This window comes from Salmonella sp. 2020_1459, assembly GCF_043847915.1.
GTDB classification, from domain to species: domain Bacteria; phylum Pseudomonadota; class Gammaproteobacteria; order Enterobacterales; family Enterobacteriaceae; genus Salmonella; species Salmonella enterica.
This window is the reverse complement of sequence record NZ_JBCMFA010000001.1, coordinates 626,856-681,220: the sequence shown is the minus strand read 5'-3', so window position 1 is coordinate 681,220 and position 54,365 is coordinate 626,856. Positions and strand designations below refer to the sequence as shown.

Genomic DNA, 54,365 nt, shown 5'->3' with positions numbered 1-54,365 from the left:
AATGATTGGTGTGCCTTCTTTCGTACCCTGTCCTGCAGCATCCAGACATTTCTCACCCTGCGTGATTCTGTCTCGGTGAAATGAGAAAAGCTGAGATTGCACATGCTTACACTCCCGCAGCGTCAAACGATTCTGTTGATCTGGGCCTGTATCAAGGCACAGACCATCAGTTGTCCGAATTTGTTCCGCGTCATTTATGTAATAACCACCGGAATTAATTTGGTTTTGTGTAATGACCGGGAACGACAAATTAATACTATAAGGTGCGGGTAAGCCGTTCGTCGTACATCCACATAAAATAGAGGAGAGGCAGAGAACCAGTGTGTTTTTTCCTGAAAGCAAAGTCATTCAATTATTACCCTAAAAATAAATAGCGTTACAACTATATTGGCAATTTATACCCACTGAATATGACGTAGCATTGAGCGGCAATAGAGATAATTCCGATAGAATCACATAAATACTTCGGTTAAATGCGCGCAGCCAGCCACTCCTGTGACGATGGGTATATAGCGTTAAATACTTTTGCAATATTACATGCTATCACAGTGAAAAACGGCTGTACATTTCTTCACGTTAAACAAAGTGAGAAGGGGGGGGCACCCGATATATGATAAAAGAGGTCACAGGAGTCATTAGCAAAATAAATCTTTTAGATTTTCGCCACTGAAAACATTCTGCAGCCTTTCAGGCAAAGCCTCATAGCAGGCTGCGGAGGTAGACGTACTCGCTAAATTTTTCTGAAAAAATGCCGGGTGACGAATTATGAAAGATAAACGTTGGCGGCGGTAGGTCCGCGGAGGCCATTAATACGACAAAACTCAACGCGTATACCGGGGATAAGCGCTTCTGTTTCGTGTTGGCGACATGCTGAGATGTGGACCTGAACATCTTTGCGTCCATCGGAGGGGGTGATGAGACCTTTACCGCTCTTACAATCAAAGGTTTTGACAATTCCTGTCATTTTACGAGACAAACAAATTCCTTAATGGGGATAACGAGGCGCACTATACACGTCAGGAAAAATAATGCCAGCTATATTTGATGACAATCAAGATTTCCGGGTGGCTAAAAGTAGTCGTTCGGCATCATTGTAGATAAATAACATTATGTTCTGGAGAGAGTATTCCCTTTCCTGGCGTCATTGACTGGGGCGGACATCATGGGTTTTGTCGTCGGGCAGGACGGTGAACTAATCTGCCTGGCTTGCTTTTTATCAGTATTTGTAGGTGGTTGCGGGGTTTTACTACCAAAATCGTAGATAAAAATATCCCATGATGCCTGTTGTAAACCAGAACAATGGCCTGAACTGGCCAAAACATGGAATGAAAAAATAAGTAATGACCAAAGCATAAAAGCATGATGTTTCATAGCACCTCCTGTTATATATAATGACTTGTGAAGTTCATCTCCTGAATTATGGAACGTCATTGACATTTTTTATTCAACGAAGAGTTAACCACTCTTAATAATAATGGGTTTTATAGCGAAATAGACTTTTTTATCGCGTGTTCAATATTTGCGTTAGTTATTATTTTTTTGGAATGTAAATTCTCTCTAAACACAGGTGATATTTATGTTGGAATTGTGGTGTTGATTCTATTCTTATAATATAACAAGAAATGTTGTAACTGATAGATATATTAAAAGATTAAATCGGAGCGGGAATAAAGCGTGCTAAGCATCATCGTGAATATGATTACAGCGCCTGCGATGGCATATAACCGTATTGCGGCTGGAGCGTCACGTGAGGACTGTGAAGCACAATGCGATATGTTCTGATTATATGGCGAGTTTGCTTAATGACATGTTTTTAGCCGAACGGTGTCAAGTTTCTTAATGTAGTTGTGAGATTTTCTCTTTAAATATCAAAATGTTGCATGGGTAATTTGTTGTTCTATAGTGGCTAAACACTTTATGGTTTCTGTTAAATATATATGCGTGAGAAAAATTAGCATTCAAATCTATAAAAGTTAGATGACATTGTAGAACCGGTTACCTTAATGAGCGATAGAGCGCTTTGGTAGTAAAAATATCTTTCAGGAAGTAAACACATCAGGAGCGATAGCGGTGAATTATTCGTGGTTTTGTCGATTCGGCATAGTGGCGATAACTGAATGCCGGATCGGTACTGCAGGTGTTTAAACACACCGTAAATAATAAGTAGTATTAAGGAGTTGTTATGAAAAATATTATTTTATCCACTTTAGTTATTACTACAAGCGTTTTGGTTGTAAATGTTGCACAGGCCGATACTAACGCCTTTTCCGTGGGGTATGCACAAAGTAAAGTTCAGGATTTCAAAAATATCCGAGGGGTAAATGTGAAATACCGTTATGAGGATGACTCTCCGGTAAGTTTTATTTCCTCGCTAAGTTACTTATATGGAGACAGACAGGCTTCCGGGTCTGTTGAGCCTGAAGGTATTCATTACCATGACAAGTTTGAGGTGAAGTACGGTTCTTTAATGGTTGGGCCAGCCTATCGATTGTCTGACAATTTTTCGTTATACGCGCTGGCGGGTGTCGGCACGGTAAAGGCGACATTTAAAGAACATTCCACTCAGGATGGCGATTCTTTTTCTAACAAAATTTCCTCAAGGAAAACGGGATTTGCCTGGGGCGCGGGTGTACAGATGAATCCGCTGGAGAATATCGTCGTCGATGTTGGGTATGAAGGAAGCAACATCTCCTCTACAAAAATAAACGGCTTCAACGTCGGGGTTGGATACCGTTTCTGAAAAGCATAAGCTATGCGGAAGGTTCGCCTTCCGCACCGCCAGTCACAAAACAGGGCTTCTTTACCAGTAACACGTACCTGCCTGTCTTTTCTCTCTTCGTCATAGTGACGCTGTACATAACATCTCACCAGCATAAGCACAGATAAGGGGTTGTGGTAAGCAATCAAGGTTGCTCAGGTAGGTGATAAGCAGGAAGGAAAATCTGGTGTAAATAACGCCAGATCTCACAAGATTCACTCTGAAAAATTTTCCTGGAATTAATCACAATGTCATCAAGATTTTGTGACCGCCTTCGCATATTGTACCTGCCGTTGAACGACTACTGAAAAGTAGCAAGGTATGTATTTTATCCAGGAGAGCACCTTTTTTGCGCCTGGCAGAAGTCCCCAGCCGCCACTAGCTCAGCTGGATAGAGCATCAACCTCCTAAGTTGATGGTGCGAGGTTCGAGGCCTCGGTGGCGGTCCAATGTGGTTATCGTATAATGTTATTACCTCAGTGTCAGGCTGATGATGTGGGTTCGACTCCCACTGACCACTTCAGTTTTGAATAAGTATTGTCTTGCAATCCTGTTACAGAATAATTTCATTTATTACGTGACAAGATAGTCATTTATAAAAAATGCACAAAAATGTTATTGTCTTTTATTACTTGTGAGTTGTAGATTTTTCTTATGCGGTGAATCCCCCTTTGCGGCGGGGCGTCCAGTCAAATAGTTAATGTTCCTCGCGAACCATATTGACTGTGGTATGGTTCACCGGGAGGCACCCGGCACCGCAATTTTTTATAAAATAAAATTCACACCCTATGGTTCAGAGCGGTGTCTTTTTACATCAGGTGGGCAAGCATAATGCAGGTTAACTTGAAAGATACGATCAATAGCAGAAACCAGTGATTTCGTTTATGGCCTGGGGATTTAACCGCGCCAGAGCGTATGCAAGACCCTGGCGCGGTTGGCCGGTGATCGTTCAATAGTGCGAATATGAATGGTTACCAGCCGCTGCGAATTCTACCTGGGTCACTTAATAAAGCAAAACATTTAAACGCTCAACAACGACAATTCAGACAGTTCGAACTTTTCTTTAAAAATAGGATTAACCATGCTTAAAAGTGGTTACTAATTAGCCATTATACTACGGTAGTGATTCACATATTCTTTAACGTTACGTTACAGGAAGGTTGAAGTGGAAATGCCTGATGAGCCTTCAGGCATTTCTGAAGGTTAGTTAGCTAAGGAACAGTTACTGAGAACAGGTTTATCATCACCTTCCACCAGTTCAGCCGTTTTGCCTTTGGTATAAAGTTTATAAGTATAATTTTTGTCTATGGCTTCGTAATTTGCTCCGGAGGCCATTTTCATTAACCGCATCGGGATCATCTCGTTTACCTGACTGATAATCGCATAGGCGTTTCCAGCCTCGGTGTTGACGTAAATCACCTCCATAACCTGGTTATCATTACAGGTGTATATAGATTTAGAAATCTCCTGCGAAGCTGCTATAGAGGTGGTACTGGCGCTAAGCGCAGCGAGAAAGAGGGTAAATGGGATCAATTTACGTTTCATCATTAGTATCCTTTGTGCATAAAATTGTCGTTAATTCCCTGAAGAGCGGGAGATAAAGCGGCATCAATACGATGAATGCTGTAGTATTCCTGTTTACTGACGAAAAGTGCGCCAGAAAAGCGTATTATAATTTATCCATCACTGACATATGTGATGAGTAGACAAATCTTAAAATCATAAACTATAGGCTGCAAATCATTATGGCGCGATGGAAAATGATTGTCACCACTGCTCAATACTATGGCATAAAAACCGAAGAAAACGGTACTGTTCACTGTCTCGTTTCATACGGTATCTGTCAGTGAAACTATTTCTTCAAATGATGGTCTTTTTATTATCGATCAGATAATGGCATCAACAGGGGTTATTCAGGAGTATATGTGAAAAAGTGGCTTATAGGAGGGATATTGATCGCAAGTTTTCTGACCGGTTGTCTGATGTGGCACAACATTGATAAATGGTTTAATAAAGATATCGAATTTTTCTACGTCGGAGACGATAGCTAAAATTCCAGTCAGTTGGCAACGGGAGTCATATCTTCAGGTATGGCGCCCGGAGTAGCCGGGCGCAAATTGTAGGTGTATAAATGTCATTTCATTAAAATTTTAGCGACAACATGGACAGTCACTACCGCGTGCTAGAGGCCCTCTGAAGTCACAAGATGAATAAGCCAGTTTTTTGTTTCAGCGGTGACTGAAACATATTTTGCTCCTGGTGGGCTTACCGCCAGTTGCTGAAAAGACAACGATGATGTAACTGTTGCAGAGACTGACGAATACGACGACCGTGAATTTTATTTTTGGCGACCATATTTCCTCCCAAAAGGCCGCCCGAAGGCGGCGCTGGGTTTGATAATGGAGAAGGGCGTTGGTCACTGCCATAACCAACCTGTATACATTAATGCAATTGATAATCATTATCAATTGTACTGGTGGAGAAAAATTGTAAAGATGAAGGGACAGCGGAAATGGCAATGAACGGGATGAGATTTTTCGTTAACCACTTAAATTCGTGACTAAAAAAAGCTTTTATAGGCTTGAAAATGTTTTTTCCGTCCCTATGTAGTCAGTGGACAAGCAATGCTTGCCTTGATGTTGAACTTTTGAATAGTGATTCAGGAGGTTAATGATGGCACTCAGAACCTTGTCAGCACTTCCCGTGTTTGCTGATTCTCTTTTCTCTGACCGTTTCAACCGTATTGATAGACTTTTCAGTCAATTAACAGGAGATACGCCAGTCACTGCGACGCCAGCTTACGATCTGCAAAAGCGCGATGCGAATAACTATCTGCTTACCGTGAGCGTTCCTGGCTGGAAAGAGGAAGAGCTTGAAATTGAAACGGTTGGCGGCAACCTGAATATTACAGGTAAACACACTGAAGAGACGGTAGAGGATCAGACGCACTGGATTTATCGTGGTATTCGTAAGGCGGATTTCCAGTTGAGTTTTTCTTTGCCTGAACATGCTAAGGTGAATAATGCGAAACTGGAACAGGGCCTCTTGTTGGTCGAGATTTACCAGGAGATCCCTGAAAGCGAGAAACCGAAAAAAATTGCCATAGAAAGCAAACCAAAGGCGATTGAACATAAATCATAAAAGCATTAATGGAGGCCCGTTTAGACGGGCCTTCATTGTCTGTAGCGAAAAGTATCCCGTCATGCTTGTAGGCACAGATCGCTAAATATTATAGCCCTGACCTCTATATTATCCCGTGCCACTGACCTCGTCGCCATTGGACGGCGGTAAGTTGGAATTATCCGCGAGGTCAGTCCAATTTTTGTCCACTCTCGACATTCTGCCTGTTATGGGCGCGATATCTGAACATAAATTCGTATAGCGGTTCATCGTTTTCACCGCGTTGATGCTATTTCTGCTAACACTACTTTCATACGTAAAAAAGCTGATGCTTTTTACCTTATTTAATCGAGGCAGGTATGAAATTAGCGCTCGTCAATCGGCAGGTCATTTTACCGGAAAGCGGAACCGAGTCCTTCCAGTGCCATGCCTCTACGCTTGTTCGCTTACCGTGCGGTAAGCTCGTGGCCGCATGGTTCGCGGGGTTGCGCGAAGGAAGCGAAGATACAGCCATCTGGCTATCTCGCTATGAACATAATATCTGGACAACACCGCAGCGAGTGGCGGCACGCGAGGGGGAAGCGCACTGGAATCCGGTGTTATTTTACCCGTCGGATAAATTGTGGTTATTTTATAAAGTAGGCAGCGACGTACACGTGTGGAAAACCTGGTTTATCACCTCCAGCGATCGAGGATTTACCTGGAGTACGCCAGCTCCGTTGGTTAACGATGATATTTTGCCGCGCGGTCCCGTGAAAAATAAACTCCTGCTGGCATCAAATGGTGCCTGGATTGCGCCAGGGTCGATTGAAAGCCCTGAACGGTGGAGGGCATTTGTGGATCGATCCTCTGACGAAGGAAAACACTGGAATATCTCTTTTGTACCGCTGGAGCCTGATAACGCTATTTCCGGGACAAACGTAGCGTTGTGGGATGGTATAAAAAAGGGGGTGTTGTGGGAATGTTGTCTGGAAAACCTCGTGCGCTGGGATGGCGTTATTCAGCCTACGCTGTGGGAGTCTTCTCCGGGGCATATCCATATGTTGTTACGAAGCACACGCGGGGCAATTTTTCGCAGTGATTCAATCGACTATGGCGCTACCTGGTCTGTTGCCCGCGCGACATCTTTACCGAATAATAATAGTGGTATCGATCTGGTTAGTATGCAGGACGGTACGCTGATTCTTGCGTTAAATCCGGTCAACGGCAACTGGGGAAAGCGCTATCCGCTTTCACTGATTGCTTCCCAGGATAATGGCGAATCATGGCTACCGCTACTGGACCTGGAAAGTGACCACGGTGAGTATTCTTATCCCGCTATTATTAGCGAGGGCGGCGTCGTACATATCACCTACACGTGGAACCGGAAAAATATCGTATATTGTCGATTACAAACGGTATAAGGCGCTATCAGTCGAAACCGATAGCGCTGGAATAATAATGCCTTGCCCGGCGTGCTCTCTCACGCCGGGATGGCCGAAATAGTCATGATTTACCGGGTAACATCCTTGAAAATGTATCGTCTTTTTGTATGTAATGGTGAAACAACGCCGCTGCTGCATGCATGGCAATCAGGAAATAGCCGATATTGGCCAGCATTTCATGAATACGCTTTATATCCGATTTTAGGGTGCTATCTGGCGTCAAAAATACCGGTACAGTAAAACCAAAAAAGCTCCAGCTTTTCCCGCCTGACGCCATCATCGCGACGCCCAACAGCGGTAAGGCGAGAAAAGTGAGATAAAGCGCGATATGCATTAATTTAGCGGCTACGTGCTGCCAGTGAGGAGGGGGAGGCGTAATGACCGGATCCGGGTATTTGTGTTTAAGATATAACCGTAAAAACATCAGCGCCCAGACCAGAACGCCCATGTCATAGTGCATGTCTTTCATAAACAGGTAAACGCTGGAGCCTTTTGGCGCCCACCCCCGTAACTCAATAGCCGCATATGCGATGCCTGTCAGGAGCAGTGTTAACCAGTGAAGCGTTATTTGCAGTCTTGAGAAATGTGCCATTATTATTATCCTTTATTAACAACTGCTTGTAGGGTATGCGTAAAATCTTAACAGAACCTTAAAGCGGGGGCTGAGTCGCAAGGAACAGACAGAGATAGCGGCACGTAAAATGGGATAAAAAGCCGGCGGCATCGCCGGCTTACTGTTGTTATTGTCCTCTTACGACAACACAGGTTTTACCATAAAACGGATATGAGCCTGTAGCTTCATAATCAACACTCGACACTAAAGAAATATCGCCCGCTTTTTTCGCTGAATCAATAGATGCGTCGCCGGTATTTACAATACCCAATACCGTTTGCGCACACGCTTTACCGGTTTTGGTTGCCGGGAGACTCGTGGCAGTAATTGGCCCTTTAACATCCGTATATAAGCCAATCCCTGTCGGTGATGGTCCTGTAGCACACCCCGTTAAAAGAGAACCAATAAAGATAATTGAAAAAATGTGTTTTTTATTTGTCATGGGATTAGTCCATTATAAATTAATAGAAAACTTACCGTCCGAAAATGTCCGGACAGTCATTTAAAAAGTGGTGTATATTAAATATGCGATATTACTCTTTGCACCCTCCTGTTGATGTCGTACCTGATGGACAAATATCCGTTGAAGCCGGATATATTCCCCATGCCGTGTTTTTATAACTTGCGCATCCTGTCAGCAATGAGAACAGTACGGCTAAAAAAATCATCACGAGCCCTGGCGGCGTTAACATTTTTCGGTTGGACTCCATAGCATGTCATTTCATCGGGTTGCCATATGACTGGCGTTCTGCTGGTAAGTTTCATTAACGCCCGGTTCGTTTAATATTGGTTTAGGTTTAAAGCCAGGAAGCGCTAATTACGATACCTTCTTACGTTTCAGTACTGACTAATAACGTTGAGAAAATGAACAGCGTCGGATGGGAAGACGTAATACAGAATAGAAAGGAAATAAGAGAATAAGATGGCGTTAATTAACCCGGTATTCCTGGCGTCATTTCCCTTGCGTTTTATCCCCGTCAAAAGCGGCCTTTAGCCCACGTTGGCGCTCCCGACGTCTGTGCGTATGATGTTTTTAAAAGATCGTCATACTTTCTGTTCTGCGTCAATTTTTTCATTACAAATGCTCGCCATAATGCCGTCCTCAGGAGGTCTCCCGACGTTTATGCTGCGCCGGGAGAAACAAAAACAACGCATAATCTGGGACAAATTGATGATTAAAGGCAAACTGGCGCTCGTGACGTGCGCGCTGACTCTGGTATTCACTTCGTCGCTTTTCGCCGCGTCGGACACGGCAGACGGTCGTACCCTGAAGCTGGCCATTGGCCCTGAGCCAACGGAAGGCTTTGATCCTATGCTGGGCTGGAGCCACGGCAGCTACTTATTGCTTCATGCGCCGTTGCTCAAGCAAAACGCCGATATGAGTTGGGGTAATTTACTGACGGAAAAAGTGGACACCAGCCCCGATGGTAAAACCTGGATACTGACCTTAAAACCCGATCTGAAATTCTCCGATGGCTCGCCATTAACTGCCGAAGATGTCGTTTTTACATATAACAAAGCGGCGAAGAGCGGCGGTAAAATTGACATGGGCAACTTTAGTCATGCGCGAGCGCTGGATGCGCGCCGAATTGAGATGACGCTGAGCCATCCGCAGAGCACCTTTGTGAATGTATTAGGATCGTTAGGGATTGTTCCGGCCAGCCGTTATGATGAAAAAACGTTCGCCCGTGAACCGATAGGCGCCGGTCCATACCGACTGGTCAGCTTTCAGCCGGGTCAGCAACTGATCGTTGAAGCTAATCCCTGGTATGCGGGTAAAAAGAATGACTTTAACCGGCTGGTTTTTGTCTTTCTGGATGAAGATAATGCTTATGCTGCCGCGCGCAGCGGACAGTTGGGACTGGTGCGCATTGCCCCTTCTATGGCGGTGGCCCCGCAGCAGGATAATCTTAAACTCTGGGTACGCGATAGCGTTGAAAACCGGGGCATTGTCTTCCCGATGGTGCCTGCCGGTAAAAAGGATGCTAACGGTTATCCTGTCGGCAACGATGTAACCGCTGATGTCGCTATCAGACGCGCAATTAACTATGCCATTAATCGTAAGCAACTGGCGGAACAGGTGATGGAAGGCCATGCGATACCCGCCTATAGCGCGGTGCAGGGATTGCCGTGGCAAAATCCTTCAGTGGTATTCAGCGATGGCGATATTGCAAAAGCGCGCGCCATCCTGGAAGAGGCTGGCTGGAAGATAAACCGTGCGGGCGTGCGTGAAAAAGCAGGTAAAGAAGCGCGTCTGACCTTATGGTATGCCAGTGGCGACAGCACCCGGCGGGATCTGGCCGAAGCGGTGCGCGCCATGTTGCAGCCTTTAGGCATTGTCGTCTCGTTGCAGTCGGGAAGCTGGGAAACCGTAGAGCGCCATATGCACGCTAACCCTACGCTGTTTGGCTGGGGAAGTCTGGACCCGATGGAACTCTTCCATCACTACAGCGGGAAAGCCGCTGGTGTGGAATATTATAACCCGGGCTATTACAGCAACCCTGCGGTAGAAGCACATCTGAAACAGGCTATAGATGCGCCTGACTGGCAAAAGGCGATTCCTTTCTGGCAGCAGGTTGAGTGGGATGGGAAGCAGGGCGCGGGCGTTCAGGGCGATGCGGCATGGGCATGGCTGCTTAATATTCAGCATACCTATCTGGCCAACCCCTGTATTGATCTGGGAAAAGGCGCGCCAGAAATCCACGGTAGCTGGTCGGTGTTAAACAATCTTGATGACTGGACCTGGACCTGTCGGTGATGAAATTGTTCTTCAGTCATTTTTTGCGGCTGATTATTCTGTTGGTGCTGGTGGCTGCCGGCACCTTCATTTTGCTTAGCTTTTCGCCCGTTGATCCTATCCGCGCTTATATTGGCAACGATCTGCTCCATGTTCCACCAGAACAATATGCGCGGATTGCGGCGCGCTGGGGGCTTGACCAGCCGCTGTGGGAGCGTTTCGGTCACTGGTTTTGGCGTCTGCTCCAGGGCGACATGGGGTATTCCATGCTGTTCAACATGCCTGTCGCCAGCGTGATCCGGGAACGTTTTGCGACGTCATTCGCGCTGCTGGCAGGCGCCTGGCTATTGTCTGGTGTGCTGGGCGTAACATTGGGTTTTCTGGCCGGACGTTTTCTCCACCGTTGGCCGGATAAGATGATTTGCCGTATCAGCTACTTATTGTCATCGTTGCCCACTTTCTGGATAGCCATGTTGTTGCTGGCGCTGTTTGCCGTCCGCTGGCCGGTATTACCTGTTTGTTGCGCCTGGGACCCCGGAAATAATGCAGGAACAGCTCTTTTATCGGAACGTTTACGCCATCTTGTGTTGCCGGTATGTGCGTTAAGTCTGTTGGGCATGGGGCAAATTGCGCTGCATACGCGAGAAAAAATAGCCAGCGTAATGAAGAGCGAATTTATTCGTTTTGCGCGCGCTCAGGGGGATAAAGGATGGTCGCTGTTACGTCACCAGGTGTTACGTCATGCGATTACCCCAGCACTCTGTTTACAGTTTGCTTCTCTGGGAGAACTGATGGGGGGAGCGTTACTGGCAGAAAAAGTCTTTGCGTATCCGGGGCTGGGACAGGCCACTATCGATGCCGGCCTGCGTGGCGATGTCCCGCTACTCATGGGGATCGTTTTATTCTGTACGCTATTAGTGTTTGCCGGAAATACGATTTCAGCCTGGCTTGTGGTGGGGCTTAATCGATCGCAGGAGCGTCCCGATGCTCTATAATCCTGCCCCGACGTTGTTTCGTCTGATCCTCTCCGTTACCTGTCTGCTGTTTATTGCCGGATACGGTTATGCCACGTTGAGCCAGCCGCCAGAGGTTAATCTGCTTGCCCGGCATCTGTCGCCTGATATCCAGCACTGGTTTGGCACCGATAATCTGGGGCGCGATGTATGGCTTCGTTGCTTTCAGGGGGCCTTCACCAGTTTACAAATTGGCGTTGGCGCCGCGCTGTGCAGCGGCATTATCGCGCTAGTGATGGCGGCAGTGGCGCGCATTCATCCCCGGCTGGACCTCCTGATGCGGCTGATAACCGATGCCATGCTCGCCATGCCGCATTTACTTTTGCTGATCCTTATCTGTTTTACGCTCGGCGGCGGTAAAAGCGGCGTCATTGCGGCCGTAGCGTTAACGCACTGGCCCCGTCTGGCGCTGATTCTGCGCGCCGACGCGGAGCGGGTAGCGCAGAGTGACTACCTGACACTGACCTATCGTCTGGGGCATGGACACCTTTATTGCTGGCGATATCACTATTTTCCGGCGCTATTGCCGCAATGGTTGACGGGAACGTTATTGATGTTTCCTCATGCGGTATTGCACAGCGCGGCGTTAAGTTTTCTGGGGTTTGGGCTGGCGCCGCATGAGCCTTCGCTGGGGCTGTTGCTGGCGGATGCGTTACGGTTTATTAGCCATGGAAACTGGTGGCTGGTGCTGTTTCCCGGCCTAATGTTATTCACGCTGGTGATGCTCTTCGATCAGTTTGCGCGCGCCATTCAGCGGCTGTGGCTAAGGAGTGACGTATGTTGAGTTTACAACAGGTTACGCTGGAAAGTGCGCGTTATCGCTGGTATGGCGCGAGACGCTGGTCGCCGTTATTACAGAATGTCTCTTTTGATATCGCGCCCGGCGAAATGGTGGCATTGGTTGGCGGCAGCGGGGAGGGCAAAAGTCTGCTGCTGCAATGCCTGCTCGATCTGCTGCCGGAAAATTTACGCTTTCGGGGGGAGATTACGCTTGATGGCAACCGGCTGGACAGACATACCATCAGGCAGCTTAGGGGCAATACGTTTAGCTACGTGCCGCAGGGGGTACAGGCGCTTAATCCAATGCTGAATATCAGAAAACATTTGAACAGAGCATGTCATCTGACCGGACGCGCCTGGGATGAGACGCAGATGGTACAGCTATTACAGCAAAGCGATCTTGCACCGACAGTCCTGGAACGCTTTCCCCGCCAGCTCTCCGGTGGGATGGCTAAACGAATTCTGGCGTGCCACGCCTCGCTTAGCCAGGCACGTTATATTCTCGCGGATGAGATCACCGCCTGGCTTGATACGGCACTGGCAAACCAGTTGCTTGAGCACTTGCGAGGTCTCTGCGAGCGGGGATGCGGCGTGCTGTGGGTGACTCATGACCTGCTGCTGGCGGCGCGGTATGCCGATCGCATTGTGGCGCTGCATCAGGGTTATATCACGGACAATATCCGCTGCGAGCAGTTACAGCCGGAAGAGATGAGTGAGCCGTTAAAACGGCAATGGCAAGCATTGCCTGAACTAAACCCGTTATTTATGCCGACCGGAGAGGGAATAGAATGCTAAGCTGCCGCGACCTCGTTATTCGTCAGGGCGGGAAAGTCTTATGGCAGAACCTGACGTTTACGATTTCTGCCGGTGAACGGGTAGGAATTCATGCGCCAAGCGGAACGGGGAAAACAACGTTGGGGCGCGTCCTGGCCGGATGGCAAAAGCCGACGGCGGGCGACGTTCTGCTGGACGGCAGCCCGTTACCCCTGCATCAGTATTGTCCGGTACAGCTTGTTCCCCAGCATCCTGAACTGACGTTTAATCCCTGGCGAAGCGCCGGAGACGCTGTGCGTGATGCCTGGCAGCCTGATCCGGAAACGATGAGGCGTTTGCATGTGCAGCCCGAGTGGCTGACGCGTCGGCCAATGCAGCTCTCAGGCGGGGAGTTGGCGCGTATTGCGATACTGCGCGCGCTTGACCCACGAACGCGTTTTCTGGTTGCCGACGAAATGACGGCGCAACTCGATCCGTCTATTCAAAAAGCGATATGGGTATACGTGCTTGAGGTGTGCCGCAGCCGTTCATTAGGGATGTTGGTGATTAGTCATCAGTCTGCGCTACTTGATCAAGTCTGTACCCGCCATTTACAGGTGGAATAGCCGCAAGTCGTTTCTCCGCATTGCCGTGTCGCCGTTAACGCACCGGGAACCCATGGGTTCCCGGTATTGTCGGCAGAGATTTTACTGCATGACGCGTTTATCTGCGTTTTTTGCATCAGCGGTATTACTGTAGTCCCTGGTCTCTTCAACCTGTACAGGGGCTCTGACGACCAGACTTGGCAGCGCCAGTTCGATATCATTCTCAATGAGTTTTTCAATAATACGGATATTTATCTCTTGCTGAATATCCATGTATTTATTGTAATCCGCGGTATTGACGATATGCACCACCTCATAGGTCAGCCGATCCTGACCAAAGGCCAGTAGATGGGCGCGGTCGAATTGTGTTTCGCCGACATCGGTAATAATCTTTTTCACCATATCGCCGATGAGGCGTAACTTTTCCGGCGGTGTCGCAGTGGCGACGCCAAAAGTAAACACGATACGACGCGTTTGCATCCGCTTATAGTTGTGTATGGTTTGCTGCAACAACTGCGCGTTCGCACAAACGATCTGTTCGCCGCTGAGGCTACGGATGCGAGTGGTTTTCAAACCGATATGTTCAATCGTACCGGCTACATCATTAAAGACGACGAAATCGCCGATCTCGAAGGGCTTATCGAAACCAATCGACAGCGAAGCGAAGACATCGCTCAGAACGGTTTGTACCGCCAGGGCAATAGCAATACCGCCCACGCCGAGGCTGGCTACCAGTGCGGTAATATCCACGCCGACGTTCGCCAGGATGGAGAGCAACATCATAGACCAGACGAGCACGCGCAAAATCATACCAAGAATGACTAACGTCACCGGGTTTTTATTGGAGCCTGGGGCATACAGTAAATGACGCATCCATGACTGTACGCCCTGATCAAGCCAAATCGCCATTTGAATCGCAACCACTAAAAACCAGGCGTGAGAGAGGGTAGAGAATAACCGGTCGGGCAGGGCGACAAAGCGCAGGCTAAAGAGAAATGCGGCAAAAAAGATTAGCATCTTACTGGTCTTTTTCAGCATCTCGAAAACAATAGGCCGCAGCCGCCCATGAGCATCATTCTTTTTATCCGGGCGTTGTAGCGCTTTATAGACCACATTAAGTAGCCAGTTGATGAGCCAGTAAGTAATGAGGGTGACGAAAAAAACGACCGCCAGATTGATCCAGAACGTCGTTGACATCAGCATCGCAACGATATTTAGTCGTGCTAAATACTCCATTTTACCTCCGATGAAAAGCAGATGAACATTACAGTATAGACGTCACATCACGGAGGCCGATTTCCGGCTTTACTATTGCTGTTTTATTCAGCACTTTTGTTCAAAAAGTATGAAAAAGAGGGGTAGCCGTTTGGCTATCCCGGCGTTTCTGTGCAGACTTATCTACTCCTCTTAATAAAATAAGGAGTCATTTATGCAACAAGAACATCGTGAGTGTATTGAGCAGTGTTATGAATGCGCGGCGGCGTGTGATATCTGCGCCTCTTCTTGTCTGCGTGAAGATAACGTCGAAATGATGAAGCACTGCATCCAGTTAGATATGCAATGTGCGGCCATTTGTCGCCTGGCGGCACAATTTATGGCGTTGGAAAGCGAGTACTCACAAAAATTATGCCGCCTGTGCGCGGATATCTGCAAAGCCTGCGCCGAAGAGTGTGCAAGGCACGATCACGATCATTGCCAGAATTGCGCGCGGGCATGCAGCCAATGCGCAGACGCCTGCCTTAAAATGGCCGCGTAATTTTTCTTCCGCCATTAGCTCAACCGGATAGAGCATAGAGCTTCTACCTCTAAGGTTCGGGGTTCAATTCCTCGATGGCGGACCAGTTGATATCAAAAAAGGCCACCTGCGCGGTGGCCGCTGAGTTTCTGTTGAAATAAATGCAATGTTATAATATAACAATCATCTTTCTAAGAAAGATGAGGGTAACGTTTTGGTGATTCATTTAAAAAAACTGACAATGCTTCTGGGAATGCTGTTGGTCAATAGTCCTGCCTTCGCGCATGGTCATCATGCTCATGGCGCGCCGATGACGGAGGTTGAGCAAAAAGCGGCAGCGGGCGTGTTTGATGACGCTAATGTACGCGATCGCGCGCTCACCGACTGGGATGGTATGTGGCAATCCGTCTATCCTTATCTGGTCAGCGGCGAGCTGGACCCTGTCTTCAGGCAAAAGGCGAAGAAAGACCCGGAGAAAACGTTTGAGGATATTAAAGCGTATTATCGCAAAGGATACGCGACGAATGTTGAGACGATCGGCATTGAAAATGGCGTTATAGAATTCCATCGCGACAATAACGTTGCATCCTGTAAATACAATTATGCCGGCTATAAAATTCTGACTTACGCATCGGGTAAAAAAGGGGTGCGCTACCTGTTCGAATGTAAAGATGCGAATAGCAAAGCGCCTAAATATGTTCAGTTTAGCGATCATATCATTGCCCCGCGCAAATCGGCGCACTTCCATATCTTTATGGGAAATACCTCGCAGCAGGCATTGTTGCAAGAGATGGAAAACTGGCCTACCTATTATCCTTATCAGTTAAAGGCGAATGAGGTCGTTGACGAAATGCTACATCATTAAGTCTGATTGCAATGTTAAAAGCTCGCTATGAATAGCGGGCTTTTTTTCTGCCGTTATGCCATATTTCTGGCAATCAATATAAAAAATACCTGCGCCCCCGGAGCAACGATGACGCTGTCCATACCGCCCTCGATTCAATGCCAAACGGAAGCGGCGTGTCGCCTGATTACTCGTGTCACAGGCGATACGTTGCGTGCTATTCATTTATATGGTTCCGCTGTCGCGGGCGGTCTGAAGCCAAACAGCGACATTGATCTGCTGGTGACAATATGCCAGCCGCTGACGGAGGCCCAACGCGCAACGCTGATGCAGGAATTGCTGGCGCTTTCATCGCCGCCGGGGGCGTCGGCAGAAAAACGCGCTCTGGAGGTCACTGTCGTGCTTTATTCGCAGCTGGTTCCCTGGTGTTTTCCACCTTCCAGGGAAATGCAATTTGGCGAGTGGCTAAGAGAGGACATTTGTCAGGGGATTTATGAACCAGCGCAGCAGGACTGGGACATTGTGTTACTGATAACCCAAATTCTGGAAACCAGTATACCGCTAAAGGGCGAACGCGCGGAACGGCTGTTCACGCCAGCCCCTGTGGCGCAGTTGCTGAAGGCCTTGCGTTATCCCCTCGACCTTTGGCAATCCACGGCAGATGTGCAGGGAGATGAGTATCATATCGTTTTAACCCTGGCACGTATCTGGTACACCCTTTCTACCGGGAGATTTACCTCTAAGGATGCGGCGGCTGACTGGCTGTTACCTCAGTTGCCGGAAGATTATGCTGCCCCGTTGCGTGCGGCGCAGCGTGAATATTTAGGTCTGGAGCAGCAGGACTGGCATATTTTGCTGCCTGCGGTCGTACGCTTTGTGGATTTTGCGAAAACGCACATCCCCACGCAGTTCACATAAGATGCCCCAGGACGTCTGTCAGGTTGCGCAAACGGCGTTCCTCAACTACTACTTAATAGGTTCTCATCGCTGAAGTAAGCAGATGATCTTATGCGGGCCATCGAATGGATATTCCCACATGGCTCTCGTTTTGTTGAGGTGGATATGACTGGTTCCGCATCATCTGTTTTAAAGACAGATACAAGACTATTGAGCGAAAACCTGTTTCTTAATTATGGTCTGGAGTCCTTATTTAAGGACGTCGCAATAATAGCTGGCAACGTAAATTATATTATTTTTGATATCGACGATTACTACACCGTACAGCAGTATATTACTTCCACATTTAAAACGGTACTCATTGGAATTGTTACCCATAATGAATATAACTTTATTGATGAACATCATGCTATATATCGAATAAAGGTCGATGCCTCTATTGCTGAGTGGCGTGAGTTACTGATTTTGGCCGCTGCTGGTCAATTTTTTCCCAGGTCAGAGAAAGTCAGATTAACGGCGAATGAAAGAAATGTTTTGGCGATGCTTGTTAAAGGAATGGATATCCGACAAATAAGCTGTGAGCTGAATGTACATTTAAAAACTATTTACTCAGTACGCTACCATGTTCTGACTAAATTAGGTTGTAGAACAGTTCTGGACTATCAAATACTGTCCGTTTCTAAAGCCTTTACGCACTGGCTTACAATAAATAATGTTGATAATGTAATTTCCCGTGTAAATAGTAAGGTCATTGCTTAATAATAATTTGCTTCTGATGGCGTTTAGGTTCACTATGCTTTCTTACATCATCATGAGGCCAGACAGGCATGGCTACTTTTAGTATTAGCGCAATGGCGGCGCAGTGTGGTGTCACAACAGCAAATATCAGGTCCTGGGAACGCTATGGCCTGCTTCAACCTACCAAAGATGAAGCTGGCAATCGTTTTTATTGCATAGAAGATGCTATCAGAATACAGCATATTATCGACGCGTTAAGCAAAGGCTTTTCATTAAAAGAGATTAAACCTGCCCTCTATGGTGAAGAAACGCATTGCCGCTCGGGATGGTTATTCTACCAGGAAGAGATTTTAGCGCAGTGTAGAAAATTCGAACCCGCCAAATTGCGAAAATTACTCTGGCGTTATGGTCGGGAAATTCCGCCGTGTATCGTAATTGAGTCAATACTGCGTCCTTTACGGCTGTGGTTGTCCGCAGGCGATGATGATGCACGCCGATTTGAAAAGGCATTACTGGATACTGCGATTATTGAATACGCCACGTTCCAGCTAAGTAGCGTACGAAAGGCGCCAGCAGGCACAATGCTTATTGCTGCGTTTTCGCTGAACGACCCCATTGAGCTATGGCTGGAAACGATTAAATATTGTAGTGAAGGTATGCGAGTTGAAGTCATCCCCTGGCAGGCGCCGATGCCCGATCTTTTATCAACGTCTTTCGAGCATATTGTTCTGTGGCATGATGAGACATTAACTCCCGCGCAGGAAAATCTTATTCAGGCTTTAAAAGAATCGGGTAAATTTAGTCTTCATGTGAAAAATGGCTCAGGCTTAACATTACTGCCAGCCGTATATCGGCAGCATGAGATGCCAGAAAGCATGCAGCATGTTGCACCGCAAATCCATGCAAACGGCTACGAAAAATCAGGCACCGCACGTTGAGGCATCTGCATTATTAACGAACAGGGGAGGAGTAACCCCCTCCCTTGTTTATACTCTTCATACTTCAAGTTGCTTATGTGTTGGCTACGGATTACTCGGCCCATCCATGGGCCTCGCCCTGACGGGCCGTCGCACGCGACGTTCAAATCTGCTCCCGGCAGATTTGTCGTTCACCCCAGTCATATAGTTATCTATGCTCCTGGGGACTCACTCCCTTGCCGCCTTTAAGCAACTCGAATTATTTTGGGTATATATTAGATGTCGTCAGGTGTCTGAAACAAAACGGCTTCTAAGGCATTACGGTAAATATCAAGCTGCACTACGTCTTTTTCTGTTTCCAGTTTTTCAATAAGTTTGGCGATGATATCCTTATTTGAGACATGCTGCTGCGATTGCAATAGTTCGTAAGTAATTTCCTGAATAGCTCGCTGTTCACATAACATATGTGCAGAAAAAGGATTGCCAGTACTATTTTGTTCGTTGACTAGTGTAATGGTAGTCATATTTCACCATATTCGATGTAAATTGAAGCCGATCTCCCTGAGCGGGGGAGAGAAATTAGTGACCTATTAAAGTTAGACCTATATCATAAAACTGTAATAAAAAATCATAAAAACGTGATGCGCATCACATTTGTGTGATTTGTTGTATATTTTATACACTTTAAATGAAGGTGAAGATTCCGCAGAATCAACGGCCTGTTCTTTTTTCTCACTCCAGTTTAAACGAATAAGCATTAATACCCATCTGTAATAATTACTTAATGTTATCTTAATAAAGGTAAATTACTGTCAGGCCTCCGTAAAAGGAGGTTGATTAATGATTCGTCATATCGCCATTTTTCTTTGTTCTTTATTGATGTGCAGCACCACTTTTGCCGATTCGGTAACGTCGGTATCGCTTGGCGCGCTCTTAACCGCGCTCAATGAACGCATGTTATTAATGAAAGATGTGGCTGCTTATAAAATGAAGCACCATCTGCCGATAGAGGATTTCACACGTGAACAAAATGTTTTTGCCGAGGCTGAAGAAGAAGCGAAAAATAACGGTCTGGACCCGCATTCGATAACCCCTTTTATTCGTTCGCTAATGGATGCCAGTAAAGCGATACAGTACCGCTATTTAGCGCAGTGGCGAACCGGCTCAGAACCCTCCTTTCCGATACAAACCTTGTCGGTCACCCGGCAACGTATTCGACAACTTGATAATCAAATGTTGATCATTATCAGCCAGCGCCTGATGGTCGGCGCTTTCAGCCATGAGGATATGGTGTGGCTGAGAACGCACTTTAATGCGCCGAATCTGAATGAGAGCGATATCAGTGATGTGTTGGCAGCCCTATCTTTGGTGCGACGCGCGCGTTAATCCCCCATGAGGAAACGTGGGCCAATACCTGGTGATTGCCTGCGGGGGCGCGATAAAAGAACGTTTTTGGGTGATGGGGATATAAGCGTGGCGGAATAGCGGCTGGAGAGACGTGGTTTCGCTTCCCATCTTCCGGTGCATTCGTTAGCATACTGTTTCGCAGCTAAGCGTAAATGCTTTCAGGAAGAGGTTAATGTGTTCGCGGAGTATGGTGTTCTGAATTATTGGACGTACCTGGTCGGGGCGATTTTTATCGTTCTGGTACCGGGGCCGAATACGCTTTTTGTGCTTAAAAATAGCGTGGGACGCGGGGTTAAAGGAGGATATCTTGCCGCATGCGGCGTGTTTATCGGCGATGCGATATTAATGTTTCTGGCGTATGCGGGCGTGGCGACGCTGATCAAAACAACGCCGGTTCTGTTTAACATTGTTCGCTATCTCGGCGCGTTTTATCTGCTCTACCTTGGCGCAAAAATCCTTTACGCCACTCTGACCTCAAAAGGGCGTGCGGCGACGGAAACGGTAGTTCCTTTTGGCGCTATTTTTAAGCGTGCTTTAATTCTTAGCCTGACGAATCCTAAAGCCATACTTTTTTATGTTTCCTTTTTTGTGCAATTTATTGATGTTACTGCGCCGCATACTGGGGTGTCATTTTTTATTTTGGCCACCACCCTTGAAATCGTCAGTTTTTGCTATCTGAGCTTTTTAATTCTTTCTGGCGCTTTTGTAACCCACTATATTGGTACCAAAAAGAAACTGGCAAAAGTGGGCAATTCTTTGATTGGCCTTCTTTTCGTCGGATTTGCCGCCCGGCTGGCAACGCTCCAGTCTTAACCACCTGGACCCGTCGTCAACGGCGGGTCATTGTTCTCCTTTCGGTTTTATTGCGTGGAAAACAGCAAAATAGTAACCAATAAATGGTATTTAAAATGCTGTTTTTGGAGCGTAACCTTTTTACGACAGCGATGAGATTATCGCTGAGTAACCTGCGGGAAGAGGGAAGCAAATGCGGCAAATTCCACAAAATCATATCCATACACGTTCCACGCCCTTCTGGAACAAAGAGACGGCGCCTGCCGGAATTTTCGAACGCCACCTTGATAAGGGAACGCGACCCGGCGTTTATCCTCGTCTCTCGGTGATGCAGGGGGCGGTCAAATATCTCGGATACGCTGATGAACATTGCTCTGAGCCGGAAGAGATCATGGTGATCAATGCCGGCGAGTTTGGCGTGTTTCCTCCGGAAAAGTGGCACAATATTGAGGTCATGACGGATGATACCTATTTTAACATCGACTTTTTTGTCGCGCCGGAAGTACTGATGGAAGGGGCGACCTCACGAAAAGTCATTCATGCCGGGAGAGAATAATAATGGGAAAAGCTACTTATACCGTCACGGTCACGAATAATAGCAACGGCGTCTCTGTGGACTATGAAACGGAAGCACCGATGACGTTGCTGGTACCTGAAGTTGCAGCAGAAGTTGTGAAGGATTTGGTCAATACCGTGCGTTCCTACGATACCGAAAACGAACACGACGTTTGCGGTTGGTAAGGATCTTGTAGTATCTATTTGATATAAAGTGATTTTTTAAATCAGAAGCCGCATCGCGCGTCGCCAGCGTGATGCGGTTTTTGCGTATTGAAAAGCGCTGTTTATTTACATCAGACATGGGTTGAAAAGAAACATTAAGAAAACATTAAGAATATCGCATTGTTTGCTAATGAGAGCGTATTCATAAAACTTATGATTGGGTATTAAAAACCAGAAGAGTCTTATAATCATGAAACTCGATACCCGATTAACTTCGTCAGCACTTACTCTTGCGCTTGCCGCTGTGGTCATCCCGTTTACGGCGGACTGGCAATTGCCTTTGCTTAACGGCGTGGTGGTCCGATGGATTGAAAACGGACAAGCGTTATGGTTACTGTTTGGGGCGCTATTTACCGCCTGGTATATACGGCCACTTTCCCGTCCCGAAGGGGCAAAGCAGTTTTGGCTATGGGCTGTTGTCTGGTGGGTGGTGCTATTGGGTAGAAGCACCAGTTGGGGGCGTGACTATTTCCCTGACGAGCCGCGTATGCTGTTCAGAACGATTTCAGTGCTATTAATTGCTGCGTTGGTATTGCCAGTCCTGTTTTCTGCCGGGCTACGTAAGGAGATTGTTCGTCGTCTGCGGGACGTTCCTCTGCCATTGTGGCTGTTTGCCGTGACGGCATGTTCATATCTGATTTCCGACACTGTCGAGCATCATCGGTGGTTGTCGCCGATATTCCTGCATAACGCTCGTTACACAGATTTGATTGAAGAGCTTTATGAAGTGCCATTTATGATCGGTTTGTTTATGGTGACCGTGGGGTTTATGCAGCAGGACAAGCAGGATGAATGTTCTGCGCTGGAGATGACCCCGTATCACGCAAAATAGCGCGGCTGAAAAAGACCATGAATTCGGCATGGGATAGATAGCGGTTAGCAAAAAAAGCCCGCACTCGGTGAGGCGGGCAAATAATACTGGAAGCAATGTGAGCAATGTCGTACCGAACAGGTGGGTTATAAACTCAACCACTCGGTATTGATAAAGATAATCGTTATCATTAATGATTGCAACCCTGATATTTATGCGCTTTTATCCACGACGCTAAAAGGTGATGGATATCACAAACTTCACTTTCCTGACGATGTGCTATTCTTTTTAACGGCAAATAAACCGCTAACGTTAAGACATAAGTGAGGAAAAAATGGGCATTCTTTCATGGATTATTTTTGGACTTATTGCGGGTATTTTGGCTAAGTGGATCATGCCAGGTAAAGATGGCGGCGGATTCTTTATGACGATCATTCTGGGGATCGTTGGTGCGGTAGTCGGAGGATGGATCAGTACGTTCTTTGGCTTTGGCAAAGTGGATGGTTTCAACTTCGGCAGCTTTGCAGTCGCGGTGATCGGCGCGATTGTCGTGCTGTTAATCTACAGAAAAATCAAAAGCTAAACGCAGAACTTTCAGAGATAATAAAGGCTACGACAGGTAGCCTTTATTATTCAAAATGAATTTACCACCAGCCCAGTTCGGTACCCGCCGCCGCAATTAGCGCGATGCCCATCAACACCATCGTTGTTTTCCTCATGGTTATGCTCCCGGCGCGGCGTAACCGCCAATAAAAAACCATGCCAAAAATAATATTGCCGTAATGAAAATGACGACAGGGAAGAGGATACCCACTCTCATGCTATTACCTTCACTGTTCAGGGGGCGCCAGAATAGCAGGCTTTTCTCAGCGACAAAAGGTTGGTTGCTTTGTGACAGGGCGTGGCTATTGCTGACTTAACCCGGGATAAACACCCACTAAAGCGCTGACAGAAAGTATGGAAATAGCGTACCCGCCAGGTTATCCTGGACAAAATATCGCTTTAAGGAGTCGTTATGAAATTTACGTGGATTGCGTTGCCAGGCGTATTGCTGCTGAGCGCTTGTTCATCGTCGCAACCCAACGCCCCCAGGCCGCCGCGTATTGGGATGCCTAATCCGGCAGCCGTCTACTGTGAGCAACAGGGCGGTACGCTGATGCCGGTGCAGACCCCACAAGGCGTGCGTTCCGATTGCAAATTGCCCAATGGCGAAATCATTGATGAGTGGACATTATGGCGCAGAGAGCACCCTGATACGAAAAAGTGACAACCTGCGGTCCGACGGGATATGATTAAGAACAATCTGATAATGAGTTTCATGCGGCGCAAGAAAATATGTTTCAGTTAAAGCCGGGCGCGTTGGCAATAGTTATTGGCGCTAAAACACCCGCCGGACGGCGGAATATTGGTAAGTCGGTTGAGCTATTTTGCCTGTGTCAACCCGGAGATGAATTCATTAACCCGGTAAATGGACACGTCACCTTACTGCCGAAAGAAGCGCCTCGGGCGCTGTGGCTGGTCACGGGCGATGTAGCCTCCGCCGATGGCCAGCACGGTTTTGCCTGGGTGCGGGCAGAACATTTGATGCCGTTGTCCCCGGACAGACAACCAGGCCAGGCGGCGGCCCGACAATCACAGCTCTCGTAGCCACTCTGCCAGCACAATGGCATGGTTCTGGCGAGTATCTTTAGCGGCGTATAGCAACGTTAGCGGCTGGTGTCGGGCAATATCCGCCAGCCGTTTGCCTTCTTGATGCTGTTGCGCAAGTTCTGCCCGGTATTGCTGCGCGAAGTGGTTAAAATCAATCAGTTCGCTATGAAAGGCTTTGCGCAATTCGGTGGAGGGCGTAATGGCCTTATTCCATTCATCATAGACCAGCGCTGCTTTTTTAATGCCGCGTGGCCATAGCCTGTCAACCAATACCCGATAACCATCGTCTTTTTCCGCCGGGAAATAGACGCGCTTACACTGGATTCGCATTTTTCCCTCCTGTGATGGTGTCGCTTACGGTACTTTTGTCGGATAGCGGTAATGATTTTAATGGATCAGGCCTGATAAACGAAGCGTCATCAGGCATTCAAGTGGGTATCAGGTTTATTTATGACGCTATCTCTCGATCGCGTCCGGCGTAGAGGCCGAAAATCGCCATGATGATAGCCAGAACCGTCACGCCTGATAGCGGTAGATACCAGCTACCGCTGGCATCATGAAGTTTTCCCATGACGGGCGGCCCACATGCCGCCAGTAAATACCCGACCGACTGCGCCATGCCGGAAAGCGCCGCCGCCTGATGCGCCGAACTGGCGCGCAGGCCGATAAACGTCAGGCCGAGGATCATCGTCGCGCCTGAACCGAAGCCGAACAGTAGCGTCCAGATGATCGCCTGGCCCGGCACAAACCAAAGCCCCGCCGCGCCCACTGCGCACAATAGTGAGACCAGCGCGGCAATCCAGCGTTGATCGTTAAAGCGATGCAAAATAAGCGGAATAGCTAACCCAGGCGCCGCGGTCGCCAGTTGCAGCAGGCCATGTAGCGATCCTGCCTGTGCTTCGCTGTAACCGTGGCTGATGAGTATTGTTGGTAACCAGCCGATAATCACATAATAAATCAGTGAGTTAAGTCCCAGAAACAACGTAACTTGCCAGGCTAAAGGCGAACGCCAGATACCGCGTTCATGTAATGCCCGGGAGCTACTCAGGTTAGCTGAGCGGGTAGTGCGCCACTGCGGCAACCAGATAAGAAACGCCAACAGCGGAAACAGCATTAGCATTAACAGCGCGCCGCGCCAGCCAAAACCGTGCAACGCCAGCGGAACCACCAGCGCGGACCCCAACGCGGCGGCGGCGCCCATCGTCAATGAGTACGCGCCCGTCAGCCTGGCGACATGTTGTGAAAAATCGCGCTTAATCAATCCTGGTAGCAGCACATTACCCAGCGCTATCCCGCACCCAATAATGGCAGTTCCGGCAAACAACAATGCAGCGGAGGGCAGGGAGCGGAGAGCAATACCCGCGCAAATCAGCAGCATTGCGGCAAACAGACTGCGTTCCATCCCAAACCGGCGGGCAATACCGGCCGCCAGCGGCGAAACCAGTGCAAACGCCAGAAGCGGCAAGGTTGTTAGCAGGCCCGTCTGGGCGGTGGAAAGACCGTAATCCGAACGGATTGTCTCCAGCAACGGCGCAGCGCCGGTAAATGTTACGCGCAGCGTAGTGGCTATCATCAAAATACCGGCAATCAGTAAAGCGCCCTGTTTGCCGCGTGGTGAAAGGGCTGTCGTCATCGTTTTCTCATCTCGTCAGGCGAGGCGATACCTTAACAGTTTTTACTGTTTGGATGAATCAAGCTAAAATGACAATTTATCGCTAAAATCGGACAATATAATGATTGGCCTGAGACTGGACGGTTACGATCCCGACCTTCACCACGATGCTGCTGTGGCCTTTTGTATTCGCGCCAGGGATGATGAACTGTTTAGCCCTCGCCATCAGCATCGCAAGGGACAGTTGATTCTCGCTCTGCACGGCGCGATCACCTGTGAGGTGGAAAATGCGATGTGGATGGTGCCGCCCCAGTATGCCGTCTGGCTCCCCGGCTCGCTGCCGCACAGTAATCATGTGACCGCAGGGGCGGAGCTGTGCTTTTTATTTATTGAACCTGCGGCGGTCGTCATGCCGGAGCGTTGCTGCACGCTGAAAATTTCGCCGTTATGCCGGGAGTTGATTTTGTCGCTGGCGCGCAGAACCGATTCCGAAAGAGCGCAAATGCCAACGCAGCGCCTTATTCAGGTGTTGTTTGATGAACTGCCGCAGCAGCCGCAGGAACAATTGCAATTACCGGTATCGGGGCATCCGAAAATCCGCCAAATGGTTGAGACAATGGCGCAGGAGCCCGCGCGATGGAATACATTAGGGCAGTGGGCCAGCGTATTCGCGATGAGCGAGCGTAACCTTGCCCGGTTGGTCGTCAAAGAGACGGGACTAAGCTTTCGTCGCTGGCGTCATCAGTTGCAATTAATTCTGGCGCTACAAGCGCTGATCGCGGGACGTAATGTACAGCAGACGGCGCAAATGCTGGGTTATGATTCCACCACGGCATTCATTACCATGTTTAAAAAAGGCCTGGGGCAGACGCCAGGCCAGTATCTGACGGGCGAGTTACTGCTTCCCCACAATTAAAGAGACCAGCCCCGCCGCAATCAGTGGGCCGACCGGCACGCCGCGAAACAGCGCGACGCCAAGTACCGTACCGACCAGCAGCCCGGCGACGAGCTGCGGTTGGTTTCCCATCAGCGTAATGCCGCGACCGCCCAGCCAGGAGACGAAAACGCCGACAGCAATCGCGACCAGCGATTTCCAGTTCACAAAAGAGTGGATCAATGTGGAGGGCGGTAGGGTTCCGCTGGCGATGGGAGCCATTACGCCGATGGTCAGAATGATAATCCCGACGGTGAGTCCCTGTTTTTCAATCCAGGGAAAAAAGGTATTCAACGGGGTTACGCGGACAATAATCAGCACCAGAATTGAGACGGCGACAGTGGTGTTGTGGCTGATAAATCCCAGAGCTGCCAGTCCGAGCAGGATCAGCAGAGTGACATCAAACATTATGGTTTCCTTGCCAAAAAGTAAGCCTGACTACTTTACGCCCAAACGGCAAAGCGCACAGGCCTTTTTAACGATTGATGCGGATTTCAGGCAACTGCCTGAAAGACAATTTCTACGTGAAAAACAGCGTTGTCATTAAATTGCCATCAACGCCGCGTATTGCTAACCGGTGAACCGTCATTGTTGTCTTCCTGAGGATACAATTATGTACGATCCACCGTTTCTTGAAGCGCTTATGATAACGGCGTCGTTTTTCGCCATTTTTATCATTATTGTTGTGTCTATATTGCTCCTTGAAGAGGACTAAGCCGTTGGCGATGACTGAAAGCGGCGGAAGACTGCCAGTTCTGGTCGGGCGATGCGCAGATAGTCCTGTGTATTCATAATGACTGACTTTTCCAGCAGACCGGCATTAAAGGCAATTTCATCGAAACGCTCAAACAGGAGCGGATCGGCGACCAGTTTCAGATTAGGGTGAAAACTGAAAGGCGGGATCGCGCCAAAAACGCAGCCGGTCAGCATATCGACTTCCGCCGGGCTGGCAAGGGAAGCGCGTAAGCCGCCCAGATATGAAGCAAGCTGAGAGAGGTCGGCTTGCTGATCGGCCGCCAGAATAGCAAGAACGTGCTGGTTGACGCCGTTGCCTTTGACTTTACAGACCAGCGCTTTTGCGCCCTGGCCCAGCGCAGTACCGCGTATTTCAGATACCGCTTCGCATTTCCCTACCGCTTCATGGTTCACCACACGATAGCGCGCGTTCTCCTGGGTTAATAAAGCCACTAAACGTTGGTGTGTAGCGACACCCTTCGCGACTTCAGTCATTTCGGCCATTTCTCACTCCTGGTGCAATATGAACATTTACTGCGAAGCACTATGATGAACGATGTTGTTTTTGTTGTTTGTTCAGATAGAGCTGCGCATCGGAAGCCTGGTAGGCATCATTAATCGTATCATTGGGCTGCATATTATAAATCCCGGCAGAAAAATGGACTGTCTTATCCGGTGCGATAATTTGCAGGTTACGAATAATACGCTCCGGCAGATGGATAGCCAAATCCGCCGCGTAATCAACAAGAATAATACAGAACTCATCGCCGCCGAGGCGAATGGCGTAATCGCTTTTACGAATCGATGTTTTAATCGCTTTCGCCAACAGGGTTATAATTCGGTCGCCTTCCTGGTGCCCCTGGGTATCGTTGATCAGTTTTAACCTATCGCAATCAATAGCGACAAATGTCACCGGCGTCCCGGTATTGACCAGGCGTTGCAGTCGCTGTTCCAGCACCGGTGTTAATATTTTACGGTTGTAAAGCCCGGTCATGGCATCGCTAATATTTTCGCGTGTGACGTTGCGATAAAGCCGAAAGTGCATCCGTACCATATTAAGCAGGAGCGCCGTTGCCAGTAAGTAAAAGGCCAGCGCTTTCCAGGACGAGACAAGGAAATAGGTTAAATCAAGGGACAACGAAACGCGCAGCCCACCAGGGATATCATGGCTATAATTCACATATTGAAACAGATTATTTTTGCTTTGATTAATAATAATTTCTTTTCCGGAGTCCATATCCTTTAGTGTTACGTTAAGATAACGCCAAACCAGCGGGCGGTCCTGGGTATAAAAAATATTTTTTAAATTATCCTGGTTAACATCCACCATCACGATGCCTTTTAACGATCCCGCCAGATAGACTGGCGTTAAAAAACTCATGACGTTTTCCTGAGTAATATCATCCATGTAGATACTTGAAATAACCGTACGGCCGGTAAAAAGTTTATCTATATCTTTTCTGTTAATACCCATTGTGCCTTTTTGTAAAAAAGTCCAACGATGCATGGCGAAGCGCCGTGAGTTGATTAAATCATAGAAATAGACATAATGTTTATTTAAATCAACGTAATAACGGAATTTAAGCTCCAGTGTGCCCAGCCCGTGACTATGGTCGTCCTGCGAACGGTTGATGCTTACCGCCTGATCAAATGCAGGCAGTAAAAGGGCGTCATCAAGATTATCGGTACACTGTGTAGCGGCGGTTTGCAGAGTACCATGTAGCGCCGGATAATTATGCCGGGTCAGGTTGACACCGTGCGTACCGTTAATAGCTTCAAAGGCGTCGCAAAACGCGCGGTGTTTTTCTGCGGTGACGGGGTCTCCCGGCGCTTCAAAAGTTCGCATCAAATGTGCGGCGATGCTCTGATTCTGGTACTTATCGTACAAAAACGACGAATCGGCTCTCTCCATGATATAACGCATATAGGCATTCATTGCCCTGTCGCTGGCAATAAGTTCGTAAATCAGGAAGGACGATGTCAAAACGATGACGCTTGCCGAGATAAAGTGCCTGAGCGCTTTATGATGCAAATTCATGATGAACTACAGCCCTGAAAGTCGGATGCGTTAGTTTACCATAGCGATGAGAATTCCTCTAATAGACTGTTTAAAAATAAAACGTGTTGATGTTATGGAATAAAAATCATTCTCGATTTAATAAATTCAATAATATATGATGTTGATATTTTCAGTCGTGACTATTGTCGCAAAAAGTAAATTGTTAATTAACGGCATCGATTTAACACTAACGAAAATAAAATAGCCTTTATTATTACGCGAAAGGAGTGTGAAGTGGTAAGGATAATAATGTACTTCCGTTCGGAGGCACTATGAAACGATTTAAAGAAATGGCAACAATTTTTCTTTTTGCATTGCTGGCTGCGGGGTTCACGTCGTCTGCTATGGCAGCGTCGGGTAGTGATAGTCCGTGGGATTTTGATTTTTCGGGTCCATGGCTTTTTTGCAAACTACAACCCCCTGATTCTCTGCAATTACCGCCACCTCCTGGTGAGTATTGCTGGCATTAATAAATCCATAGTATTTCAGTGATAAGTCGGCGCATGTAAGGTTAATCCAGTCAGGAGATATACAGGTTTACGGCTATTATACTGGTAGTATGTATAATTGCCTTGTTAGTGATAAATCAGCCCGTGACTCATTACGGGCTGATTTATGGTTATGCACTTTGATTGGCGCTCTGTTTCTGAAACAATTCGCGGAATACCGGATAAATATCCTCCTGATCGCGAATATGCTGCATGGCGAAGTTATCGAACGTCGCCTGCAGATGTTCATACTCGCGCCATAAGGTCTGGTGGGCGCGGCGGGTAATCTCGATATAGCTGTAATAGCGCACTACCGGCAGCAGCTTTTTCGCCAGAATCTCATGACACAGCGGTGAATCGTCGGCCCAGTTATCACCGTCTGACGCTTGCGCCGCATAGATGTTCCACTGACCGGGGTCGTAGCGCTCTTTAACCACTTCGTCCATGAGTTTAAGCGCGCTGGAGACAATCGTCCCGCCGGTCTCTTGCGAATAAAAGAACTCATGTTCGTCCACTTCCTTCGCCTGGGTATGGTGGCGGATATAAACCACCTCTACGTTCTTATACGTTCGGCTCAAAAACAGATAGAGCAGAATGTAAAAACGCTTGGCCATATCTTTGGTTGCCTGGTCCATCGAACCCGAGACGTCCATCAGACAGAACATCACCGCCTGGCTGGAGGGCTCAGGCCGTTTTTCATAATTTTTATAGCGTAAATCAAAGGTGTCGATAAACGGCACTCGCTCGATTTTAGCCCGTAGTTCGGCAATCTCCCGACGTAACCGCTCCTCTTCAAGCAGTTGAGCTGGTTCGCTGTGGCTGATGGTCTCCAGTTCCGTTTCCAGCGCGTGCAGTTCGCGGCGTTTTCCTGCCGTCATTGCTGTACGGCGCGCCAGAGAGTTTTGTAGCGAACGTACCACGCTGATATTGGCCGGTACGCCGTTTGAGGTGAAACCGGCGCGGTGAGTTTTATACTCGTTAAGCTGGCGATGCTGGTTTTTCTTCAGATTAGGCAGCGCTAAATCTTCAAAGAGCAGATCCAGATACTCATCTTTTGAAATCTGAAAAACAAACTCATCCTGGCCTTCGCCGTCCTGGCTGGCCTGACCTTGACCGCTGCCGGAACCGCCGCCGCCACCGCCTTGCGGACGCTCAATGCGATCATTCTGGATAAAGTGATCGTTACCCGGATGGACGCGATGGCGCAGACCGCCGCGCCCCTGATGAAACATCGGTTCGCTAATATCATCGGTTGGAATAGAGACGGACTCTCCGCTGTCGACATCGGTCACAGAGCGTTTATTAATCGCTTCGGAAATTGACTGCTTAATTTGTGCTTTATAACGGCGCAAAAAGCGCTGGCGATTCACCGTGCTTTTATTTTTGCCGTTAAGACGTCGGTCTATGAACCAGGTCATATGCCCCCCGTACTGCCAACTGAGCGCCTGTTCTGTCAGTGCCGGATAGCGCTAACGCTTAGCCAGTCTACAGAACATTACTTTGTAGGCCCGGTAAGCGCAAGCGCCACCGGGCATTAACATCACGACGATTTACGCACGCGCAGGTACCACTCGCACAGCAAACGAACCTGCTTACGGGTATACCCTTTTTCCATCATCCGATCGACAAAGTCGTCATGCTTTTTCTGCTCGTCAGTCGACGTTTTGGCGTTAAAAGAAATGACCGGCAACAGCTCTTCAGTATTAGAGAACATTTTTTTCTCAATCACCGTGCGCAGCTTCTCGTAACTGGTCCAGTTTGGATTACGGCCGCTATTGTTGGCTCTGGCGCGCAGGACAAAGTTTACTATCTCATTACGGAAATCTTTCGGGTTACTGATACCCGCTGGTTTTTCAATTTTTTCCAGTTCGGCGTTCAGCGACTCGCGATCGAACAGTTGACCGGTATCCGGGTCGCGATACTCCTGATCCTGAATCCAGAAATCCGCATAAGTCACGTAACGATCAAAAATGTTCTGCCCGTACTCAGAGTAAGATTCGAGATAGGCCGTCTGGATCTCCTTGCCGATAAATTCGGCGTATTTCGGGATCAGGTAGCCTTTCAGGAACTCCAGATAACGCTCAGCCTGCTCCTGCGGGAACTGTTCACGCTCGATTTGTTGTTCCAGAACGTAGAACAGATGTACCGGGTTTGCCGCCACTTCCGCATGGTCGAAGTTGAATACGCGGGAGAGGATCTTAAAGGCGAATCGGGTGGAGAGACCGTTCATCCCTTCGTCCACACCCGCATAGTCGCGATACTCCTGGTACGATTTAGCTTTAGGGTCGGTATCTTTCAGGCTTTCACCGTCATAAACGCGCATTTTCGAGTAAATACTGGAATTTTCCGGCTCTTTCAGGCGGGAAAGAATCGAGAAGCGCGAAAGCGTTTCCAACGTGCCCGGCGCGCAGGGCGCATGAGCCAGCTCGCTATGATTAAGTAGTTTCTCGTAGATTTTGATCTCTTCGGAGATTCGCAGGCAATAAGGCACCTTCACAATATAGACACGGTCGAGGAACGCTTCGTTATTTTTATTGTTACGGAAAGTCACCCATTCAGATTCGTTTGAGTGGGCAAGTATGATGCCATTAAAGGGCAGGGCGGAAATACCTTCCGTGCCATTGTAGTTACCTTCCTGAGTTGCGGTCAGCAAGGGGTGCAGCACCTTAATAGGCGCTTTAAACATCTCGACGAACTCCATGATCCCCTGGTTAGCGCGGCACAGCGCGCCAGAGTAACCATACGCATCCGGATCGTTCTGGGCGTGATGTTCGAGTTTACGAATATCCACCTTGCCGACCAGCGCCGAAATATCCTGGTTGTTTTCATCGCCGGGTTCCGTTTTGGCGATGGCAATCTGCTCCAGAATGGAGGGCCAGACTTTCACCACGCGGAATTTAGTAATATCGCCGCCAAACTCATGCAGGCGTTTGGCCGCCCACGGGGACATAATCGTACCGAGATAGCGGCGCGGAATACCGTACTCTTTTTCCAGAATCTGCGCGTCTTCCTGCGGATTAAACAGGCATAACGGATGATCGTTGACCGGACTACGCTCGCCGTTGGCGCTTAAAACATAAATTGGCACGCGCTGCATTAGCGATTTCAGCCGTTCAGCGAGCGATGATTTGCCACCCCCCACAGGTCCCAGCAAATAGAGAATTTGCTTCTTCTCTTCCAGCCCTTGCGCCGCATGTTTTAGATAAGAGACAATCTGTTCAATCGCGTCTTCCATGCCGTAAAACTCTTCAAACGCAGGATAGCGAGCAATAACCCGGTTGGAGAAGAGTCGGGAAAGTCGGGGTTCCTGGGCAGTGTCGACCATATTAGGCTCGCCGATAGCCATTAATAGCCGCTCTGCCGCGTTGGCATAAGCACTGCGATCTTGCCGACAAATGGTAAGAAAATCCTGCAGTGTGAACTCTTCGTCCTTGGCAGCTTCGTAACGCTGGCGATAGTGATCGAATATATTCATGATATGCCATCCTTTCGTTTTTTCGCACATGTTAAGAGCCGTTCATATGAATAGTAGAGGCTCCCGGAAGAGGTAGACTGAACGCCGTCTCTGCTAAGGAAAAAAAAGCAACTCTCATGCCATTTTATTGGTCAGAAGATCAACGTGTCCGGTGATACACCTTCTTAACATTAAGCGTAGATGGCATTTGCAAAACTTGCCTGTACGCGTCAGTGGATTTCGATGACATATCAATAACTCATCAGGTAGAAAAGGCTGGTGGATATCAGAAAAAGCGTTCCCGGTCACATAACGATCATCAGCCGATCATCTGAAAATAATCGATGATGGTGATATTAAACGGTTACATTGTGTAAAATAGTTGGGCTTACAGGTATTGGCGGTTACACTTTTGCCGCAGAACATTTGAATAAGGAATTATGGATTGTGACCAAACTTAAACTTCTGGCTCTTGGCGTGTTTATTGCAACATCCGCCAGCGTCGCGCACGCTGAAAGCAACCTGACGTTGGGCGCAGGCGTTGGTGTGGTTGAACACCCTTATAAAGATTACGATAGCGATGTTTATCCGATACCGGTCATCGCTTATGAAAGCGAAAACTTCTGGTTCCGTGGTCTGGGCGGCGGGTATTACTTGTGGAATGACAATGCCGATAAGTTGTCAATCATGGCATACTGGTCCCCGATGTACTTCAAACCGGGCGACAGCGATGACCATCAGTTGCGTCGTCTGGACAGGCGTAAAAGTACTATGATGGCGGGCGTTTCTTACGCGCATCACACCCAATATGGATTCCTGCGTACCTCACTGGCAGGGGATACGTTGGATAACAGTAACGGTATTGTCTGGGATCTGGCCTGGCTGTATCGGTATACCAATGGCGGGCTGACCTTAACGCCAGGTATCGGGGTTGAATGGAATAGCGAGAACCAGAACGATTACTATTACGGCGTATCACGTAAAGAATCTTCGCGTAGCGGCCTGCGCGGCTATAACCCGAACGATAGCTGGAACCCGTATCTTGAACTTAGCGCTAACTATAATTTCGCCGGTAACTGGAGCGTATATGGTACTGCGCGCTACACCCGCCTGTCGGATGAAATTACCGACAGCCCGATGGTGGATAAATCCTGGACCGGTATCCTTTCTACTGGCGTGACCTATAGATTCTGATTGATTGAATTTGCCGGAAAAACCATGACAAAGCCTGCGTTATGCAGGCTTTGTGCTAACTGAAACGCGAACATGGCGGCTTGCATAAATGCGCTGTTGACCGGGGATGGCGCAGCCTTACGTGATTTATACTTTGTTACATCAATTTAAAAAACTAGCCTTTTATATGAAAAATCCAGGTGATTACAACTGCGCTAACAATTAGCGTAATAATTGTTGCAATGCTGGCTGATATCGCCCTGTCACGTCCCGCTTATGCTATACCCATTCTTCACAGCGAGTAAGACGAATGAGCATAGTATTCAATACCGTAGCCAAGCCCAGCGGCAGTCTGTGTAACTTATCCTGCAAGTACTGTTTCTATCTTGATAAACCCCGGGGCCAGCGCGTCATGTCTGACGATGTGCTGGAGACGTATATCCGCCGGGTAATTGATGATACGCTATCCTCAGAGGTCTCGTTTTGTTGGCAGGGGGGAGAGCCGACGCTATGCGGTCTTTCTTTTTACCAAAAAGTGGTGCGCTTGCAGCAACGCTATGCCAACGGCAAAACTATCTACAACAGTCTGCAAACCAATGGCGTATTAATCAATGAAGAGTGGGCGGCTTTCTTTTCGCAGCACCAGTTCCTGATTGGTATATCGATTGATGGGCCGCAAGTCGTTCATGATAATTACCGGAAAACGCCGTCAGGGCGGGCGTCTTTTTCCCGAGTCGTTAATGCTATCCGCCTTCTGCAGGCAAATGATGTCGAGTTCAACACGCTCACTGTCGTGAATGATGCGTCATGCCGTCATGGCAACGCTATTTATCATTTTTTGACGCAGGAACTGGAAAGTAAACACCTGCAATTTATTCCCATTGTTGAGCCGCTCGCGCAAAAAGCGCAGCGTTCTTTGACGTTATCTGACAATGAAGATTCGCCTTCGCTGATGCCCTTTTCCGTCACGCCTGAAGGGTGGGGCGCCTTTATGTGCGATGTTTTTGATCAATGGATACGTCACGATGTCGGACGCATATTCGTACAGCTTTTTGACAACTTACTTGGCGTCTGGATGGGGGAGCCCGCCACGCTTTGTACGATGCAGTCGACCTGCGGGCAAAGTTTGCTGGTGGAGCAGAATGGCGACGTGTTTAGCTGTGACCATTTTGTTTTTCCCGCCTATAAACTGGGCAATCTGCAGCAACACTCTTTAGAAGAAATGGCGGCCTCTCCTTTTCAGCAGCAGTTTGGCGCGGCTAAAGCAAACCTTTCTTCACGCTGCCAGAACTGTACGTGGCGCTTTGCCTGTCACGGCGGTTGTCCGAAACATCGAATTTGTATGGACGGCGGCGAACGGCAAAATTATCTCTGTAAAGGATATCTGGAGTTCTTTCAACATGTGACGCCCTATATGAATGTGATGCGTCAATTATTACTGAATCAGCGGCCCGCCGCGCATATTACCCGCATCGTCGACATGATTGCAGATGACGTTCGTCAGTGACAAGAAAATCGCCCCCTTGCGCGGTATGATGCCGGACATTACCGTAGGGTCTAAGAGTCCTGTATTGTTTTACCGTCGAGTGACCTTGAAAAGGAAATGAAATCAGTGAAAAACGTAACGTTTTGCGGGCAGGTGACGCTTCCTGCTATCGGACAGGGAACATGGTATATGGGCGAGCGCGCGGATCAACGTCAGCGCGAGGTTTCGGCGTTGCGCGCGGGGCTGGATTTGGGGTTACGCCTTATTGATACAGCGGAAATGTATGCCGACGGCGGGGCGGAAAAGGTCGTGGGCGAGGCGCTGGCAGGGCGACGCGATGAGGCATTTCTGGTGTCAAAAGTGTACCCGTGGAACGCTGGCGGCCAGAAGATAGTTGCCGCCTGTGAGGAAAGCCTGCGTCGTCTGAAAACAGATTATCTCGATCTCTATCTATTGCACTGGGCCGGAAGCTTTTCATTCGAAGAGACCGTTGAAGGTATGGAGCGGCTAATCGCGCAGGGGAAAATTCGCCGTTGGGGAGTCTCTAATCTTGATTATGACGATATGCAGGCGCTGTGGCGCATCCCCGGGGGACAGCAATGCGCGACAAATCAGGTGCTCTATCATCTGGCGTCACGCGGTATTGAGTATGATTTATTGCCGTGGTGTCAACAACAGCGAATGCCAGTGATGGCCTATAGCCCGCTGGCGCAGGCTGGCCGGTTACGTAGCGGTTTACTGAATCATCCGGTGGTGAATGAAATTGCGCAAGCGCATAACGCAACGGCGGCGCAAATCTTACTGACGTGGGTGATTGCGCATCCGGGCGTGATGGCGATCCCGAAAGCCGGAAGTACAGAACACGTGAAGCAAAATGCGGCGGCGCTTGAGATCGCCTTGTCAGCAAACGAACTTGCCTTACTGGACAACGCCTGGCCTGCGCCAAAAGGGAAAACCGCGTTGGATATGGTGTGACGCCGGATAAAATGTGTAAGCGCCGCCATCCGGCAGGTCATGCCTGATGGCGGCTGACGCCTTTCAGATCCTATAGCAACGCCGTTATCCATTCACTTTTAGCGTTTAGCGACGCAGATAGTCTGCGCCAGACGAGAGGGTTTTTCTTCTGTGGCTTGTTGCGGCGCAGTAGCGTAAACCGTTTCAACGCAGACAAACGTTTTATAGCCGTCATCCGGCATGTCGCCCATGCTGACGGACAACGCCGGGCCAGGGTTCCAGCCTACGACGTTAAGGTGATGGTGGTGGACCACATCAATCGTGCGGTTTAATGTCGCATCGTGGATCACGCTACATGCTTCAGGATTGAGGTAAACGCGATCGGTACGGTCCGGAAAGGTTTGTATACCGTCGGTCAGGACACCTTCTTTAGCGTCGTTAACTTTATCAATAAACCGATCGCCGAGTCCGCTGACCTTAACGTTGGCGATGTCGCCAACGTTAAAATAGCTGTGGAGCGCGGATGTGGTTGCAAACTCGCCATGCGCTTCCAGTTCAATTTCACAGGTTTTGCCCACTTTAAAACGTGCCAGCAGCGTGAAATCGTGCGGCCAGTATTTCCGGGTGGCCTCACTGCTTTGCAGCTCAAATGTCAGCATTACGCCATTATCATCTTCATTATGCGCTTTTAGCGCCCACGGTAGATTACGCGCAAAGCCGTGTGACGGCAGACCCTGTTGAGCCGCAGGTCCAAACCAGGGCCAGCAGATCGGTACGCCGCCGCGTAGCGCCACGCCGGTTTTGAAAGGCGTATTATTACTGAGCCACAATACCTCTTCCTCGCCAATGGGTTTCCAGGAGAGAAGGTGCGCGCCCTGTAATGCAAAAGAGGCTTTAACCTGCGGATGGTCAACGACGATCAGATCCAGGTCATCAAGCTGACGACGGGAAAGGACAGGGGTAAGCTGTTCGATAACCGGGAGGGCAAAAATTTTATTAATCATTACGCAATCCTCTTAACCCTAAATAATTCGAGTTGCATGACAAGGCGCTTGTGCCTTGACCAGTGCTTGCGCTGGCCCGTAGAGGCGAGGCCGCAGGCCGAGTAACGCGGCAAGTGAACGACAAATTCATCGGGAACGAATTTGAACAACCGTAGGTAACCTTCGGTCAGGGGCATCCCTGATTCATCCCGATAAGTTCGACTTCCGTCAGTGATTCGGGTGAGAAAGCATAGCCAACACACCTGCAACTTGAAGTATGACGGGTATATCTTTAAGCAAAAAAAAGAGCGACCTGAGTCGCTCTTACCAATGACTGTGTCATCTCAACTTATTTGGAGATGTGAGCAATCAGGTCCAGTACTTTGTTGGAGTAACCGGTTTCGTTATCGTACCAGGAGACCAGTTTCACGAAGTTGTCGTTCAGCGCGATGCCTGCTTTAGCATCGAACACGGAAGTGCATACTTCGCCGTTGAAATCGGTAGATACAACGTCGTCTTCGGTGTAACCCAGAACGCCTTTCATTTCGCCTTCGGCAGCAGCTTTAACAGCAGCTTTGATCTGCTCGTAGGTAGCCGCTTTTTCCAGACGAACGGTCAGGTCAACAACGGATACGTTCGGAGTAGGAACGCGGAACGCCATACCAGTCAGTTTGCCATTCAGTTCCGGCAGTACTTTACCTACCGCTTTAGCAGCGCCAGTAGAGGACGGGATGATGTTCTGAGATGCGCCGCGGCCGCCGCGCCAGTCTTTGTGAGACGGGCCGTCAACGGTTTTCTGGGTTGCGGTAGTCGCGTGAACAGTGGTCATCAGACCTTCGATGATGCCGAAGTTGTCGTTGATAACTTTAGCCAGCGGCGCCAGGCAGTTGGTGGTGCAGGAAGCGTTGGAAACGATGTCCTGGCCTTCGTATTTGTCAAAGTTAGCGCCTTTAACAAACATTGGGGTGTTGTCTTTAGACGGACCCGTCAGAACCACTTTTTTCGCGCCAGCGGTGATGTGTTTACGCGCGGTTTCGTCAGTCAGGAAGATACCGGTAGCTTCAGCCACTACGTCAACACCAACTTCGTCCCATTTCAGGTTAGCCGGATCGCGTTCAGCGGTAACACGGATTTTTTTACCGTTAACGATCAGATGACCGTCTTTCACTTCAACAGTACCGTCGAAACGGCCGTGAGTGGAGTCATATTTCAGCATGTATGCCATGTACTCTGCGTCTAACAGGTCGTTGATTGCAACGATCTCGATGTCAGAACGTTTCTGAGCAGCACGGAAAACAATGCGACCGATACGGCCAAAACCGTTGATACCTACTTTGATAGTCATATATTCCACCAGCTATTTGTTAGTGAATAAAAGGTTGCCTGTAAAATTACAAAAACCTTACGCAGCGTCAAGCGGAATCGTGTCAATCATTGCGACAAATCAATCCTCTGCACAACCTTTGCGCGGCTGATTCGCCTCACTCTTCCTTTCGGCTTGAAACCACATGGGGGCGCCGCCCCGAATTTTAAAGGGCAACCGAGATAATAATGTGACATCAGTCACGATTCGTGAGCCGCCATTTCGCAATGATCAAGTTTAGAACAAAAGTTGGTACTGAGGTGTTAATGTTTTGTTAGAATCGGTCAGGCAATGTGAGCACGTTTAAAGTGAGATGTGAGCAAATGGCTAACCAACCTTCAGCAGAAGAACTCAAGAAAAAATTGTCCGAAATGCAATTCTATGTGACGCAGGATCGTGGCACAGAACCGCCATTTACCGGACGCCTGCTACATAATAAACGCGATGGGGTTTATCACTGCCTGGTCTGTGATACGCCGCTTTTTCACTCCCACACCAAATACGATTCAGGCTGCGGCTGGCCTAGCTTTTACCAGCCTGTCAGCGAAGAGGCGATTCGTTACATAGACGATTTTTCTCATGGCATGCAGCGTGTCGAAATTCGTTGCGGTAACTGCGATGCGCATCTCGGACACGTTTTCCCGGATGGTCCGCAGCCAACCGGTGAGCGCTATTGCGTTAACTCGGCCTCGCTGGCCTTTTCTGACGAGAAAAACGGCGATCAACTGAAAGGCTGAAAAAACGATTCAGCAAATTATTCCACAGGAGCGGACACATCATGAATCTTGATGAGATCATTAACAGCATGACGCCGGAAGTGTATCAACGTTTATCCACCGCCGTTGAGCTGGGTAAATGGCCGGATGGCGTGGCGTTGACGCCGGAACAGAAAGAAAACAGCCTGCAACTGGTGATGCTATGGCAGGCGCGGCACAATACCGAAGCGCAACATATGACGATCGATACTCACGGTCAGATGGTGATGAAAAGCAAGCAGCAGCTCAAAGCGGATTTCGGTATTACGTCAAAGCCGATTGCGACATTGAAAATGCAGTAACGGCAGCCGGATAAGAGGTAGCCGCCATCCGGCGGTTTCATTGCCAATGCGTTGTGCTTACCGGGCCTGCTCATTGCTGCCAGGCACAGGCCCGCCATATTTTTACCCATTACGCTTAATGTCCAGCGAGTCCGCCAACTGTTTCGCTAACTGATTATTGTCATCGGTGGCCTATTCCCAGAACATTGCGCCAGCCAGCCCGCGCTTTTTAATCTGTTTTGTTAGAAGCGCTCTCCAGCCTGCGTTGAGCTTTGCCTGGTAGCGACGCTGACGTGACGTATCCGGCCCAAAGATCTATGCAATGGTCTCACCGTTGCGTGATGTATTGACCGGATACGATACCTGCTCCGCTACCTGGCGACAGCCTGGCCCTGCGTCTCTTCCCAGTCTGCCAGCGTATACAGCGTCGCGCCTGCCGCCGCCATCTCCATAAACGCGTGTGCGCTATCCTGCGGGTGAATATTCACGCCGCGACAGCCATCGGTGATAACGTTAACGGCATAGCCCAACTCTAGCGCATCCAGCACCGTAAATTTTACGCAGTAATCGGTCGCCAACCCCATCACGATAAGCTCGGTAACGTCATGCTCGCGAAGCCAGGTATCAAGGGTGGTTTTCTGCCGATGTTCGTTGTCAAAAAACGCGCTGTAGCTATCAATCAGCGGGTTTTCACCCTTATAGATGCAGGCGTCAATCGCATGTTGGTTAAGCAGGGGATGTAACGCCGCGCCGTCGGTATGTTGAACGCAGTGATCCGGCCAGAGCGTTTGCGGCAGCCCGTCCAGCTTTCCCTGACTATAGGGTTCCGCCTGATGCTGGCTGGCGAAGCTGCCATGCTGCGCGGGATGCCAGTCCTGGCTGGCCAGCACCGGAATCTGCCGGGGCTGGCACCAGTCAATAAGAGCGTTGGCGATGTCGATGGTGCTGTCGCCTTCCGCTACAGCCAGCGCGCCGCCGGCGCAAAAGTCATTTTGCAAGTCGACCAGTAATAAGGCCCGGTTTGTCATTATCTTCTCCTTGTCGTCGGGATTTTTTAATCATCCGGCGTCAATTCACCACGCAAGTTTTGCGCCATCGCGCTACGAATCGCCTGAGTGTCCAGACCCTGGCTTAACAAATAATGCAGTTTGGTTAAGGTGGCTTCGACAGTCATATCGGCACCGCCAATCACGCCAGCGTGCGCCAGTGCATTACCGGTAGCGTACCCGCCCATATTGACTCGCCCTGACATGCATTGCGTCAGGTTAACCACCACGATGCCGCGCGAACTGGCCTCTTTCAGCTCCTGTAAAAACGCTTTATTTTGCGGCGCGTTGCCTACGCCATAAGAGCGCAGAATCAGCGCTTTTACCGGCTGACGCAGAAAGTTACGTACTACCTCGGCGGAAATCCCCGGATAAATCGTCACTACGCCTATCGGCTGCGGCGTAATAGGGTGAACGATTAATTCACCAGAACCGTAGGGCGCGGGAGGCGTATTTAAACGGCGAATGTGAATTCCTGCTTCCAGCAAGGGCGGCAGATTGGGAGAGGCAAAAGCGTCAAACCCATCCGCATGGGCTTTGGTCGTGCGATTACCGCGGAACAGACGATTATTAAAAAACAGCGTTACTTCATTAATAGGGTAGTTGGCGGCGACATAAAGCGCATTCAGCAAATTAATTTGCCCGTCGGAACGCAGCTCAGCCAGCGGAATTTGTGACCCTGTCACAATAACCGGTTTACCCAGATTTTCCAGCATGAAAGAGAGCGCCGATGCGGTAAACGCCATCGTGTCGGTGCCGTGCAGAATAACAAAACCGTCATACTCATCGTAGTGTGCTTTGATATCTGCAGCGATATGCTGCCAGTCTTCCGGCGTCATATCTGATGAATCCATCAGCGGGGCATATTCATGGATGGTAAAATCCGGCATCTCCGGGCGGTGGAATTCCGGCATCAGCGCCAGCTGGCGCTGAAGGTGCCCGGACACCGGGATATACCCTTTATCTGAGCGCTGCATACCGATAGTACCGCCGGTATAGGCAACGTAAATTGATTTCTTTTGCATGATAATGTTCAGTCGTGTCGCGAAGGACGTATTAATGATTATCGGATGGCGGCTATGAGCAGACGCCGCCATCCGGTATGGCTATTGATGAAGCATTAGCGAACGTTCGCGCAAGTCAAACAGAACGCATAACGGTTTTGCGGATCGTTAAATGCCGCCAGTTTATCCCCCTCGGCCTTCACCGTATTGGCGGCGGAAACGAGCGGCGCCGGGAGCATCGCCTGAATGGCCTCCGGCAGCATGGCGCGTACTGATCCGGTCATACTGTCCATGACCATATCAAGGACCGTCGGTTCGTCCTGATAGTAATCAAGATGCCACTGTTTCAGTTTCGCCAGCTCCGCCGCTTTGGCGACGGCGTCGTCAAAGTCGCCGAGACTGTCCACCAGACCATTGGCTTTCGCGTCTTCTCCGGTCCAGACATGGCCTTGTGCGATTTTATCAATCTGCTCCGGCGTACGCTTACGCGCGTCTGCCACCAGTGTGATAAAGCGTTTGTAGCCGTACTCAATACTGAGTTGCATCATCTGCTGCACTTCCGGTGACAGCGCTTTGGTCATCGAAATATCCGCCAGCGGCGAGGTGGAAACGCCGTCGCTGTGTACGCCAATCGACGACAGGCTGTTTTCTACCGTATTGATGACGCCGAAGATGCCAATTGAACCCGTCAGCGTGCTGGGGCTGGCCACGATATAGTTTGCCGGCGTAGAGATCCAGTAACCGCCGGAGGCCGCCATACCGCCCATTGAGACCACCACCGGTTTGCCAGCCGCTCTTGCTGCCGCCAGCTCGGCGCGGATAACTTCGGAGGCGTTGACGCTACCGCCTGGGCTATTGACGCGCAGCACAATCGCTTTCACTTTAGGATCAAGGCGTGCGTCGCGGATCTGCGATGCCGTAGTGTCGCCGCCGACATTCCCTGGCGTTTCTTCGCCATCCATAATCGCGCCATTGGCGAAAATAACCGCAATAGTACCGCCGGTATCCGCAGGCGTTTTCAGCGAATAATCGTAATAGCTGATCGCGCGATAGTTATTTTCGGTTTTACTCCAGCCAAACTGCTTCGTCAGCGCTTTTTCAACATCTGCGCTGGAGGCGAGGGCGTCCACCAGTTTATGGTCGAGCGCATATTTGGCGGTGTCGCCGCCCACGCTGGTTAACCCGTCGATAATAGCCTGCGCGCCGGGGAAGAGTTGTTGCGGCGAAATCTGGCGATTGGCGGAAACGGTATGCAGGTAGTTCTGCCACAGTTCGCCTATCCAGCGGCTGTCGGCCTCGCGGGCGGCGGGCGACATATCGTCGCGGATAAACGGCTCGACGGCGGATTTATAGGTGCCGACCCGGAAAACGTGGGTAGAGACTTTCAGTTTATCCAGCAGCGTTTTGTAGTACAGGCCATTCGTAGCGAAGCCGTGAAGATCTACCTGACCCTGTGGGGAAAGCCAAATTTTATTGGCGAAACTGGCGAGGTAATACTGACCCTGGCTGTAGTTTTCACCCACGGCGAAAACCGGTTTGCCGCTGTCGCGGAATTCGCGCAGCGCTTTACCGATATAGCGCATTGACGGCTGATCGGCACCGGTGAAGTTTTTCAGATCCAGAACGATACCCGTGATGTTACGGTCATCTTTCGCCTGACGAATAGCGTTGACGATGTCAAACAGGGAGTTTTCCTGCAGACGGTCGGAGCTGGCGCCAAATAACTGGCGTCCCAGCGCGCCCAGACGGTGATTGGTGGAGGGTTTATCCACAATGACGCCGGAAATATCCAGCAGCAAAGCGCCGCGCGCCGTTTGCTCACTGTTGCTGCCGTTACCGATCTGCATCCAGATCCCAACGCCCACCAGAACCAAAAAAATAAAGAACAGGTTGAGTACCATTTCACGGACGAGGTTCAACACTCGCCACGTCCATTTAAAAAATCCGGCAATAAATCGCCACAGGGTTCGCATGTATTCTCCCTATCTGAGTAACAACGCTTGTACCTTGGTGAGGATAAAGCATTAAGATGTGGCTATCGTAATGACCCATCAGGCAGTTGTCAGCAGGAATCACTGCCTGCGCTGTAACAAAATCCGCTCCCGTGTTAATTTTGTGAATAAATATCATTGCTGGAGTTAATCAAATGGATGCACTAGAACTGCTGGTCAACCGTCGTAGCGCCTCTCGTCTCGCAGAACCGGCGCCTGTCGGAGAGCAATTACAGAACATTCTGCGGGCGGGAATGCGTGTTCCCGATCATAAATCTCTACAGCCGTGGCGTTTTTTTGTGATTGAAGGAGAGGGGCGCGACCGCTTCAGCGCCGTGCTTGAACAAGGCGCTGTCGCTGCCGGGGGCGATGAGAAAGCGATCGAAAAAGCGCGTAATGCGCCGTTTCGCGCACCGCTGATCATTACCGTGGTGGCGAAATGCGAAGAAAACCATAAGGTTCCAGTGTGGGAGCAGGAGATGTCTGCCGGATGCGCGGTGATGGCGATGCAAATGGCGGCGATTGCGCAAGGGTTTAATGGTATCTGGCGTAGCGGCGCATTAACGGAGAGCGCTATCGTGCGGGAAGCCTTTGAGTGCCGCCCGCAGGATAAAATTGTTGGTTTTCTCTATCTCGGCACGCCGCAGCTCAAAGCGTCAACGACGATCAGTACCCCCGACCCCACGCCGTTTGTGCGTTATTTCTGACGCTGAGGGATAAAACTGTCTGGATTCTGAGCAAAGGCGCGGTAATTCAGACAGTGATACTTACCACATCAGGGAATGAGCGCTACCATAGCGCGAATGCAATGACAGGAGATGTCCATGAGCGAGCAAGCCATTCGTTTAACGCAATACAGCCACGGCGCTGGTTGCGGTTGTAAAATTTCCCCTAAAGTGCTGGAGACTATCCTGCATAGCGAGCAGGCGAAGTTCGTCGACCCGAACCTGCTGGTGGGTAATGAAACCCGCGATGATGCGGCGGTTTACGATCTGGGTAATGGCACCAGTATTATCAGCACCACCGACTTCTTTATGCCGATAGTCGACAACCCGTTTGATTTTGGCCGCATTGCGGCAACAAACGCCATCAGCGATATTTTTGCGATGGGCGGCAAACCGATTATGGCGATCGCGATCCTTGGCTGGCCGATTAATACCCTGTCGCCCGATATTGCGCGTGAAGTGACCGAGGGGGGGCGTTTTGCCTGCCGTCAGGCCGGTATCGCGCTGGCGGGCGGACACTCTATTGACGCCCCGGAGCCGATCTTTGGTCTCGCGGTCACAGGCGTAGTGCCGACCGAACGGGTGAAGAAAAACAGTACCGCGCAGGCGGGATGCAAACTCTTTCTGACCAAACCGTTGGGGATTGGCGTGTTGACCACCGCCGAGAAAAAATCGCTGCTTAAGCCTGAACATCAGGGGCTGGCGACGGAAGTCATGTGTCGGATGAACATTGCTGGCGCGGCGTTTGCCAATATCGACGGCGTAAAAGCTATGACTGACGTTACCGGTTTTGGCCTGCTGGGGCACCTGAGCGAGATGTGCCAGGGCGCAGGCGTGCAGGCGCTGCTTTGCTATCAGGACATCCCTAAACTGCCGGGCGTGGAAGAGTATATTGCTCTGGGCGCCGTACCGGGCGGCACAGAGCGCAACTTCGCCAGCTATGGTCATCTGATGGGCGACATGTCGCGTGAAGTTCGTAGCCTGCTGTGCGATCCGCAAACGTCAGGCGGTCTGTTGTTGGCGGTAACGCCGGACGCCGAAGACGATGTTAAAGCCACCGCGGCGGAATTTGGTATCGATCTGACCGCGATTGGCGAACTGGTCGAGGCCCGCGGCGGTCGCGCTATGGTTGAGATTCGTTAACCTGATGCGGTTGTTTATTGCCGAAAAACCGAGTCTGGGGCGCGCCATTGCGGATGTGCTGCCAAAACCGCACCGTAAAGGCGATGGTTTTATTGAGTGCGGAAACGGGCAGGTCGTCACCTGGTGTATTGGTCATTTGCTGGAACAGGCGCAGCCGGATGCGTATGACAGCCGTTATGCGCGCTGGAATCTGGCTGACCTGCCTATCGTGCCGGAAAAATGGCAGCTTCAGCCTCGTCCTTCTGTCACCAAACAGCTCAATGTGATTAAGCGCTTTTTGCATCAAGCCGGTGAAATTATTCACGCCGGCGACCCGGATCGCGAAGGGCAGCTTCTGGTTGATGAAGTGCTGGATTATCTCCAGCTTCCTGCCGAAAAGCGCCAGCAGGTGCGGCGTTGTCTGATAAACGACCTTAACCCGCAGGCGGTCGAGCGTGCTATCGACAGGCTGCGGGCGAACAGCGACTTCGTGCCGCTGTGCGTCTCCGCGCTGGCGCGAGCGCGAGCGGACTGGCTGTATGGCATTAATATGACCCGTGCTTACACGATCCTGGGCCGTAATGCCGGCTATCAGGGCGTGTTATCCGTGGGACGCGTGCAGACGCCGGTACTGGGGCTGGTGGTGCGGCGAGACGAAGAGATTGAGAACTTCGTCGCCAAAGACTTCTTTGAAGTGAAGGCGCACATCGTTACGCCTGCCGACGAGCGTTTTACCGCTATCTGGCAGCCGAGCGAGGCGTGCGAACCTTATCAGGATGAAGAGGGGCGCTTGCTTCATCGTCCGCTGGCGGAGCATGTAGTGAACCGAATCAACGGTCAGCCCGCGCTGGTAACCAGTTATAATGATAAACGGGAATCAGAATCCGCGCCGCTGCCGTTTTCGCTCTCGACGCTACAGATTGAAGCCGCCAAACGCTTTGGCCTGAGCGCGCAAAACGTGCTTGATATTTGTCAGAAGCTATATGAAACCCACAAACTGATTACCTATCCGCGTTCCGACTGCCGTTATCTGCCGGAAGAACACTTTGCCGGACGGCAGGCGGTCATGAACGCGATTAGCGTCCACGCCCCGGATTTACTGCCGCAGTCTGTGGTTAATCCTGATACGCGCAATCGCTGCTGGGATGATAAAAAAGTGGATGCGCACCACGCGATTATCCCGACGGCGCGCAGTTCTTCTGTCCATCTGACGGAAAACGAAGCGAAAGTGTACACCCTGATTGCGCGTCAGTATCTGATGCAGTTCTGCCCGGACGCGGTGTTTCGTAAATGCGTTATTGAACTGGAAATCGCCAAAGGGAAATTTGTCGCCAAAGCGCGTTTTCTGGCGGAGGCCGGTTGGCGGACGTTACTGGGCAGTAAAGAGCGCGACGAGGAAAACGACGGTACGCCGCTGCCGGTTGTCGCCAAAGGTGATGAGTTGCTGTGTGAAAAGGGGGAAGTGGTCGAGCGCCAAACCCAGCCGCCGCGTCATTTCACTGATGCGACATTGCTTTCCGCGATGACCGGAATTGCCCGCTTCGTGCAGGATAAAGATCTGAAAAAGATCCTGCGCGCGACCGATGGGCTGGGGACGGAAGCCACGCGCGCCGGGATTATCGAACTGCTGTTCAAACGTAGCTTTCTGACCAAAAAAGGGCGCTACATTCATTCTACCGATGCTGGCAAAGCGTTAATACATTCGCTGCCGGAAATGGCGGCCCGTCCAGATATGACCGCGCACTGGGAATCTGTTTTGACGCAAATCAGCGAAAAGCAGTGCCGTTACCAGGATTTTATGCAACCGCTGGTCGGCACGTTATATCAGCTGATCGATCAGGCTAAGCGCACGCCGGTGAAGCGTTTCAGAGGGATAGTCGCGCCAGGCGGTGGAGACAAGAAAAAGAGTGCGCCGCGTAAGCGAGCGGGCAAAAAAAGCCCGCCTGCTGAGGAGACAGGCCGTCAGACCGAATAAGCGTAAAGCTATCTGGCCTGACGACGGGATTAAATGACGCCCTGCGCCAGCATGGCGTCGGCGACTTTCACGAAACCGGCGATGTTGGCGCCCTGAACGTAGTTGGTATGCTTATTATCGCCGCCGTACTCGACACAGGCGTGGTGGATATCCAGCATAATGTGATGCAGACGGGCGTCCACTTTCTCGGCTTTCCAGCTCAACCGCGCGGCGTTCTGCGCCATTTCCAGCCCCGATGTCGCCACGCCGCCCGCGTTGGCGGCTTTACCCGGCGCAAACAGTACGCCCGCTTCAAGGAAGAGAGCGGTCGCTTCAATCGTGGTTGGCATATTTGCCCCTTCCGCCACGGCTTTTACGCCATTGGCAATCAGTACGCGCGCGGCGTCAACGTCCAGTTCGTTCTGCGTCGCGCATGGCAGGGCGATATCCACCGGTACGCTCCAGGGCTGCTGGCCTTCCAGATAGGTTAAGCCAAACTCACGGGCGTAGTCAGCGACGCGACCGTCACGGCTGGCTTTAATTTCACACAGACGCGCCAGCTTCTCTGGCGTGAAGCCACTTTCATCGACCACCGTCCCGCTCGAATCCGACGCGGTAACCACGCGCGCGCCAAAGGCCATCGCTTTCTCAATGGCGTATTGCGCTACGTTGCCGGAGCCGGACACGGCGACGCGCATCCCTTCGAAACCGAGACCATGACGTTTAAGCATCGCTTCGGTGAAGTAGACCAGGCCATAGCCCGTCGCTTCCGGGCGAATCAGGCTGCCGCCGAAGGAAAGCCCTTTGCCGGTGAAGACGCAGGCGCTGTTATTGGAAAGCTTGCGCATCATTCCCGCCATAAAGCCCACTTCGCGCCCGCCCACGCCGATATCCCCGGCAGGCACGTCGGTATCCGGCCCTAAATGGCGATACAGTTCAGTCATCAGCGCCTGGCAGAAACGCATCACTTCGCCTTCGCTTTTCCCTTTCGGATCGAAATCGCTGCCGCCTTTACCGCCGCCCATCGGCAACGTGGTGAGGGCATTTTTAAAGGTTTGCTCAAAGCCGAGGAACTTAAGGATGGAAAGGTTTACCGAAGGATGGAAGCGCATACCGCCTTTATAGGGGCCGATAGCAGAGTTGAACTGCACGCGCCAGGCGCGATTTACCTGCACCTGGTTTTTGTCGTCCAGCCACACTACGCGAAACTGGATTACGCGCTCTGGTTCAACCAAACGTTCCAGTAAAGACATGTGGCGGTAACGGGGGTTTTGTTCAAGAAACGGCCACAGGGTGGTCATGACTTCACGGACGGCTTGCGCGAACTCGGTTTGATGCGGGTCGCGCTTTTGTACATGGTTGAGGAACGATTCCAGAGAACATGTCTGATCCATAGATATAAAAACCTCTTATATATTAATGTGGTTGTATTTGCGTTTTATCAGAATATGTATTTGCAGTTTTCGACTATACCATCAGCAATGTGACGGTAAGCAAGAAAAAAATGACGCTGCTAAGTAAATTCATAACGGGGCGAGGGTCATAACTAAAAGCGATGACAAAAGAGGATTAAAGTTTTCACGGCGGCTTACCGTTATACTGAGAATATACCTGGAAAAATAAGGAAATCCTATGCGCCGAAGCCTCGTGGTCGCCGTGATGGCGATAATGCCAATGGTCGGGCTGGCAAACCAAAACAGTCGTCCTGATATTCAGGTGAATGTCCCGCCGGAAGTTTTCAGCACGCGCGGTCAGTCATCCCAGCCCTGCATTCAGTGCTGCGTTTACCAGGATCAGAATTACTCCGAAGGCGCGGTAATAAAAGTGGAAGGCGTCTTGCTCCAGTGCCAGCGTGACGAAAAAACCATCAGCACGAATCCGTTAGTCTGGCGTCGCGTAAAGCCATAAACGCCTGCAATAGCGGAATATCCGCCGGGGCGAGGGGGTATTCCAGCGCCTCTTCCGGCGTACACCAGGCTAAGGCCTGATGTTCCAGCGCACGTATCAGACCGTTAAACGCAGGCACATGCCAGGCGTGCAAATGAATTCGTCGGCCAGACACGTCGCGTTGATGACTGGCGATATAGACGCCGGGCGTGGCGTCAATCCCTAACTCTTCGCGTAGCTCGCGGATAAGCGCCTGCGGCTGGGTTTCGCCGGGTTCGACTTTACCGCCGGCAAACTCCCATAAACCGGCTTGATCCGCATGAGCTGGGCGCTGGGCCAGCAGAATTTTGCCGTCGCGTTCAATGATGGCGGCAACAACATCGAGTTTTTTTATCATTGTCGTTAAGGTCGTTATTCCTGCCGGGAAGCGTCGCGCTATCCCGGCCTTACGGTTAATCAGAAAGCGGAATCAAACACGAAACGTCGCCCAGACCGGCGCATGGTCGGAGGGTTTTTCCATACTGCGAATGTCGTAGTCTATACCGGTTTCTGCGCAACGTTCCGCCAGCGGAGCGCTTGCCAGCAAGAGGTCGATACGCAGTCCGCGATTATCCACGAAACCTTTTGAGCGGTAATCAAACCACGAAAATTTATCCATCGTTTGCGGATTCGCCTGACGGAACGTGTCCACTAATCCCCACTTCAGTAACCGCGACATCCATTCACGCTCCTCCGGCAGGAAGGAGCATTTACCGGTACGCAGCCAGCGTTTGCGGTTCTCTTCGCCGATGCCAATATCCAGATCGGTCGGGCTGATATTCATGTCGCCCATAATTAATACCGGATTATCGCACTTGAGTTCCGTTTCAAGATAGTTTTGCAAGTTCTGGTAAAACTGCGCTTTCGCGGGGAACTTCAACGGATGATCCCGGCTTTCCCCCTGCGGGAAATAGCCGTTAATGACGGTAATATTACCCAGCGGCGAGGGGATTTCCGCCATGATAATGCGGCGTTGCGCCTCTTCGCCATCATCCGGGAAACCACGTCTGACGGAAATGGGCGTGGCTTTTGTTAGCAGCGCGACGCCGTAATGGCCTTTTTGTCCATGATAGAAAACGTTATAGCCCAGCTTCGCGACCTCTTCGAGCGGGAACATTTCGTCGTGGACTTTTGTCTCCTGTAGACCGATCACATCGGGCTGGTGTTTTTCGACAATCGCTTCAAGCTGATGGGGACGGGCGCGCAGGCCGTTGATATTAAAAGAGACAAATTTCATAGTCACTGCCACTTTGCAAGGTAAATCGTGTTGGGATGGTAACAGAAATTTTACCGGGTGACTGCCACTCATCGTCAGATTCGGCCAATGGAAGCGTATGGTGTTTTCTATAGCGCGAAAATGGCACAGTTTGCGTGCAGATGCGCCAGAACGGGGCGGTAATTTCCAGTAAATTTCGTATAAGATCACAATTCCAGAATTATATTTGGCAACTGAATAATATTTCGCTTTTTCCTCTTTTTAGCCACCGATTATGCGGGAATATTCACTTTTCATGCAGTAAAAGTGAATATCGTTACGCTGTAACCCATTGATTTACCGTTTATCACTTCTGTTTATGCAATGTTAACGCTGGCTGGCACGAATGCTGCAATCTACATTTACAGCGCAAACACTCATATTAATTAACATATAAATAACTTTATTTTTACCAAAAGAGGTCGCTATGTCTCTGTCAGTTACGCGCGAAAACTTTGATGAATGGATGGTGCCGGTATATGTTCCCGCGCCTTTTATTCCTGTACGCGGAGAAGGCTCACGCCTGTGGGATCAGCAGGGGAAAGAGTACATTGATTTTGCTGGCGGGATCGCGGTCAACGCTTTGGGACATGCGCATCCGGCGCTGCGCGAGGCGTTAAATGAACAGGCGAATCGCTTCTGGCATACCGGGAACGGTTACACCAATGAACCGGCGCTGCGACTGGCGAAAAAACTGATCGACGCGACCTTCGCCGAACGCGTTTTCTTTTGTAATTCAGGCGCTGAAGCAAATGAAGCAGCATTAAAACTGGCGCGCAAATATGCCCACGATCGTGTCGGCAATCATAAAAGCGGCATTGTGGCCTTTAAAAACGCGTTCCATGGTCGCACGCTCTTTACCGTCAGCGCTGGCGGTCAACCCACCTATTCACAGGACTTTGCGCCGCTGCCGCCGGATATTCGTCATGCAGCCTATAACGATCTGAACTCCGCCAGCGCGCTAATTGATGACAATACCTGCGCCGTGATCGTAGAACCGGTGCAGGGCGAGGGCGGCGTGATCCCCGCCACGAAAGCTTTTTTGCAGGGGCTGCGTGAATTGTGCGACCGGCATCAGGCGTTACTGATTTTTGATGAGGTGCAGACGGGCGTCGGACGTACCGGCGAACTGTATGCATATATGCATTATGGCGTTACGCCCGATATCCTGACGACCGCTAAAGCGTTGGGTGGGGGCTTCCCGATCGGCGCGATGCTGACCACGCAAGACTATGCCAGCGTTATGACGCCAGGCACGCATGGCACCACCTACGGCGGTAATCCGCTGGCGACGGCAGTTGCCGGAAAAGTACTGGATATCATCAATACGCCGGAGATGCAAAACGGCGTCAGACAGCGCCACGATGCGTTTATTGAGCGCCTAAATACCATTAATGTACGTTTTGGCATGTTCAGTGAAATTCGCGGTCTGGGGCTACTGCTTGGCTGTGTGCTACAGACGGAGTTTGCCGGAAAAGCCAAACTCATCGCCCAGGAAGCGGCAAAAGCAGGCGTGATGGTGCTCATTGCCGGTGGCGACGTGGTGCGTTTTGCGCCAGCGTTAAATGTGAGCGACGAGGAGATAGCCACCGGGCTTGATCGTTTTGCCATGGCGTGCGAACGCCTTCAGACGGGAGGCGCATCATGCGGGTGATTCGTCCTGTCGAACATGCGGATATCGCCGCGCTGATGCAGCTTGCAGGCAAAACGGGCGGCGGCTTAACCTCGCTACCGGCAAATGAAGCGACGCTGGCGGCCCGCATTGAACGTGCGCAAAAAACCTGGTCCGGCGAGCTGCCAAAAGGCGAGCAAGGGTATGTATTCGTTCTCGAGGACAGTGAAACGGGTGAGGTCGGCGGGATCTGCGCCATTGAGGTCGCGGTCGGTCTTAACGACCCCTGGTATAACTATCGTGTCGGTACGCTGGTTCATGCCTCCAAAGAGCTGAATGTATATAACGCGTTGCCAACATTATTCCTGAGTAATGATCACACTGGCAGCAGTGAGCTTTGCACGCTGTTTCTCGATCCCGAATGGCGTAAAGAGGGTAACGGCTACCTGTTGTCAAAATCGCGCTTTATGTTTATGGCCGCGTTTCGCGATAAATTCAATGAGAAAGTGGTGGCGGAAATGCGCGGCGTCATTGACGAGCACGGTTATTCTCCCTTCTGGCAAAGTCTCGGCAAACGCTTTTTTTCTATGGATTTCAGCCGGGCGGATTTTTTATGCGGTACCGGGCAAAAAGCGTTTATCGCCGAGCTGATGCCCAAACATCCTATTTATACCCACTTCTTATCTGAAGAGGCACAGGCCGTGATTGGCGAAGTCCACCCGCAAACGGCGCCAGCCCGCGCGGTGCTGGAAAAGGAAGGCTTTCGCTATCGCCACTATATCGACATCTTCGACGGCGGGCCGACGCTGGAGTGTGATATTGACCGCGTGCGGGCCATTCGTAAAAGCCGACTGGTGGAAGTCGCGGAAGGGCAACCCGCGCCTGGCGACTATCCGGCATGTCTGGTCGCCAATGAAAACTATCACCACTTTCGGGCCGCGCTGGTGCGTGCCGATCCGCAGACTTCACGACTTGTACTTACCGCCGCGCAGTTGGATGCGCTGAAATGTCGCGCGGGCGACCACGTTCGGCTGGTACGCCTTTGCGCTGAGGAGAAAACCGTATGACGCTATGGATAA

The 54,365-nt window shown here is 50.0% G+C and carries 61 protein-coding genes, 2 tRNA genes and 1 pseudogene (2 of these 64 cut by a window edge); 39 read left to right on the top strand and 25 right to left on the bottom strand.

Going from position 1 to position 54,365, the window contains the following annotated elements; translation table 11 throughout:
• The 3 genes from ACH0VJ_RS03510 to pagD all read right to left on the bottom strand — a co-directional run.
• A protein-coding gene (locus tag ACH0VJ_RS03510; protein ID WP_001537478.1) for an RICIN domain-containing protein crosses the window boundary here: on the bottom strand, positions 1-348 show its 5' portion. 174 nt of this gene lie to the left of the window's left edge; 348 of the gene's 522 nt are visible here — the first part of the coding sequence; it begins with the start codon at positions 346-348; its stop codon lies beyond the left edge, outside the window.
• 415 nt (positions 349-763) lie between these two features.
• Positions 764-976 carry a cold shock-like protein CspF gene (cspF, locus tag ACH0VJ_RS03505; protein ID WP_001537306.1) on the bottom strand — a complete coding sequence of 71 codons (213 nt, stop codon included), beginning with the start codon at positions 974-976 and terminating at the stop codon, positions 764-766.
• A gap of 131 nt (positions 977-1,107) precedes the next feature.
• Entirely contained in the window at positions 1,108-1,371 is a 264-nt protein-coding gene (gene pagD / locus ACH0VJ_RS03500) for a virulence protein PagD (RefSeq protein WP_012664625.1), read from the bottom strand.
• Between the two features lie 811 nt (positions 1,372-2,182).
• Here pagD and pagC point away from each other — a divergent pair.
• Both pagC and ACH0VJ_RS03490 read left to right on the top strand, forming a co-directional pair.
• The gene (pagC, locus tag ACH0VJ_RS03495; RefSeq protein WP_000789471.1) at positions 2,183-2,740 is read left to right on the top strand and encodes a virulence membrane protein PagC; all 558 of its coding nucleotides are present in this window, start codon (positions 2,183-2,185) and stop codon (positions 2,738-2,740) included.
• A gap of 390 nt (positions 2,741-3,130) precedes the next feature.
• Positions 3,131-3,207: transfer RNA gene (locus tag ACH0VJ_RS03490), tRNA-Arg, on the top strand.
• Between the two features lie 754 nt (positions 3,208-3,961).
• Here the strand turns inward: ACH0VJ_RS03490 and ACH0VJ_RS03485 are convergent.
• Positions 3,962-4,306, bottom strand: coding sequence for a c-type lysozyme inhibitor (locus ACH0VJ_RS03485; RefSeq protein WP_000977725.1), 345 nt, complete (start codon positions 4,304-4,306; stop codon positions 3,962-3,964).
• 702 nt (positions 4,307-5,008) lie between these two features.
• Between ACH0VJ_RS03485 and ACH0VJ_RS03480 the strand changes: the two are divergent.
• The 3 genes and pseudogenes from ACH0VJ_RS03480 to ACH0VJ_RS03470 all read left to right on the top strand — a co-directional run bounded on the left by ACH0VJ_RS03480 (position 5,009) and on the right by ACH0VJ_RS03470 (position 7,281).
• Positions 5,009-5,280 (top strand): annotated as a pseudogene (locus ACH0VJ_RS03480) (hypothetical protein).
• 151 nt (positions 5,281-5,431) lie between these two features.
• Positions 5,432-5,899, top strand: coding sequence for an Hsp20 family protein (locus tag ACH0VJ_RS03475; RefSeq protein ID WP_001218120.1), 468 nt, complete (start codon positions 5,432-5,434; stop codon positions 5,897-5,899).
• Positions 5,900-6,237: 338 nt separating this feature from the next.
• A complete protein-coding gene (locus ACH0VJ_RS03470; RefSeq protein ID WP_000761734.1) occupies positions 6,238-7,281 on the top strand; it encodes an exo-alpha-sialidase in 1,044 nt (347 codons plus the stop codon).
• An 82-nt stretch (positions 7,282-7,363) separates the two neighbouring features.
• On the opposite strand, the gene ACH0VJ_RS03465 is transcribed toward ACH0VJ_RS03470, so the two are convergent.
• Together ACH0VJ_RS03465 and ACH0VJ_RS03460 are read right to left on the bottom strand one after the other, a co-directional pair.
• A complete protein-coding gene (locus ACH0VJ_RS03465; RefSeq protein ID WP_000929974.1) occupies positions 7,364-7,894 on the bottom strand; it encodes a cytochrome b in 531 nt (176 codons plus the stop codon).
• Between the two features lie 148 nt (positions 7,895-8,042).
• Complete coding sequence (locus ACH0VJ_RS03460) at positions 8,043-8,357, bottom strand: TRL-like family protein (protein WP_000182478.1); 315 nt, start codon at positions 8,355-8,357, stop codon at positions 8,043-8,045.
• A gap of 681 nt (positions 8,358-9,038) precedes the next feature.
• Here ACH0VJ_RS03460 and ACH0VJ_RS03455 point away from each other — a divergent pair.
• From ACH0VJ_RS03455 to ACH0VJ_RS03435, 5 genes are read left to right on the top strand one after another with little or no spacing between them, the layout of a single operon-like run.
• A complete protein-coding gene (locus ACH0VJ_RS03455) occupies positions 9,039-10,673 on the top strand; it encodes an ABC transporter substrate-binding protein (RefSeq protein WP_000946092.1) in 1,635 nt (544 codons plus the stop codon).
• Positions 10,673-11,647, top strand: coding sequence for an ABC transporter permease (locus ACH0VJ_RS03450; RefSeq protein WP_001537232.1), 975 nt, complete (start codon positions 10,673-10,675; stop codon positions 11,645-11,647). The genes ACH0VJ_RS03455 and ACH0VJ_RS03450 overlap by 1 nt, the downstream gene beginning before the upstream one ends.
• Positions 11,637-12,449, top strand: coding sequence for an ABC transporter permease (locus ACH0VJ_RS03445; RefSeq protein WP_000966635.1), 813 nt, complete (start codon positions 11,637-11,639; stop codon positions 12,447-12,449). Before ACH0VJ_RS03450 ends, ACH0VJ_RS03445 begins: the two co-directional genes overlap by 11 nt.
• Positions 12,443-13,240 (top strand): ATP-binding cassette domain-containing protein, encoded by a 798-nt coding sequence (locus ACH0VJ_RS03440; RefSeq protein WP_000950205.1) that lies wholly within the window; start codon positions 12,443-12,445, stop codon positions 13,238-13,240. The genes ACH0VJ_RS03445 and ACH0VJ_RS03440 overlap by 7 nt, the downstream gene beginning before the upstream one ends.
• Positions 13,234-13,824, top strand: coding sequence for an ATP-binding cassette domain-containing protein (locus ACH0VJ_RS03435; RefSeq protein ID WP_000947461.1), 591 nt, complete (start codon positions 13,234-13,236; stop codon positions 13,822-13,824). Before ACH0VJ_RS03440 ends, ACH0VJ_RS03435 begins: the two co-directional genes overlap by 7 nt.
• A gap of 81 nt (positions 13,825-13,905) precedes the next feature.
• On the opposite strand, the gene ACH0VJ_RS03430 is transcribed toward ACH0VJ_RS03435, so the two are convergent.
• The gene (locus ACH0VJ_RS03430; RefSeq protein ID WP_000456073.1) at positions 13,906-15,039 is read right to left on the bottom strand and encodes a mechanosensitive ion channel family protein; all 1,134 of its coding nucleotides are present in this window, start codon (positions 15,037-15,039) and stop codon (positions 13,906-13,908) included.
• Positions 15,040-15,232: 193 nt separating this feature from the next.
• Here ACH0VJ_RS03430 and ACH0VJ_RS03425 point away from each other — a divergent pair, with 193 nt between their 5' ends.
• The 6 genes from ACH0VJ_RS03425 to ACH0VJ_RS03400 all read left to right on the top strand — a co-directional run bounded on the left by ACH0VJ_RS03425 (position 15,233) and on the right by ACH0VJ_RS03400 (position 18,955).
• Complete coding sequence (locus ACH0VJ_RS03425; protein WP_001183699.1) at positions 15,233-15,559, top strand: four-helix bundle copper-binding protein; 327 nt, start codon at positions 15,233-15,235, stop codon at positions 15,557-15,559.
• Between the two features lie 8 nt (positions 15,560-15,567).
• A tRNA-Arg gene (locus ACH0VJ_RS03420) sits at positions 15,568-15,644 on the top strand.
• Positions 15,645-15,755: 111 nt separating this feature from the next.
• Positions 15,756-16,403: a metal-binding protein ZinT gene (gene zinT / locus ACH0VJ_RS03415; protein WP_001537483.1), complete on the top strand. Its 648-nt coding sequence runs from the start codon at positions 15,756-15,758 to the stop codon at positions 16,401-16,403.
• A 108-nt stretch (positions 16,404-16,511) separates the two neighbouring features.
• Positions 16,512-17,300 carry a cryptic aminoglycoside nucleotidyltransferase ANT(3'')/ANT(9) gene (gene aadA / locus ACH0VJ_RS03410; protein ID WP_000175800.1) on the top strand — a complete coding sequence of 263 codons (789 nt, stop codon included), beginning with the start codon at positions 16,512-16,514 and terminating at the stop codon, positions 17,298-17,300.
• Positions 17,301-17,444: 144 nt separating this feature from the next.
• Complete coding sequence (locus ACH0VJ_RS03405) at positions 17,445-18,038, top strand: helix-turn-helix transcriptional regulator (RefSeq protein ID WP_001562706.1); 594 nt, start codon at positions 17,445-17,447, stop codon at positions 18,036-18,038.
• 68 nt (positions 18,039-18,106) lie between these two features.
• A complete protein-coding gene (locus ACH0VJ_RS03400; protein WP_000190263.1) occupies positions 18,107-18,955 on the top strand; it encodes a MerR family transcriptional regulator in 849 nt (282 codons plus the stop codon).
• Positions 18,956-19,209: 254 nt separating this feature from the next.
• Here the strand turns inward: ACH0VJ_RS03400 and ACH0VJ_RS03395 are convergent, their stop codons facing one another.
• Positions 19,210-19,458, bottom strand: a complete 249-nt coding sequence (locus tag ACH0VJ_RS03395; RefSeq protein ID WP_000208086.1) for a biofilm/acid-resistance regulator YmgB/AriR — start codon at positions 19,456-19,458, stop codon at positions 19,210-19,212.
• Positions 19,459-19,536: 78 nt separating this feature from the next.
• On the bottom strand, positions 19,537-19,692 hold the full coding sequence (locus tag ACH0VJ_RS03390; RefSeq protein WP_000908466.1) for a hypothetical protein: 156 nt from the start codon (positions 19,690-19,692) through the stop codon (positions 19,537-19,539).
• A gap of 82 nt (positions 19,693-19,774) precedes the next feature.
• Here ACH0VJ_RS03390 and ACH0VJ_RS03385 point away from each other — a divergent pair, with 82 nt between their 5' ends.
• From ACH0VJ_RS03385 to ACH0VJ_RS03360, 6 genes are all read left to right on the top strand, one after another.
• Entirely contained in the window at positions 19,775-20,320 is a 546-nt protein-coding gene (locus tag ACH0VJ_RS03385; RefSeq protein ID WP_000617990.1) for a chorismate mutase, read from the top strand.
• A 195-nt stretch (positions 20,321-20,515) separates the two neighbouring features.
• Positions 20,516-21,154 carry a leucine efflux protein LeuE gene (leuE, locus tag ACH0VJ_RS03380; RefSeq protein WP_000457190.1) on the top strand — a complete coding sequence of 213 codons (639 nt, stop codon included), beginning with the start codon at positions 20,516-20,518 and terminating at the stop codon, positions 21,152-21,154.
• Between the two features lie 172 nt (positions 21,155-21,326).
• Positions 21,327-21,689, top strand: a complete 363-nt coding sequence (gene yeaR / locus ACH0VJ_RS03375; RefSeq protein WP_001248993.1) for a DUF1971 domain-containing protein YeaR — start codon at positions 21,327-21,329, stop codon at positions 21,687-21,689.
• A gap of 2 nt (positions 21,690-21,691) precedes the next feature.
• The gene (locus ACH0VJ_RS03370) at positions 21,692-21,874 is read left to right on the top strand and encodes a DUF1869 domain-containing protein (protein ID WP_000513733.1); all 183 of its coding nucleotides are present in this window, start codon (positions 21,692-21,694) and stop codon (positions 21,872-21,874) included.
• Between the two features lie 229 nt (positions 21,875-22,103).
• Complete coding sequence (locus tag ACH0VJ_RS03365) at positions 22,104-22,745, top strand: hypothetical protein (protein WP_000762777.1); 642 nt, start codon at positions 22,104-22,106, stop codon at positions 22,743-22,745.
• Between the two features lie 313 nt (positions 22,746-23,058).
• Positions 23,059-23,307 (top strand): GlsB/YeaQ/YmgE family stress response membrane protein, encoded by a 249-nt coding sequence (locus tag ACH0VJ_RS03360; protein WP_000512149.1) that lies wholly within the window; start codon positions 23,059-23,061, stop codon positions 23,305-23,307.
• Positions 23,308-23,445: 138 nt separating this feature from the next.
• On the opposite strand, the gene ACH0VJ_RS03355 is transcribed toward ACH0VJ_RS03360, so the two are convergent.
• Entirely contained in the window at positions 23,446-23,544 is a 99-nt protein-coding gene (locus tag ACH0VJ_RS03355) for a YoaK family small membrane protein (protein WP_001589065.1), read from the bottom strand.
• A 195-nt stretch (positions 23,545-23,739) separates the two neighbouring features.
• Here ACH0VJ_RS03355 and ACH0VJ_RS03350 point away from each other — a divergent pair, with 195 nt between their 5' ends.
• Together ACH0VJ_RS03350 and ACH0VJ_RS03345 are read left to right on the top strand one after the other, a co-directional pair.
• On the top strand, positions 23,740-23,991 hold the full coding sequence (locus tag ACH0VJ_RS03350) for a DUF333 domain-containing protein (protein ID WP_000673492.1): 252 nt from the start codon (positions 23,740-23,742) through the stop codon (positions 23,989-23,991).
• Between the two features lie 68 nt (positions 23,992-24,059).
• Positions 24,060-24,371 (top strand): hypothetical protein, encoded by a 312-nt coding sequence (locus ACH0VJ_RS03345; protein WP_000487129.1) that lies wholly within the window; start codon positions 24,060-24,062, stop codon positions 24,369-24,371.
• Here the strand turns inward: ACH0VJ_RS03345 and ACH0VJ_RS03340 are convergent.
• Together ACH0VJ_RS03340 and ACH0VJ_RS03335 are read right to left on the bottom strand one after the other, a co-directional pair.
• Positions 24,357-24,704 (bottom strand): DUF488 domain-containing protein, encoded by a 348-nt coding sequence (locus tag ACH0VJ_RS03340; protein WP_001222527.1) that lies wholly within the window; start codon positions 24,702-24,704, stop codon positions 24,357-24,359. The genes ACH0VJ_RS03345 and ACH0VJ_RS03340 overlap by 15 nt on opposite strands.
• Positions 24,705-24,822: 118 nt before the next feature.
• Entirely contained in the window at positions 24,823-26,007 is a 1,185-nt protein-coding gene (locus tag ACH0VJ_RS03335; RefSeq protein WP_000205341.1) for a CynX/NimT family MFS transporter, read from the bottom strand.
• 100 nt (positions 26,008-26,107) lie between these two features.
• On the opposite strand from ACH0VJ_RS03335, the gene ACH0VJ_RS03330 reads away from it, so the two are divergent.
• Positions 26,108-26,902: a helix-turn-helix transcriptional regulator gene (locus tag ACH0VJ_RS03330; protein ID WP_000579798.1), complete on the top strand. Its 795-nt coding sequence runs from the start codon at positions 26,108-26,110 to the stop codon at positions 26,900-26,902.
• Here the strand turns inward: ACH0VJ_RS03330 and ACH0VJ_RS03325 are convergent.
• Entirely contained in the window at positions 26,882-27,328 is a 447-nt protein-coding gene (locus tag ACH0VJ_RS03325; protein WP_000460698.1) for a DUF441 domain-containing protein, read from the bottom strand. The genes ACH0VJ_RS03330 and ACH0VJ_RS03325 overlap by 21 nt on opposite strands.
• A gap of 205 nt (positions 27,329-27,533) precedes the next feature.
• Here ACH0VJ_RS03325 and yoaI point away from each other — a divergent pair, with 205 nt between their 5' ends.
• Positions 27,534-27,635 (top strand): small membrane protein YoaI, encoded by a 102-nt coding sequence (gene yoaI / locus ACH0VJ_RS03320; RefSeq protein WP_000272233.1) that lies wholly within the window; start codon positions 27,534-27,536, stop codon positions 27,633-27,635.
• Here the strand turns inward: yoaI and ACH0VJ_RS03315 are convergent.
• Together ACH0VJ_RS03315 and dgcJ are read right to left on the bottom strand one after the other, a co-directional pair.
• Complete coding sequence (locus ACH0VJ_RS03315) at positions 27,632-28,150, bottom strand: YbaK/prolyl-tRNA synthetase associated domain-containing protein (protein WP_162264798.1); 519 nt, start codon at positions 28,148-28,150, stop codon at positions 27,632-27,634. The two genes, yoaI and ACH0VJ_RS03315, sit on opposite strands and share 4 nt — an antisense overlap.
• 49 nt (positions 28,151-28,199) lie before the next feature.
• A complete protein-coding gene (gene dgcJ, locus ACH0VJ_RS03310) occupies positions 28,200-29,693 on the bottom strand; it encodes a diguanylate cyclase DgcJ (protein ID WP_001048646.1) in 1,494 nt (497 codons plus the stop codon).
• 293 nt (positions 29,694-29,986) lie between these two features.
• Here dgcJ and ACH0VJ_RS03305 point away from each other — a divergent pair, with 293 nt between their 5' ends.
• On the top strand, positions 29,987-30,184 hold the full coding sequence (locus ACH0VJ_RS03305) for a hypothetical protein (protein WP_012218875.1): 198 nt from the start codon (positions 29,987-29,989) through the stop codon (positions 30,182-30,184).
• A gap of 149 nt (positions 30,185-30,333) precedes the next feature.
• Here the strand turns inward: ACH0VJ_RS03305 and ACH0VJ_RS03300 are convergent, their stop codons facing one another.
• Together ACH0VJ_RS03300 and yeaG are read right to left on the bottom strand one after the other, a co-directional pair.
• Positions 30,334-31,620, bottom strand: coding sequence for a YeaH/YhbH family protein (locus ACH0VJ_RS03300; RefSeq protein WP_000219714.1), 1,287 nt, complete (start codon positions 31,618-31,620; stop codon positions 30,334-30,336).
• Positions 31,621-31,742: 122 nt separating this feature from the next.
• Entirely contained in the window at positions 31,743-33,677 is a 1,935-nt protein-coding gene (gene yeaG / locus ACH0VJ_RS03295; protein ID WP_001518010.1) for a protein kinase YeaG, read from the bottom strand.
• A 426-nt stretch (positions 33,678-34,103) separates the two neighbouring features.
• Here yeaG and ACH0VJ_RS03290 point away from each other — a divergent pair, with 426 nt between their 5' ends.
• The 3 genes from ACH0VJ_RS03290 to ACH0VJ_RS03280 all read left to right on the top strand — a co-directional run bounded on the left by ACH0VJ_RS03290 (position 34,104) and on the right by ACH0VJ_RS03280 (position 37,290).
• Positions 34,104-34,850, top strand: coding sequence for a MipA/OmpV family protein (locus tag ACH0VJ_RS03290; protein ID WP_000163762.1), 747 nt, complete (start codon positions 34,104-34,106; stop codon positions 34,848-34,850).
• A gap of 289 nt (positions 34,851-35,139) precedes the next feature.
• Positions 35,140-36,336 carry an anaerobic sulfatase maturase gene (locus ACH0VJ_RS03285; protein WP_000029238.1) on the top strand — a complete coding sequence of 399 codons (1,197 nt, stop codon included), beginning with the start codon at positions 35,140-35,142 and terminating at the stop codon, positions 36,334-36,336.
• Between the two features lie 96 nt (positions 36,337-36,432).
• Positions 36,433-37,290 (top strand): aldo/keto reductase, encoded by an 858-nt coding sequence (locus ACH0VJ_RS03280; protein ID WP_000843751.1) that lies wholly within the window; start codon positions 36,433-36,435, stop codon positions 37,288-37,290.
• A gap of 98 nt (positions 37,291-37,388) precedes the next feature.
• On the opposite strand, the gene ACH0VJ_RS03275 is transcribed toward ACH0VJ_RS03280, so the two are convergent.
• A complete protein-coding gene (locus ACH0VJ_RS03275; RefSeq protein WP_000608652.1) occupies positions 37,389-38,273 on the bottom strand; it encodes a D-hexose-6-phosphate mutarotase in 885 nt (294 codons plus the stop codon).
• A gap of 328 nt (positions 38,274-38,601) precedes the next feature.
• Positions 38,602-39,597, bottom strand: a complete 996-nt coding sequence (gene gapA, locus ACH0VJ_RS03270) for a glyceraldehyde-3-phosphate dehydrogenase (RefSeq protein WP_000153505.1) — start codon at positions 39,595-39,597, stop codon at positions 38,602-38,604.
• Positions 39,598-39,938: 341 nt separating this feature from the next.
• On the opposite strand from gapA, the gene msrB reads away from it, so the two are divergent.
• Positions 39,939-40,352, top strand: a complete 414-nt coding sequence (gene msrB / locus ACH0VJ_RS03265; RefSeq protein WP_001519539.1) for a peptide-methionine (R)-S-oxide reductase MsrB — start codon at positions 39,939-39,941, stop codon at positions 40,350-40,352.
• A 41-nt stretch (positions 40,353-40,393) separates the two neighbouring features.
• Entirely contained in the window at positions 40,394-40,672 is a 279-nt protein-coding gene (locus tag ACH0VJ_RS03260) for a YeaC family protein (RefSeq protein ID WP_001046864.1), read from the top strand.
• A 350-nt stretch (positions 40,673-41,022) separates the two neighbouring features.
• Here ACH0VJ_RS03260 and pncA read toward each other — a convergent pair whose 3' ends face one another.
• The 3 genes from pncA to sppA form a co-directional block, all read right to left on the bottom strand.
• The gene (gene pncA / locus ACH0VJ_RS03255) at positions 41,023-41,679 is read right to left on the bottom strand and encodes a bifunctional nicotinamidase/pyrazinamidase (protein ID WP_000184707.1); all 657 of its coding nucleotides are present in this window, start codon (positions 41,677-41,679) and stop codon (positions 41,023-41,025) included.
• Between the two features lie 26 nt (positions 41,680-41,705).
• Complete coding sequence (gene ansA / locus ACH0VJ_RS03250; RefSeq protein ID WP_001170134.1) at positions 41,706-42,722, bottom strand: asparaginase; 1,017 nt, start codon at positions 42,720-42,722, stop codon at positions 41,706-41,708.
• Between the two features lie 95 nt (positions 42,723-42,817).
• Positions 42,818-44,674, bottom strand: a complete 1,857-nt coding sequence (sppA, locus tag ACH0VJ_RS03245) for a signal peptide peptidase SppA (protein ID WP_001259884.1) — start codon at positions 44,672-44,674, stop codon at positions 42,818-42,820.
• 173 nt (positions 44,675-44,847) lie between these two features.
• On the opposite strand from sppA, the gene ACH0VJ_RS03240 reads away from it, so the two are divergent.
• From ACH0VJ_RS03240 to topB, 3 genes are all read left to right on the top strand, one after another.
• Positions 44,848-45,399 carry an NAD(P)H nitroreductase gene (locus tag ACH0VJ_RS03240; protein ID WP_000339313.1) on the top strand — a complete coding sequence of 184 codons (552 nt, stop codon included), beginning with the start codon at positions 44,848-44,850 and terminating at the stop codon, positions 45,397-45,399.
• A 117-nt stretch (positions 45,400-45,516) separates the two neighbouring features.
• The gene (gene selD / locus ACH0VJ_RS03235; RefSeq protein WP_001294888.1) at positions 45,517-46,560 is read left to right on the top strand and encodes a selenide, water dikinase SelD; all 1,044 of its coding nucleotides are present in this window, start codon (positions 45,517-45,519) and stop codon (positions 46,558-46,560) included.
• Between the two features lie 4 nt (positions 46,561-46,564).
• Positions 46,565-48,514, top strand: coding sequence for a DNA topoisomerase III (gene topB, locus ACH0VJ_RS03230; protein ID WP_001235872.1), 1,950 nt, complete (start codon positions 46,565-46,567; stop codon positions 48,512-48,514).
• 29 nt (positions 48,515-48,543) lie between these two features.
• Here topB and gdhA read toward each other — a convergent pair whose 3' ends face one another.
• Positions 48,544-49,887, bottom strand: coding sequence for an NADP-specific glutamate dehydrogenase (gdhA, locus tag ACH0VJ_RS03225; RefSeq protein ID WP_000372864.1), 1,344 nt, complete (start codon positions 49,885-49,887; stop codon positions 48,544-48,546).
• Between the two features lie 238 nt (positions 49,888-50,125).
• Here gdhA and ACH0VJ_RS03220 point away from each other — a divergent pair, with 238 nt between their 5' ends.
• Entirely contained in the window at positions 50,126-50,401 is a 276-nt protein-coding gene (locus ACH0VJ_RS03220) for a YnjH family protein (RefSeq protein ID WP_001254682.1), read from the top strand.
• On the opposite strand, the gene ACH0VJ_RS03215 is transcribed toward ACH0VJ_RS03220, so the two are convergent.
• Complete coding sequence (locus ACH0VJ_RS03215) at positions 50,361-50,777, bottom strand: pyrimidine (deoxy)nucleoside triphosphate diphosphatase (protein ID WP_000592136.1); 417 nt, start codon at positions 50,775-50,777, stop codon at positions 50,361-50,363. The two genes, ACH0VJ_RS03220 and ACH0VJ_RS03215, sit on opposite strands and share 41 nt — an antisense overlap.
• Before the next feature lie 72 nt (positions 50,778-50,849).
• Positions 50,850-51,656, bottom strand: coding sequence for an exodeoxyribonuclease III (gene xthA / locus ACH0VJ_RS03210; RefSeq protein WP_000673954.1), 807 nt, complete (start codon positions 51,654-51,656; stop codon positions 50,850-50,852).
• Between the two features lie 445 nt (positions 51,657-52,101).
• On the opposite strand from xthA, the gene ACH0VJ_RS03205 reads away from it, so the two are divergent.
• The 3 genes in view from ACH0VJ_RS03205 to astD are tightly spaced (each overlapping or abutting the next) and all read left to right on the top strand, a layout consistent with a single transcriptional unit that may run on beyond the window.
• Entirely contained in the window at positions 52,102-53,328 is a 1,227-nt protein-coding gene (locus tag ACH0VJ_RS03205; RefSeq protein ID WP_000059507.1) for an aspartate aminotransferase family protein, read from the top strand.
• Positions 53,319-54,353 carry an arginine N-succinyltransferase gene (gene astA, locus ACH0VJ_RS03200; protein WP_001263897.1) on the top strand — a complete coding sequence of 345 codons (1,035 nt, stop codon included), beginning with the start codon at positions 53,319-53,321 and terminating at the stop codon, positions 54,351-54,353. The genes ACH0VJ_RS03205 and astA overlap by 10 nt, the downstream gene beginning before the upstream one ends.
• Positions 54,350-54,365, top strand: partial view of a succinylglutamate-semialdehyde dehydrogenase gene (astD, locus tag ACH0VJ_RS03195; protein ID WP_000177258.1) — the 5' portion only. It continues 1,463 nt past the right edge of the window; only the first 16 of its 1,479 coding nucleotides appear in the window; it begins with the start codon at positions 54,350-54,352; its stop codon lies off the right edge, out of view. The genes astA and astD overlap by 4 nt, the downstream gene beginning before the upstream one ends.

Bases quoted from the DNA above. Each gene is read 5' to 3' on its own strand.
- yoaI (WP_000272233.1), top strand. From the start codon at position 27,534: ATGTACGATCCACCGTTTCTTGAAGCGCTTATGATAACGGCGTCGTTT.
- ACH0VJ_RS03335 (WP_000205341.1), bottom strand. From the start codon at position 26,007: ATGACGACAGCCCTTTCACCACGCGGCAAACAGGGCGCTTTACTGATT.
- gapA (WP_000153505.1), bottom strand. From the start codon at position 39,597: ATGACTATCAAAGTAGGTATCAACGGTTTTGGCCGTATCGGTCGCATT.
- sppA (WP_001259884.1), bottom strand. From the start codon at position 44,674: ATGCGAACCCTGTGGCGATTTATTGCCGGATTTTTTAAATGGACGTGG.
- selD (WP_001294888.1), top strand. From the start codon at position 45,517: ATGAGCGAGCAAGCCATTCGTTTAACGCAATACAGCCACGGCGCTGGT.
- ACH0VJ_RS03275 (WP_000608652.1), bottom strand. From the start codon at position 38,273: ATGATTAATAAAATTTTTGCCCTCCCGGTTATCGAACAGCTTACCCCT.
- ACH0VJ_RS03425 (WP_001183699.1), top strand. From the start codon at position 15,233: ATGCAACAAGAACATCGTGAGTGTATTGAGCAGTGTTATGAATGCGCG.
- ACH0VJ_RS03215 (WP_000592136.1), bottom strand. From the start codon at position 50,777: ATGATAAAAAAACTCGATGTTGTTGCCGCCATCATTGAACGCGACGGC.
- ACH0VJ_RS03325 (WP_000460698.1), bottom strand. From the start codon at position 27,328: ATGTTTGATGTCACTCTGCTGATCCTGCTCGGACTGGCAGCTCTGGGA.
- ACH0VJ_RS03360 (WP_000512149.1), top strand. From the start codon at position 23,059: ATGGGCATTCTTTCATGGATTATTTTTGGACTTATTGCGGGTATTTTG.
- pagD (WP_012664625.1), bottom strand. From the start codon at position 1,371: ATGAAACATCATGCTTTTATGCTTTGGTCATTACTTATTTTTTCATTC.
- ACH0VJ_RS03455 (WP_000946092.1), top strand. From the start codon at position 9,039: ATGCTGCGCCGGGAGAAACAAAAACAACGCATAATCTGGGACAAATTG.
- ACH0VJ_RS03340 (WP_001222527.1), bottom strand. From the start codon at position 24,704: ATGCGAATCCAGTGTAAGCGCGTCTATTTCCCGGCGGAAAAAGACGAT.
- ACH0VJ_RS03400 (WP_000190263.1), top strand. From the start codon at position 18,107: ATGGCTACTTTTAGTATTAGCGCAATGGCGGCGCAGTGTGGTGTCACA.
- ACH0VJ_RS03445 (WP_000966635.1), top strand. From the start codon at position 11,637: ATGCTCTATAATCCTGCCCCGACGTTGTTTCGTCTGATCCTCTCCGTT.
- msrB (WP_001519539.1), top strand. From the start codon at position 39,939: ATGGCTAACCAACCTTCAGCAGAAGAACTCAAGAAAAAATTGTCCGAA.
- ACH0VJ_RS03355 (WP_001589065.1), bottom strand. From the start codon at position 23,544: ATGAGAGTGGGTATCCTCTTCCCTGTCGTCATTTTCATTACGGCAATA.
- ACH0VJ_RS03385 (WP_000617990.1), top strand. From the start codon at position 19,775: ATGATTCGTCATATCGCCATTTTTCTTTGTTCTTTATTGATGTGCAGC.
- ACH0VJ_RS03315 (WP_162264798.1), bottom strand. From the start codon at position 28,150: ATGACTGAAGTCGCGAAGGGTGTCGCTACACACCAACGTTTAGTGGCT.
- ACH0VJ_RS03285 (WP_000029238.1), top strand. From the start codon at position 35,140: ATGAGCATAGTATTCAATACCGTAGCCAAGCCCAGCGGCAGTCTGTGT.
- ACH0VJ_RS03440 (WP_000950205.1), top strand. From the start codon at position 12,443: ATGTTGAGTTTACAACAGGTTACGCTGGAAAGTGCGCGTTATCGCTGG.
- ACH0VJ_RS03470 (WP_000761734.1), top strand. From the start codon at position 6,238: ATGAAATTAGCGCTCGTCAATCGGCAGGTCATTTTACCGGAAAGCGGA.
- ACH0VJ_RS03460 (WP_000182478.1), bottom strand. From the start codon at position 8,357: ATGACAAATAAAAAACACATTTTTTCAATTATCTTTATTGGTTCTCTT.
- yeaG (WP_001518010.1), bottom strand. From the start codon at position 33,677: ATGAATATATTCGATCACTATCGCCAGCGTTACGAAGCTGCCAAGGAC.
- ACH0VJ_RS03465 (WP_000929974.1), bottom strand. From the start codon at position 7,894: ATGGCACATTTCTCAAGACTGCAAATAACGCTTCACTGGTTAACACTG.
- ACH0VJ_RS03350 (WP_000673492.1), top strand. From the start codon at position 23,740: ATGAAATTTACGTGGATTGCGTTGCCAGGCGTATTGCTGCTGAGCGCT.
- ACH0VJ_RS03305 (WP_012218875.1), top strand. From the start codon at position 29,987: ATGAAACGATTTAAAGAAATGGCAACAATTTTTCTTTTTGCATTGCTG.
- ACH0VJ_RS03300 (WP_000219714.1), bottom strand. From the start codon at position 31,620: ATGACCTGGTTCATAGACCGACGTCTTAACGGCAAAAATAAAAGCACG.
- ACH0VJ_RS03370 (WP_000513733.1), top strand. From the start codon at position 21,692: ATGGGAAAAGCTACTTATACCGTCACGGTCACGAATAATAGCAACGGC.
- ACH0VJ_RS03220 (WP_001254682.1), top strand. From the start codon at position 50,126: ATGCGCCGAAGCCTCGTGGTCGCCGTGATGGCGATAATGCCAATGGTC.
- ACH0VJ_RS03405 (WP_001562706.1), top strand. From the start codon at position 17,445: ATGACTGGTTCCGCATCATCTGTTTTAAAGACAGATACAAGACTATTG.
- ACH0VJ_RS03365 (WP_000762777.1), top strand. From the start codon at position 22,104: ATGAAACTCGATACCCGATTAACTTCGTCAGCACTTACTCTTGCGCTT.
- ansA (WP_001170134.1), bottom strand. From the start codon at position 42,722: ATGCAAAAGAAATCAATTTACGTTGCCTATACCGGCGGTACTATCGGT.
- ACH0VJ_RS03240 (WP_000339313.1), top strand. From the start codon at position 44,848: ATGGATGCACTAGAACTGCTGGTCAACCGTCGTAGCGCCTCTCGTCTC.
- astA (WP_001263897.1), top strand. From the start codon at position 53,319: ATGCGGGTGATTCGTCCTGTCGAACATGCGGATATCGCCGCGCTGATG.
- yeaR (WP_001248993.1), top strand. From the start codon at position 21,327: ATGCGGCAAATTCCACAAAATCATATCCATACACGTTCCACGCCCTTC.
- pagC (WP_000789471.1), top strand. From the start codon at position 2,183: ATGAAAAATATTATTTTATCCACTTTAGTTATTACTACAAGCGTTTTG.
- xthA (WP_000673954.1), bottom strand. From the start codon at position 51,656: ATGAAATTTGTCTCTTTTAATATCAACGGCCTGCGCGCCCGTCCCCAT.
- ACH0VJ_RS03475 (WP_001218120.1), top strand. From the start codon at position 5,432: ATGGCACTCAGAACCTTGTCAGCACTTCCCGTGTTTGCTGATTCTCTT.
- gdhA (WP_000372864.1), bottom strand. From the start codon at position 49,887: ATGGATCAGACATGTTCTCTGGAATCGTTCCTCAACCATGTACAAAAG.
- ACH0VJ_RS03435 (WP_000947461.1), top strand. From the start codon at position 13,234: ATGCTAAGCTGCCGCGACCTCGTTATTCGTCAGGGCGGGAAAGTCTTA.
- ACH0VJ_RS03485 (WP_000977725.1), bottom strand. From the start codon at position 4,306: ATGATGAAACGTAAATTGATCCCATTTACCCTCTTTCTCGCTGCGCTT.
- ACH0VJ_RS03205 (WP_000059507.1), top strand. From the start codon at position 52,102: ATGTCTCTGTCAGTTACGCGCGAAAACTTTGATGAATGGATGGTGCCG.
- pncA (WP_000184707.1), bottom strand. From the start codon at position 41,679: ATGACAAACCGGGCCTTATTACTGGTCGACTTGCAAAATGACTTTTGC.
- dgcJ (WP_001048646.1), bottom strand. From the start codon at position 29,693: ATGAATTTGCATCATAAAGCGCTCAGGCACTTTATCTCGGCAAGCGTC.
- ACH0VJ_RS03395 (WP_000208086.1), bottom strand. From the start codon at position 19,458: ATGACTACCATTACACTAGTCAACGAACAAAATAGTACTGGCAATCCT.
- ACH0VJ_RS03280 (WP_000843751.1), top strand. From the start codon at position 36,433: ATGAAATCAGTGAAAAACGTAACGTTTTGCGGGCAGGTGACGCTTCCT.
- topB (WP_001235872.1), top strand. From the start codon at position 46,565: ATGCGGTTGTTTATTGCCGAAAAACCGAGTCTGGGGCGCGCCATTGCG.
- ACH0VJ_RS03390 (WP_000908466.1), bottom strand. From the start codon at position 19,692: ATGCTTATTCGTTTAAACTGGAGTGAGAAAAAAGAACAGGCCGTTGAT.
- ACH0VJ_RS03345 (WP_000487129.1), top strand. From the start codon at position 24,060: ATGTTTCAGTTAAAGCCGGGCGCGTTGGCAATAGTTATTGGCGCTAAA.
- ACH0VJ_RS03330 (WP_000579798.1), top strand. From the start codon at position 26,108: ATGATTGGCCTGAGACTGGACGGTTACGATCCCGACCTTCACCACGAT.
- ACH0VJ_RS03260 (WP_001046864.1), top strand. From the start codon at position 40,394: ATGAATCTTGATGAGATCATTAACAGCATGACGCCGGAAGTGTATCAA.
- ACH0VJ_RS03450 (WP_001537232.1), top strand. From the start codon at position 10,673: ATGAAATTGTTCTTCAGTCATTTTTTGCGGCTGATTATTCTGTTGGTG.
- aadA (WP_000175800.1), top strand. From the start codon at position 16,512: ATGACGCTGTCCATACCGCCCTCGATTCAATGCCAAACGGAAGCGGCG.
- ACH0VJ_RS03430 (WP_000456073.1), bottom strand. From the start codon at position 15,039: ATGGAGTATTTAGCACGACTAAATATCGTTGCGATGCTGATGTCAACG.